The organism is Bradyrhizobium sp. 132, assembly GCF_023074185.1.
GTDB lineage: Bacteria > Pseudomonadota > Alphaproteobacteria > Rhizobiales > Xanthobacteraceae > Bradyrhizobium.
Window position 1 is genome coordinate 1 of sequence record NZ_JADPKY010000033.1, and the last position, 55,947, is coordinate 55,947.

Consider the following 55,947-nt stretch of genomic DNA (forward strand, 5'->3'; position numbering starts at 1 on the left):
TTCCACGATCGCCAGCCAGCCGCCGATGATCGCCGACGAGCTGCGCCGCCAGGCCGACGTCTTCACCGACCTCGTCGAGCTGCAGGCCAAGCTCGGCCGTGACCCGTCCGAACGCCCCGCCCCGCGTGACCGCGGTGAGCGCGAGCCGCGCCATCATGCCCCGCAATTCCTCCAGCGCGCGACGACGATGGCGCCGAGGGGCGATGACGACCTCGACGAGTGAGGCGGCGCGGCCAAGCCGCCCGCCCCTCACAGTCGTCCCCGACCGTGACTGTCCGCTCTGTCCGCGCCTGGTTGCCTTTCGCGAGGCCAACCGTGCGCGCGAGCCATTGTGGCACAATGCGCCGGTTGCGCCTTTCGGCGACATCAAGGCGCGCCTGCTGATCGTCGGCCTCGCGCCGGGGATGCAGGGGGCCAACCGCACCGGCCGTCCCTTCACCGGCGATTATGCCGGCGACCTGCTCTACGCCACGCTGCTCGAATACGGTTTCGCCAAGGGCAAATATCAGGCGCGTCCCGACGACGGCCTGAAGCTGGTCGACTGCCGGATCGCCAATGCGGTGCATTGCGTGCCGCCGCAGAACAAGCCGCTGCCGGTCGAGATCCACACCTGCCGCCAGTTTCTCTTGGCGAATCTCGCAACGATGCCGAACCTGCGCGCGATCATCGCCCTCGGACGCATTGCGCACGACACTGTGCTCAAGCCGCTGAACCTGAAGGCATCGCAAGCCCCCTTCGGCCACGGCGCGGTGCACCAGGCCGGCGCGTTCAGGCTCTACGACAGCTATCACTGCTCGCGCTACAACACGAACACCCGCGTGCTGACGCCGGACATGTTCCGCTCCGTGTTCGCGAAGGTGAAGGCGGATCTCGACTAGGTCTTCGCCGGATTGGCCTGGAGCCAGTCCAGGACATCGCCGGCGTTCCGGTCGGGCGGGAACACCGGATAGAACACATGCGTGATCTCTGCGTCGTCGACGATCAACGCCAGGCGCTTGATCAGCGTGAGGCCTGCGACCTCCATGGTCGGCAAATTCAGGGTGCGCGTGAGCGCCAGCTTCTCGTCCGACAGCACCGGGAACGGCAGATGCAGCCGCGAGGCCATCTCGGTCTGGTACGCGTTGCTCTGGGTCGAGAGGCCGAACACCTGCGCGGCGCCGGCGGCCTTCAGTTCGGCGAACAGATCGCGAAACGCGCAGGTCTGCGGCGTGCAACCGCGGGCGCCGGGAATCATGTCCCAATCGTCGACGAGCGAGATTTTGCCGGGCTCGCCAGTGCGTGGATAGGCGAACACCACGGTGCGACCGGAGAGCGCCGACAGCGTCACCGAAGTGTCGTCGGTCGCGAGCAGGCTGATCGCGGGCAGCGTCATGCCTTTCAGATGCGCCGCGCCGCCGTCATCTGCGGGTGCGGGAATCCGGCTCCAGTCGACCTCAAGCAGGTTTTTCTGAGTCATCTCGCTAGCCCCTAGCCCGCAGCAGGCGGCCCTTCTCCCGGCTCCAATCGCGCTTCTTCTCGGTTTCGCGCTTGTCGTGCAGCTTCTTGCCCTTTGCAACCGCGAGTTGCAGTTTGGCGCGACCGCGCTCGTTGAAGTAAAGCTTGAGCGGGATCAGCGTCATGCCTTCACGATCGACCGCGCCCATCAGCTTGTTGATTTGCTTGCGATGCAGCAGCAGTTTGCGCGGCCGCTTCGGCTCGTGATTGAAGCGATTGCCCTGGAGATATTCCGGAATGGTGGCGTTGATCAGCCAGATCTCGCCGTCCCTGGAATCGGCGTAGGACTCCGCGATCGTGCTCTTGCCGCTGCGGATCGACTTGACCTCGGTGCCGGTCAGCGCAATGCCCGCCTCGACCGTATCCTCGATCGCATAGTTGAAGCGGGCCTTGCGATTCTCCGCCATGACCTTGATAGGACGTTCGTTCTTATCGGCCATGACAGACAGATCCGGTCGAGATGCGCGCGTAAGCTAACAGTTTGGATGAAGCGCGCGCGTCACTTCTTGAGGAGATCGCGGATCTCGGTCAAGAGCGCGACTTCCGCTGACGGCTTCGGCGGCTCCGCGGGCTTGGCCTCGTCCTTGCGCTTGAACTGGTTCATGGTGCGGATGACCATGAACAGCACGAAAGCGATGATGACAAAGTTCACGACCAAGGTGAGGAAGTTGCCATAGGCCAGTACCGCACCCTGCTTCTTGGCTTCGACAAGATTGGTCTGCGTGACCTGCTTGGAGAGTCCAACGAAGTAGTTGGAGAAATCCAGGCCGCCGGTGGCTGCACCGATGATCGGCATGATGATGTCGTTGACCATCGACGTCACGATGGCACCGAAGGCGGCGCCGATGATGACGGCAACGGCGAGATCGACGACGTTGCCCTTCATTGCGAATTCGCGGAATTCCTTCAGCATATCCGTCCCCTTCCTTCGATGTCACGCGCGGGACCAGCCAGTGCGGATTCCCAGATCTCAGTTGATCAGGCCAGCGTGCACCATAGCGCTGCGCACGGCAACGCGCGTCGGTTCGGTGACCGGAACCATCGGCAGCCGCAGCGTCTCGTCCAGCTTGCCGAGCAACGACAGCGCGTACTTGATCGGCGCCGGGTTGCTCTCGATGAACAGGTTGTTGTGCAGCGGCATCAGCTTGTCGTGCAGCTTCAGCGCAGTGGCATGATCGCCCTTGGCCCAGGCGGCCTGGAACTCCGAGCACAGGCGCGGCGCGACGTTCGAAGTCACCGAAATGCAGCCATGGCCGCCATGGGCCATGTAACCGAGGATGGTCGCATCCTCGCCGGAGAGCTGGTTGAATTCCTCGCCCATCGCCGCGCGTTGCTGCGAGACGCGGACCATGCTGGCAGTGGCGTCCTTGACGCCGGCGATGTTCTTCAGCTCCCACAGCCGCTTCATGGTGTCGACCGACATGTCGATCACCGAGCGCGGCGGAATGTTGTAGATGATGATCGGAATCCCGATCGCGTCGTTGATCGCCTTGAAGTGCTGGTACATGCCTTCCTGGGTCGGCTTGTTGTAGTAAGGCGTTACGACCAGCACCGCGTTCGCGCCCGCCTTCTCGGCGTGCTGGGCGAGCTCGATCGCCTCCTTGGTCGAGTTGGAGCCGGCCCCGGCGACGACGGGCACGCGGCCCTTCGCTTCCTCGATGCACCATTCGACGACCTTCTTGTGCTCGTCATGGCTCAGCGTCGGGCTCTCGCCGGTGGTGCCGACGGGGACCAGGCCGTTGGTGCCCTCTGAAATCTGCCAGTTGACCAGGGAGCGGAACGCCGACTCGTCCAGCGAGCCGTTCTTGAACGGCGTGACCAAGGCGGTGAACGAACCCCGGAATTTCGTCTTGGCTGCCATGGACTTCCTCCTCCGTACGGCGATCTCGAGAGCAAGCCGCATTCATATCGGGTCTATCCCGCCGGTAAAAGACCCGCCTCCGTGTGACGCACCGTTTAGGCCGCGATTTTGCCGCTGTGGTGGTGCAAACCCGGCAAAGGTAAGCGGCTGTTGGTATTTTGTCCGCATATTCAATCAAATACAGCCAAATCTTGTACAACTGGGTCTGAGCCAATTGACTGATTCGGGGCGACGAAACGCCATGACCTCCTTTCCGCGTGCCACATGGCGATTGACCGGTCTGGCCGTGTGCCTGATGGCAGGGCTGTCGGTCGGCTGCGCCGCCTGGGCCAAGTCCAATGAGACGACCGCGGAAGGGGCCAAGGACACGGCGAAGGACACCGCGAAACCAGCCGCCAAGACCACTGCAAAGGGGTCGTCCAAGGGAACCGGCAAGGAAACTTCGAAGGACGCCGCCAAGGACGCCGCCAAGGGCGCGAGCAAGGGTGCGACCAGCGCCCCCGCCAAGGATGCCGCGAAGAAGCCTGCCACGAATGCTGGCAAGGACGCTGGCAAGAACGCCGGCAAACAACCCGTGAAGGACAAGCCCAGGCCTGCGGCGGCCGCCGCGCCAAAATCAACGCCGACCGCCAACGGTTCGCCCCCCAAACCAGCATCCCCGCCGTCCGTGACGGCCACCGTCAGACCGACCGCCCCCGCCAAGCCCGTCGCGGCTCCGGTCCTGGCTCCGGCGACCCGCCAGCATGCCGCGCCGCGCAAGCCGGTCACGCCGGCAGCGGTTGCTGCGACCTCCTCGACGTCACAAGCCGACAAGGACACGCTGGAGACCGTTATCGAGCTCGTGCGCAAGCGCAAGTCGGGCGACGCCACCAATGCCGCAGCCACGATGTCGGATCCCGTGGCGCGAAAACTCGCGGAATGGATCATCCTGCGCGGCGAGGATAATGGCGCGACCGTGGAGCGCTACCGCGCCTTCCTGTCCGCCAATCCGAGCTGGCCGTCGCAGACATTCCTGCGCCGGCGTCTGGAGGCCGCGATGTGGGACGACAGGCGCGACGATTCAGTCGCGTGGTCGTGGTTCGAGAATGAATCCCCCGTGTCCGCCAAGGGCCGCTTCACGCTCGCCAAGGCGATGCTGGCGCGCGGCGACCGCGCCAACGCCGAACGTCTGGTGCGCGAGGCCTGGCGCAGCGATGCGATGTCGGAAGACACCGAGAACAACGCGCTCGACCAGTTCGGCGCGCTGCTGACGCCCGGCGATCAGAAGGCGCGGATGGACACGCTGCTCTACGGCAGCGAGAACGAGGCCGCGCTGCGTGCTGCAAAGCGCCTCGGTGCCGGCTATGTCGCCCTCGCCAAGGCCCGCATCGCCTCCCTCAGGAAAGCGCCGAACGCACGCGCGCTGCTCGAGGCCGTGCCGCGCGAGCTGCATGGCGATCCCGGCTTCATCTTCAGCAAAATCCAGCTGCTGCGCCGAGAGGAGAAATTCGCGGAAGCCGCCCAGCTCATGCTGTCGGCACCGAAGGATCCGGGCCGGCTCTACAATCTCGACGAATGGTGGATCGAGCGGCGCCTGCTGGCGCGCAAGATGATCGACACCGAGGAATTCCGCACCGCCTATCTGATCGCGCGCGATGCGGCCCTGCCCTCGCGCGACATCTACAAGACCGAGCAGGAATTCACCGCCGGCTGGATCGCGCTGCGTTTCCTCAACGATCCCGCGGCGGCCACCCAGCATTTTGCTCGCATCGGGATCGGCAGCGTCAATCCGACCACGCTGGCGCGCGCCGGCTATTGGCAGGGCCGCGCCGCCGAAGCGGCAGGCCGCCAGCAGGAGGCGCGCAACGCCTACGCGCGGGCAGCGGAGCAATCCACCAGCTATTACGGCCAGCTCGCACGCGCCAAGCTCGGCCTGCCGCAGATCGAGCTCAACAGCCAGCCACGCGGCCGCGGCGCCGAACGGCTGGAGATCGTGCGCGCCGCGCAACTGCTCTACGAACTCGACGAGCGCGAGATGGCGGTGCCTGTTCTCGCCGATATGGGCGAGAACGGCGATCCCGAAGCGCTTGCCGGCCTCGGCGAGCTCGCCCAGCGCTACAGCGACGCGCGCGGCATGCTGCTGCTCGGCAAGGCCGCGCTCAATCGCGGGCTGCCGTTCGATTTCTATGCCTATCCCGTCAATGGCATTCCGCAGTTCACGCCGATCGGCCCCGAGGTCGAGCGCAGCATCGTCTACGCCATCGCGCGGCAGGAGAGCGCCTTCAACCCCTCAGTCGTCTCGCCGGCGCAGGCCTATGGGCTGATGCAGGTGACACCGGACGCCGCGCGCTATGTCTGCAAACGGCACGGCGGGACCTACGATCTGGGGCGGCTGAAGAACGATTCGGTCTACAACGCCACACTCGGCTCGGCCGAGCTCGGCGGCCTGCTCGAGGATTATCGCGGCTCCTATATCATGACCTTTGCCGCCTACAATGCCGGCCGCGGCAGTGTGAAGAAGTGGATCAATCGCTACGGCGATCCGCGCGACCCGAAGGTCGACGCGGTCGACTGGGTCGAGCTGATCCCGTTCTCCGAGACGCGCAACTACGTGCAGCGGATCATGGAGAACCTTCAGGTCTACCGCGCTCGCTTCGGCGGCGGCACGCGCTTGCAGATCGAGGCCGATTTGCGCCGCGGCGCCGGCAGCGTGGAATAGAGGCCACCCTCTTCGACTCGCTGCCGGGAAAGCCCATTGAGGACGACGGCCCGGTGCGGCAGGGCGGCTCCTCGGTTTGGCGAACGGGTTGTCGAACTAATGGCGAAGGAACTTCCTGCAGCCTAACTAAGATCGAACCTCTGTCAGCCGATTTACGAGAGACGGGCGCGAACATGCAACGGCAGGAAGAAATAATAAAATCAAGGGCTTAACAGCATCGGCGGGACGGATTCGAATCATTGACAGGCTTCTCTCGAGCAAGCCGCCTCCCCTAATTTGTAAGCAAATTCAACTATTTAGCCGGGTTCAACGAGACCGAAACCCTCCTTGCTACATCCGCAAAAGGTCCAGCGCTGTGTCCGTTGTCGCGGCGTTATGTTCTCGCTCCGGGAGCAAACCGCTTCGTTTCGAAAATCGCTGGGAATATTCGAGCGAAAACACGCGCTTCCAAATTGACCGGCCCAAGTAATTAGATGCATAAGGCTCGCACCGGAGAGGTGGCCGAGTGGCTGAAGGCAACGCTTTGCTAAAGCGTCATACGGTCTCAAGCTGTATCGAGGGTTCGAATCCCTCCCTCTCCGCCACCCAGCGCCTGTCCAGCCCGGAGACATCGGTAACAGGTTGTACCTAAGACATGGGTGGCGGCCTTGAGCGATCGCTCGAGGCGGCCGGTGCGCTATGCCACCTATGTCTCGGGCCGCTCAATCAAAGATCCGTGCGTTCCATCATCTGAAAGCGATCGTTGAGACGGTGCGCAAGCCTGGCGCAAGGATCGGCGCCACGAGCTCAGCTCGATTCGCGCTCTCCTGATATAGGTGTGTCCGCATCCGGCGGATGGATCGCCAGATCGGCCCATGCGAGGGCCAATCGGCACCGCGGCCGTCCGAGTTCCAGATCGCCGTCGTCGCTCGCGATCTGAATCGGCAGCCATTGAGGCAGCCATTGAGTAAGTCTCGGACCAACGCCGGGTCATTCCCGTCGGGGTCGCTCACGCCGCGCCGGTTCAGATGGCGGCATGACGAACACATTTGACTCAGCGTAATCAGGCTCAGCTATGAAAACACCGCCCCGGATGTGATGCCGGGCTCAGTGGGCGGAGACCCACGCCCTCGCATCGCGCTGCGCGGCCGAGATCTCGGCATCCGACATCTGCCCGGCGATTTCCTGGCGCAGCGTCACGGCGTCCTTGCGGCCCTTCAGGGCGGCAAGATTGAACCATTTATGCGCGGCGACGAGATCGACGAGACCGGAGCGTCCGCTCGCCCAATAAATCCCGCGCTCGAACAGCACGTCCGACAGCGCGCCTGCGTCGATAGGTGTCGCGGTCTCCAGATCGAAAGTACCCTGAAACATAACGCATCCTCTTTTTTATGCCGTCTCGTCCCCCGAGCGCGGCTCCCGTCCGATCGACTGTTCAACTCATCCCAGCGTCTTTTTGCCCAAGCCGTTTGCCGGCTTGTTGGAGGTAATGATGGCGGGCAAATTTGAATGGCAGTTTAAGTATCGCGATGAAGCAGACGTAAACGCGCCCGCCCGGGGCGCGCGCTAAAATACAAGAAGTCCCTGTTTTGCAGGCACTTCTGCAATTCGTCAGATTCGGTTTACCTTGGGATCTTGGGAGAACGATAACCATCGCGCACGGTGACGCGGGTCCTGTGGCGTCCCCGCGCGCTGTCGTCACCTGCATTCCAGAGACAGCAATTGTCCCACGGGAAGCCGCGGCGTACCGGATCGCCCGGGCGGGGCCCGGCGAAGACACCGCGAATGGAGAAGCGGCGCGGGAACAGCGTGCACTTGCGCCGCAGCCCTCGCCCCAAGGCAGAGCAGCCACGTCAGCGCAGCCACGTCGCGGTCAGATCAGCAATGTCGGGATATGGGAATGCCGGCAATACCCCGGCCTCAAGAGAACGAGGGCGTCGGCGAACACGTCAGGACCAGATTTCACGTTGGCCCGAAGGCCGCCTGTGAAATTGCGGAGCTCCTTACGGAGAGCCGCACCGAACGAAGAAAACTTGTTTCTTCTGCCGGACCGGGCTTAGCGAGCGAACCCGCGAAGAGAACGATCCGACCGTTGACCTGATGTCTCGCCGACACCCTCTATCGTCGACCAGAACCTTTTGAGAGGCGCTGATGACGTGCCGGCTCTCTAGGAGCCGGCAACTTCAAAAAGCGAAGTTACTTCTTCTTCGCGACCTTGCGGGTCTTCTTCGCAGTCTTCTTCACTGCGGACTTCGCCTTCTTCGCCTTCTTCGCCTTCTTAGCTTTCTTGGCCATGTTGCCCTCCGATGTGTGAGATGGCTTAATCGCTGCATGCAGTCGGGGATCGAGTGCACACTCATCCCGAATACACCAACACAACGAAAAAAACAGCGTCTCGCTTAAAGAAGTGTTGACGAGCAAAGACGCGTGCGCTTGGCGAGCGCGATGCAAGCGCACTGCATGACGCGTGCTTGCGATCGCGGAGAGTGCCCGCAGCATCAGCTTCCGCGAGAGATGCAATTGCAGGAAACACTATGCAGCAAGTATTTTTCTGCACGCACACATCGCGCGCGATCGTCGCGACGACGCGCATCTCCAATCCCGCAACGGCCTCGCGAAGGCGCTTCGCGGACTCTGAGTCGCGACTTTTGGCAACGAAAATATTTTCATGATTAACGCCGCGAGCGCTCGTCAGAGCGTGTGCAAGCCGCCGTTTTGCGCGAATCGCGTGCGGCGATTCGGTCGGCGTATCGCGGTCGATCAGGATGAAGTTTGCCGCCGAGGATGCGCGCGAGCATCGCATCGCGAACCGAAAGCGAGGTGACGACGCGTGTCCGTCACCTTGTTCGAACGCGCGAAGTCAGATGCCGAGCTTGGACTTGAGCAGGTCGTTGACGCTCTGCGGGTTGGCTTTGCCGCCGGACGCCTTCATCACCTGACCGACGAACCAGCCGAGCGACTGCGGCTTGTCCTTGACCTGCGCGGCTTTGTCGGGATTGGCCGCGATGATGTCGTCGACCACCTTTTCGATCGCCGAAAGATCGGTCACCTGCTTCATGCCGCGGCTTTCGACCAGCGCGCGGGGATCGCCGCCCTCCTGCCAGACGATCTCGAACAGATCCTTGGCGATCTTGCCGGAGATGGTGCCCTCGCCGATCAGGTCGATGATCGCAGCCAACTGCTCGGCGCCAACCGGAGTGCCCGTAATATCCCGGCCTTCCTTGTTGAGACGGCCGAACAGCTCGTTGATGACCCAGTTCGCGGCGACCTTGCCGTCACGCGCGCGGTTGGCGAGCTTGTCCAGCACGGTCTCGTAGAACACCGCGCTCTCGCGCTCGGCGACCAGCACGCTGGCGTCGTAGGCCGACAGGCCGAGATCCGCGACGAAGCGCGTCTTCTTCTGGTCCGGCAGCTCGGGCAACTTCGCCTTCAGCTCGTCGACGAAGCTTTGCGAGAACTCCAGCGGCAACAGGTCGGGATCGGGGAAGTAGCGATAGTCGTGCGCCTCTTCCTTGGACCGCATCGACCGCGTCTCGCCCTTGTTGGGGTCGTAGAGCCGGGTCTCCTGGTCGATCGCGCCGCCGTCCTCGAGGATTTCGATCTGGCGCCGCGCCTCGTACTCGATCGCCTGGCCGATGAAGGTGATCGAGTTCATGTTCTTGATCTCGCAGCGGGTGCCGAGCGGCGCGCCCGGCTTGCGCACGGAGACGTTGACGTCGGCGCGCAAGCTTCCCTTCTCCATGTCGCCGTCGCAGGTGCCGAGATAGCGCAGGATCGAGCGCAGCTTGGTCACATAGGCCTTGGCCTGCTCGGCATCGCGGATGTCCGGTTTTGATACGATCTCCATCAGCGCAACGCCGGAACGGTTGAGGTCGACATAGGACAGGGTTGGCGACTGGTCGTGCAGCGACTTGCCGGCGTCCTGCTCCAGATGCAGTCGCTCGATGCCGATGGTTGCGGTCTTGCCGCCGTCCAGTTCGACCACGACCTCGCCTTCGCCGACGATCGGCGTTTTGTACTGGCTGATCTGGTAGCCCTGCGGCGAGTCCGGATAGAAATAGTTCTTGCGGTCGAACACCGAGCGCAGATTGATCTGCGCATTGAGGCCGAGCCCGGTGATGACAGCCTGCCTGACGCATTCCTCGTTGATGACGGGCAGCATGCCCGGCATCGCGGCGTCGACCAGCGATACGTGACTGTTCGGCTCGCCGCCGAACGCGGTCGAGGCGCCCGAGAACAGTTTTGAGTTCGACGTCACCTGGGCATGGATCTCCAGGCCGATGACCATCTCCCAGTCGCCGGTGGCGCCTTTGAGAAGCTTGTGCGTGGCCGTGCTCATGTCTTGCTCCCGAGCAGCGTGGCAGCGATCCGCTCCCACTCCGCCTGCAATGAATCCTTCGCCACCGGCTGGCCGGCCTGGCGATACCAATAGCCGGCATTGCCGAGGTCGCCCTCGACCCGGTGCAGATAGGCGTGCACCCAGGCGGCTTCGCGGCTGCCCTCGTCTTGGACGATCTTGTGCGCCTGGTCCCAGTCGCCCTTGGCGGCCCACCACAGGCCGGCGAGCGGCGCGCTGAGATCCGGCGCCGGCGCGGCGCCGTCGAGGCTGGCGATATACGCCGCCATATTCACCACCATTTCGCCGGCGTGAAGCGGCCGGCCGCCTGCTCGATCACCTCGCCGAGCGAGAACAGCGTCTCCTCGTCGAAGGGCCGGCCGATCAGCTGAAGGCCGAGCGGCAGGCCCTGCGCGTCCTTGCCGGCGGGCACCGCGATGCCGGGCAACCCCGCCATGTTCACGGTCACCGTGAAGATATCGTTGAGATACATCTCGACGGGGTCGGCCCCACCCTTCTCGCCGATGCCAAAGGCCGCCGACGGCGTCGCCGGCGTCAGGATCGCGTCGACGCCCTTGGCGAAGCAGTCCTCGAAATCCTTCTTGATCAGCGTACGCACCTTCTGGGCGCGCAAATAGTAGGCGTCGTAATAGCCGGCCGAGAGCACGTAGGTGCCGATCATGACGCGGCGCTTCACCTCCGCGCCAAAACCTTCAGCACGGGTGTTCTCGTAGAGTTCGTTGATATTCCTGCCCTGCTCGCGCAAACCGTAGCGCACGCCGTCGTAGCGCGCGAGGTTGGAGGACGCCTCCGCCGGCGCCACGATGTAATAGGCCGGCAGCGCGTACTTCGTATGCGGGAGCGATATCTCGACCAGTTCGGCGCCGGCCGCCTTGAGCCAGGCCGCGCCCGCTTCCCAAAGTTTTTCGATCTCGGCCGGCATGCCGTCGAGACGGTATTCCTTGGGAATGCCGATCTTCATACCCTTCACGGACTTGCCGATCGCGGCCTCATAGTCCGGCACGGGGATATCGACCGAGGTCGTGTCCTTCGGATCGTGGCCGGCCATCGAGCGCAGCAGCATCGCGGCATCGCGCGTGCTGCGCGCGATCGGACCTGCCTGGTCGAGCGAGGAGGCAAAGGCGACGATGCCCCAGCGCGAGCAGCGGCCATAGGTCGGCTTGATGCCGACGGTCGCGGTGAACGCCGCCGGCTGACGGATCGAGCCGCCGGTATCGGTCGCGGTCGCGCCCATGCAGAGCAGCGCGGCCACCGCAGAGGCCGAGCCGCCGGACGAGCCGCCCGGCACCAGCGTCGTGTTGCTTCCGTCGCGCCGCCAGGGATTGCCGACCGAGCCGAAGCACGAGGTCTCGTTCGACGAGCCCATCGCGAACTCGTCATTGTTGAGCTTGCCCAGCATCACCGCGCCGTCGCGCCAGAGCTGCGAGGTGATGGTGGACTCGTAGGTCGGCACGAAATTGCCGAGGATTTTTGAACACGCCGTGGTGCGCACGCCCTTGGTCGCGAACAGGTCCTTGATGCCGAGCGGAATGCCGGCGAGCGGCCCCGCATCGCCTTTCCCGATCCTGGCATCCGCCTCGCGCGCCATGGTCCGCGCCTGATCCGGCGTCTCCATGACGAAAGCATTGAGCACGCGCGCGGCTTCGATCGCGTTCAGATGCGCATCGGTCAGCTCGAGTGACGTGAAAGTCTTGGCCGCGAGGCCCTTGCGGGCTTCGGCAAGCGTCAGCGATGTCAAATCGGTCATTTATTGATCGGGCTGCAGAAGAACGGAGACAGGGACTTGTCGTTGGCCGGGTCGTCTTTCTTGGCAGCCGCTTTCGCAGCCGCCTCGATCTCGTCGAGCACGGCATTGACGGCGACGTTGGGGTCGGCAGCCGTGCCCTGCCTCTCCATCTTGTCGAGATAGTTCATGTAGGCCTGATAGGCCTTTTCGTCGTCGCAAAGCATGCACATCGGACAGCGTCCTGAGAATTACTCGACCACTTTGGGCACAAGAAAGAAATGACCTTCGGTCGCCGGCGCATTGGCAACGATATCGTCGGCGATCTCGCCGTCGTTGACCACGTCTTGCCGCTTCTTCATCTGCATCGGGGTGACCGAAGTCATGGGCTCCACGCCCTCGACATTGACCTCCGAGAGCTGCTCGACAAAGGCGAGCATGGCGTTCAGCTCGCCCTGCAGATGCGGAACCTCGCCTTCGGAAACAGCAATGCGCGCCAGATGCGCGATGCGGCGGACGGTAGCGGCGTCAACGGACATAATATAAGGCCTCTCACGGCAAAACCTATGTGCCGTATAGCAGAGGCCGCTTTTGCGCCGCAACCGGCGCTGGGGACTAGCCGGCCAGCGCCTTCATCCGGGCAAGTGCCGATCTGGCGAGATCCCGGGTCAATTCGGCCGCCGGGACCTCGCGGCCCAAGGCAATGGCCTGGCCGGCCCAGAGATTGGTGAAATCCACCCTGCCCTGCTTCTCGGCAGCCGCCTTCAGCGGTCCGAGCGCCGTTGCGGCATGGGGAAATGGCGGCGCATCCGGCGAAATCGGGCCGGCCTCGCGCATCAGACGGTTCTGGACGCCGCGCGCCGGCCGCCCGGTCATGACATTGGTGATGACGGTGGAATCGTCCCGTCCTTCGGCGAGCGCCGCGCGGGCCGCCGCACTGACCTTGGATTCCGGACAACGCAGATAGGCGCTCCCGATCTGCACGCCGGCCGCGCCGAGCGCAAACGCCGCCGCGATACCGCGGCCATCCGCAATGCCGCCGGCCGCAATCACTGGCACCTTCACCGCGTCGACCACCTGCGGCACCAGTGCAAAGGTGCCGGGCTGTTCCGAGATCTTGTCGGTCAGGAACATGCCGCGATGGCCGCCAGCCTCCGCACCTTGTGCGATCACCGCGTCAGCGCCGTGCTGCTCGAGCCAGACCGCCTCCCTCACCGTGGTCGCCGAGGCGATGACGAGACATCCTGCCGCCTTGACCCGCTTGAGCAGCGCGTCCTCGGGCAGGCCGAAATGGAAGCTGACGATCTCCGGCTTCAACTCCTCCACGACCTCGCAGAAGCCGGCGTCGAACGGTGCGCGGTTTGCGGCATTGATGGGTGCGGCGGGATCGAGGCCATGCTCGCTGTAGTAGCCCGCGAGGCGATGCTTCCAGCGCGCCTCCGCCTCGGCCGTGAGCTCGACCGGTGTATGGCAGAAGAAGTTCATGTTCACCGGCGCGGAGACGCGTTGTCGGATGATATTGACCTGCTCGCGCGCCTTATCCGGCGACAGCATCGCGCTCGGCAGCGAGCCGAGCCCGCCGCCTTGCGCGACGGCGATCACCAGTTCCGCATCCATCACACCAGCCATCGGCGCCAGCACGATCGGAAATTCGGTCTTGAAGAGGTCGATCAATCGACGGTCAGGCCACATGGTTTTGCTCTCTCGTGGTTCAGGCAAGCGGTGCCATGGAATTACGCCGGCCGGTTAGCAGTTGCTCGGCCTCGGTCGCGATACGTTCGACGATCTCGGCGGCGGGCGGAATATCATGGATCAGGCCGACAGCCTCGCCGGCAAAGACCGCGGCGACCTCAAAATTGCCCGCGGCCCTGGCCGCAGCATACTCAACGGTCACCTCGGCCGCGCGCTGCATGAGCTCGATCTCGCGGCCGGTCCAGCGCCTGATATGATCGTTGACCAGCGTTCGCGCGGTGAACGGAGCCGGCCAGAACAGGCTGCGCGACCAGTCGACAATGACACCGCGCACCGTGTCATTGGGATCAGCGTCGCGAATGCGCTGCTTCGCTTCCTCCGCGCCGTCGGCCTCCACGCTCGCATAGAAGCGCGTTCCGATCAGCACGCCGGAGGCGCCCAGCATCATCATCGCCGCGAGCCCGCGGCCATCGGCAATTCCGCCGGCGGCAACGACCGGCACGCGCCCGGCCGCGAGATCGACGATAACAGGCACGATGTCGACGGTGGCGCGCGATGCGCCATGGCCGCCGGCTTCGGTGCCCTGCGCGATCAGGATGTCCGCACCGGCGTCGAGCGCCTGCTTCGCCATGTCCTCGCTCTGCACCTGGCAGATCAAGCGCGCCCCGCACGCCTTGATGCGCGCCGCAAATGGCGCGGGGTCGCCGAACGATAGCATGATCGCCTGCGGTTTGGCATCCAGCGCAATGTCGAGAAGTTCAGGCTGTTTTGCGAGGCTCCAGGTGATGAAGCCGATGCCGAATGGCGCAAACCCGCTCAATCTCTTTGCCTCGGCCTCGAGCCGGGCCCGGTCGCCATAGCCGCCACCCAAAATCCCGAAACCGCCGGCTTCGCTGACGGCCCGCGTCAGCCGGCTGCCCGCGATCGTATCCATCGGCGCCAACAGGATCGGATGCGTGATTCCCAGCAGCTGGGTCAGCGATGCCACGATCGGCATGGTCTCCCTCCCGGCTGGACACGGACACTAGGCTTGAATAACATTCTGGAAAAATGATTTCCAATGAACGCTGTCATCTCAAAAGCGAAACGATGCGATGGAACTCAGCGACATCCAGACCTTTGCGGCGGTTGCCCGCACCGGCGGCATCACCCGCGCCGCGGAAGAGCTCAACACCGTGCAGTCCAACGTCACCCAGCGTGTGAAGGCGCTGGAAGCCGAGATCGGCACACCGCTATTCGAACGGCACAGCCGCGGCATGACGCTGACGAGCGCGGGCAAGCGCCTTTTGCCTTACGCACAGCGGATGGCCGCATTATCACGCGAAGCTGTGCTTGCCGCCCGCGACGACGGCGAGCCGAAGGGACCGCTTGCGATCGGCTCGATGGAAACCACCGCGGCGGTGCGGCTGCCGCCATTGCTCGCGGACTTTCATCGCCGCTTTCCTGCCGTCCGGCTGAGCCTGCGTACCGCGCCCACCGCCGACCTCGTCGCGAGCGTGCTCGAAGGCACGCTCGACGGCGCCTTCGTCGCGGGTCCGATTGCGCATGCCGATCTCACCGCGACAAGCGCGTTCCGCGAAGAGCTGGTGTTGGTCAGTGCGCGACGCTGGGCTACGCTCGCCGAGCTACGCGCCGGCACGCCGGAGTCCGGCCCGACTGCGCTGGTGTTCCGCACCGGCTGCACCTACCGGCAGCGGCTCGAACAGATTTTTGTCGAGTTCGGCTGGCCGTCAGCCGCACGCTTCGAGCTCGGCACGCTCGACGGCATGATCGGCTGTGTCGCCGCCGACATGGGCGTGACGCTGCTGCCGCGTGCCGTCGTCGAACGCAGCGCGATCAACGGCAGCGTGACGATCCACGCGCTCGGCGCCTCGCATGCGCGCGTCGAGACCCTCTTCATCCAGCGCCGCGCCGGGCATCAAACCAGCGCGCTCAGCGGGTTTTCCGCCGCCTGCCTGAAGAAAAACGACGACGTCATCGCGGCCTGAGACGCCATCGCCGCAGCGCCACGACGGCCCAGATCGCCTCGACGACGCCGAACGGCCAGGCCCCTTGCAGGAAGCCGTAAGCCGAACCGAGCACGCAGGACATCGCGAACAGCAGCACGAACCAGTGGCTGCGGTCTTCCAGGGCGTAAGTGACCAGCATCGCCGTCACGGCGAACAGGCCAAATAGTGTCAGCGCATCCATTGTTTCGGGTTCACTCCGTAGCGCGACGCGTGATATGCGCTAATCCCATGCCGGCTCTTATCCTGCCTCTCGTCGATGCTGCAACCCACTGGCCCGAACGCGGCGGGTTGGTCGGGCTCGATCTGGGTACCAAGACCATCGGCGTTGCCGTCTCCAATCCGGACCGCCGGTTAGCTACCGGCGTCGAGACCATCCAGCGCAAGGCCTTCAAACAGGATGCCGCCCGGCTGCTCGCGATTGCGGGTGAACGCAAGGCCGTCGGCTTCGTGCTCGGCCTGCCCATCAACATGGATGGCAGCGAGGGCCCGCGCGCGCAATCGACCCGGGCATTTGCCCGCAACCTCGCCGGCCTGACCGCGCTGCCCATCGGCCTCTGGGACGAGCGTCTGTCGACCGCCGCGGTCGAACGCGAACTGATCGGCATGGACGTCAGCCGCGCCAAGCGCGCCGAGGTGATCGACGAGCACGCCGCGATCTTCATCCTGCAAGGCGCGCTCGACCGGCTCGCCAATCTGCGCGCAGCGCCGGGGCCTGACTGATCCATGGCCGTCGTGATCGCGGCGCTCCTCCCGGTCTTTATCCTCATCGTGCTCGGCGTCGTGCTGAAGCGCACCCTGATGCGGCTCGACACGCAATGGCACGGGCTGGAGCGGCTGACTTATTTCGTGCTGTTTCCGATGCTGCTGATCCAGACTCTGGTGAAGGCCGACCTGTCCAGGGTCCCGGTCGCCGGCGTCGGCGGCGCGTTGCTGCTGTCGGCGCTCGCGATGTCGCTGCTCTGCCTCGCGCTCCGCCCGGCTCTCGCGCGGCTCGACATCGACGGTCCCGCCTTCACCTCGATCTTCCAGGGCGCTACCCGCTGGCAGACTTATGTCGCACTCTCCGTCTCCGCCAACATGTTCGGCGATGTCGGGCTGGCCCTCGCCTCGGTCGCTATGGTCGCGATCATCCCGCTGGTCAACGTGTTCAGCGTCGCGGTGCTGGCCCATTACGCCGCGCCGGAAAAGCAGTCTGCCCGCGCGATCGTAATGACGCTGGTCCGCAATCCCCTGATCTGGGCCTGCGTGATCGGCCTCGTCATCAACGTCGGCCATCTGCCGCTGCCAAAAATCTGGCACGAGGTCGCGGATGCGCTCGGCCGCTCCTCGCTCGCCATCGGCCTGCTCGTCACCGGTGCCGGCCTGCAGCTCAAAGGCCTGCTCCGCCCGAGCGTGGGCGCGACGATCGGCGTAACGTTCAAGCTGGTGCTGATGCCCGTGCTCGCGCTGGCGCTTGCCGTCTGGTTCGGGCTAGCAGGCACCAACCTCGCGATCATCGCGATCTGCGCGGCGGTGCCGACCTCGCCCAGCGCCTACGTGCTGGCCCGCCAAATGGGCGGCGACGCGCCATTGCTGGCGCAGATCATCACGCTGCAAACGATCCTGGCGGCAATCACCATGCCGATCGCGATCGCGATCGCGCTGGTGGCCTAGCTCCCCAGCCACATCGTCAGCACCACCGCCGTCAAATTGTTCAGCGCATGCAGCACGATCGTGAGCCAGAGCGAGCTGCTGCGGTAGCGCATGTAGCCGAACCACAGGCCGATGGAGAAGACCTCGGCGAGGAAGTACATGTCGTATTGCAGATGCACCGCCGTCCACACCAGCGACGACAGGACGATCGCGCCGGGCACGCGCAGGAAGCTCGCCGACCAGCCGCGGTAAAGGAATCCGCGCGCCAAAACCTCCTCGGACATCGGCGCTGCCACGCTGAAGGCGAATAGCAGGAAGAAGGCTGCGCCCTTGTCGCGGCCGGATTTCAGCAGATCGGTCATGAAGCCCGGCGTCGCCTCGCGGCCGAGGCTCCGCGACATCGTCTCCCAGGCCACCACGATCAGGACAAGCCCGACGGCGCCGAACAGGAGTTGCTTCCAGGACGGCCAATGTAGCGCGAGATAATCGGCGAAAGCGGCCTTCTTGATGCGGATGGCGAGCCACACCGCGGCCAGCGTCGCCGGCAGGCCCATGGTCACCGACAGCGCAAGCGCCTGCGGCTCGCGGCCGACGAGCTGAAGCGAGGCGAGGTCCATCGGCAGGCCACGCTGCACCACCAGCAGAACGATGGCGCCGATCTGCCCGACGAACATCGCGACGAAGATGAGCAGGCCCCACAGCGCCGTGCCCAGGAACTTCCAGACGCGCGGCGTCGCAAGGGTCACGGTAAGCGGCGGATGGTCGGGATTGAGGGAGTCCATTAGGGGCTTTCGTTAGAAGCAGTCTATCGAGCGACCGTCATGCCCGGGATGTAGGTGAACGGAAGCGACGCCGTCCTTCGGACGGATGTGCCGGCCATGACGATGTGGTTCCAGCATGCCCCGTTCACGGCAGCGCCCGCTCCAGCAGTGCACGCACCTCACCGCTCTCCAGCTCCACCGCGCCATACATGCTGGCGTGGTTGGCCGCGAGCCGAGTGACGGCGAACAGCTCGGCATGGCGGGGCGACACAGCGTTGAGCGCGGCGGCTGCGGCAAGTAGCGCCAGCTTCTCGACGGCAAGCCGCGCGACGCGCTCGCCGTCCGCCCGGCGGAAGCTCTCGCCGATGAAAGTGATCGCCTCGCCTGCTCCGGACAAGCCCTTCGTCTCAGCCGCAAGTCCTTGCAGCACCGCCATCGCCGCATCCGCCTCGCGCGAGAGCGCGCGCAGCACGTCGAGGCACATCACATTGCCCGAGCCTTCCCAGATCGCGTTGACCGGCGCCTCCCGGTAGTGACGTGCCAGAATGCCGTCCTCGACATAGCCATTGCCGCCGAGGCACTCCATCGCCTCGTAGAGAAACGCCGGCGCGCTCTTGCAGGTCCAGTATTTGATCGCGGGCGTGAGCAGCCGCATATAGGCGGCGTCCGCCGCATCGTGCGGCGTGCGGTCGAAGGCGCGGCAGAGCCGCATAATCAGCGCGACGCTCGCCTCGACATGCAGCGCCATGTCCGACAGCACCGCCTGCATCAAGGGCTGATCGGCAAGATGCTTCTGGAACACACTGCGGTGACGGGTGTGATGCAGCGCGTGCGCGAGCCCCGAGCGCATCAGGCCGACGGAGGCGATTGCGCAATCCTGGCGCGTGAGCTGCACCATCTGGATGATGGTGCGGATGCCCTTGCCCTCCTCGCCGACGGCTTCCGCATAAGCGCCGACGAACTCGACCTCGGACGAGGCATTGGAGCGGTTGCCGAGCTTGTCCTTCAGACGCTGGAACTGGATCGCGTTGACCGAGCCATCAGGTGCAAACCGGGGCATGAAGAAGCAGGTCAGCCCCTGCTCCGCCTGCGCCAGCACCAAGAACGCATCGCACATCGGCGCCGACATGAACCATTTGTGGCCGGTGATGCGATAGGCATCCCCATCGCGCACCGCCCGCGTCATGTTGGCGCGCACATCGGTGCCGCCCTGCTTCTCGGTCATTCCCATGCCGAGCGTGATGCCGCGCTTGTCCCACCACGGCGCGAAGGCGGGATCATAGCTCTTCGTCGACAGCACCGGCATCACCTTGCCGAGCAGATCCGGCTGCATCACCAGCGCCGCGACGGAGGCGCGCGTCATCGTGATCGGACAAAGATGCCCTGTCTCGACTTGCGCGGCGATGTAGAATTTTGCCGCACGAATGACCTCGGCGGCATCGCCCATAGGCTTTCCATCCGTCGTCCACGTCGAATTGTGCAGGCCGGCATGCGCGCTGTGCGCCATCAGCTCGTGATAGGCGGGATGAAACTCGACCTGGTCGCGGCGGTTGCCCTTGGAATCGAAGGTCCGCAGCTTCGGCGTGTTCTCGTTCGCGACGCGCCCGCGGTCCGCCATCGCGGCCGAGCCCCAACGCCTCCCGAACTCCGACAGCGCCCGTTCCGCCGCCGCGCCGCCATTGGCCTTCACCGCCTCGACTAGCGGCCGATCCATGGCGAACAGGTCGACGTCCTCGAGCGGCGGCGACTGGTTGAAGACCTCGTGAGTCGCGAAGCTGGGCTGGGTCATCTTGTTTCTCGGCGCGGGATCAGTTCCGCCGCGGCGGAATCGGGAAATCATAGGCCGCCCCGCCCGCTCTCGGCAGGGAAAAATGCCACCACTCCTTCGAATAGTTCACAAAGCCTTGCTTCGCCATCGCAGCCACCAGCCGCCTGCGCCAGGCGCGCTGGTCCGGATTAATCGACGGTGCGGCGGTATGCCCTTTCACGTCGGTGCAGTCATAGCCCGTGCCCATGTCGACGCTGCCTTCCGGCAGCCGCGCCTCGACCGGCGCCGTGCAATCGGCGTAGCTTCTTGACGGGTCGTATCTGCCCGAATTGTCGGCTTTGAGATCGACCAGGGTGAGATCGAGCGCCGCGCCGGTGGAATGCTGCGAGCGGCTCGCGATGTAGCCGAGGCGGAACAGCTCCGTCTTGGGAATTTTGGGATTGTAGCGCCGCTCGGCGGCGGTCTCGTGGCCGTTCTGCGACCACCTGACCATGTCGAGCGAGGCCCGCGCCGGCCGGTAGCAGTCGAACATCTTCAGCGAGAGATTTTGCCCCGCCAGTTCCTGCTGAACGGCCTTCAGCCGCAGCCCCACCTCACGCTTCACGACGCATTCACCGGCGCCATAGCCGGCCAGCGGACGGCCGACGAAATTGTTCGAGGTGGCGTAACGGATGTCCTGGACGATGCTGGGGTCGATGTCGCGCAAATAGGCGAAACCGCCGGAAAGCGATTGGGCGTGGGCGGATGAGATTGAGGCGACCGTTAAAAGTACAATCAAAATCAGGCTAGCGGAGCGCATTGAAACTTCCCTCGTTCCGGGTTCGATGCTTCGCATCGCCCCGGAATGCCAGCAAGACAGATCAGGGGATAACTCACCGGTTCGGCTTTGGCCCTTGCCCCCTCAGCCATCCCCGCCTATAGCTCTCGTTTTAATGACATCGAAATCGACCTTCGTCCTCGGCCACCGGCATTTGCTGGGCATCGAGGGCCTTTCCGCGGCCGACATCACCGGCCTCCTCGACCTGTCCGAAGAATATGTCGAGGTCAACCGCCAGGTTGACAAGAAGCGCACCGTCCTGCGTGGACGGACGCAGGTGAACCTCTTCTTCGAGGCTTCCACCCGGACCCAATCCTCGTTCGAGCTCGCCGGCAAACGGCTGGGCGCCGACGTCATGAATATGTCGGTGTCCTCTTCGTCCATGAAAAAGGGCGAGACGCTGATCGACACCGCGGTGACGCTGAACGCCATGCACCCGGATATCCTGGTGGTCCGGCATCACGCCTCCGGCGCGGTGGAACTGCTGGCCCGCAAGGTCGACGGTTCCGTGGTCAATGCCGGCGACGGCGCCCATGAGCATCCGACGCAAGCGCTGCTGGATGGCCTCACCATCCGCCGCAACAAGGGCCGCATCGAGGGCCTCGTCGTCGCGATCTGCGGCGACGTGCTGCATTCGCGCGTCGCCCGCTCCAACATCATCCTGCTCAACACCATGGGCGCGCGCGTCCGTGTCGTCGGCCCCTCGACGCTGCTGCCGCCGGGGCTCGAACGGATGGGGGTTGAGGTTGCGCGCGACATGCGCGAGGGACTCAACGGCGCGGACATCGTCATGATGCTGCGGCTGCAGCGTGAGCGCATGAACGGCTCCTTCGTGCCTTCCTCCTCCGAATACTTCCATTATTTCGGGCTGGACCAGAAGAAGCTGGCCTACGCAAAACCTGATGCGCTGGTGATGCATCCCGGCCCCATGAACCGCGGCGTCGAGATCGACACGGCGGTTGCCGACGGCGCACAGTCCCTGATCCGCGAACAGGTGGAGATGGGGGTCGCCGTGCGCATGGCCGTGCTGGAAGCGCTCGCCCGTAACCTTCCGAACGCGTGATGGCCATGTTGATCGATCGACGACCCATTCTGCTTGCCAATGCCCGCGTCGTCGATCCCTCCAGGGATTTTGACGGCATCGGCGACGTCCTGATCGCCGACGGCACCATCCGCGAGACCCGCCGCGGCATTGGAGCTGCCGGCGTCCCGGAAGGCACCGACATCGTCAACTGCTCCGGCAAGATCGTGGCACCCGGCCTGATCGACATGCGCGCCTTTGTCGGCGAACCCGGCTTCAGCCATCGCGAGACGTTTGCTTCGGCGAGCCAGGCGGCGGCGACCGGGGGCGTCACCACCATCATCTGCCAGCCCGAGACCGAGCCTGTCATCGACAATTCAGCGACCGTCGACTTCGTGATGCGCCGCGCCCGCGACACCGCAATCGTCAACATCCTGCCGATGGCGGCGCTCACCAAGGGCATGCACGGCGAGGAGATGACCGAGTTCGGTCTCCTGAAGGCCGCAGGAGCGGTCGCCTTCAGCGACGGTGACAGGAGCGTCACCAACGCGCAGGTGATGCGCTGGGCGCTGACCTACGCGCGCGATTTCGACGCGCTGATCGTGCATTATACCGAAGATCCCAAGCTGGTCGGCGAAGGCGTGATGAACGAGGGCGAGTTCGCCACGAGACTCGGCCTGATGGGCATCCCAAACGCGGCGGAGGCCGTGATGCTGGAACGCGACATGCGCCTCGTCGCGCTTACCGGCGGTCGCTATCACGCGGCTTCGCTGTCTTGCACGGATTCGCTCGACGTCCTGAAACGCGCCCGCGATGCCGGGCTCCCCGTCACCGCGTCGGTCTCGATCAACCACCTCGCGCTGAACGAGAACGACATCGGGCCCTACCGGACATTCCTGAAGCTGTCGCCCCCGCTGCGCACGGAGGACGACCGCCGCGCGCTGGTCGCAGCCGTCGCCTCCGGCCTCCTCGACGTCATCATGTCCGACCACAATCCGCAAGACGTCGAGGGCAAGCGCCTGCCGTTCGCGGAAGCCGCTCCCGGTGCCGTTGGGCTCGAGACCATGCTGCCAGCGGGCTTGCGGCTCGTGCATAATGGCGAGCTGGAATTGAAGACGCTGATCCGGGCGATGTCGACCCGACCGGCCGAGATCCTAGGCTTGCCTGGCGGAACCCTGCGCACAGGTGCCCCGGCCGACGTCATCGTGATCGACCCCGATGTCCCCTGGGTGGTCGATCCCGCCGACCTCAAATCGCCCTGCAAGAACACGCCGTTCGACGAGGCCCGCTTTACAGGCCGCGTGGTGCGCACCATTGTCGGCGGACGGACGGTGTACGAGCATGTCTGACGTGCGGAGCTGCAGCCATGGGATCTTCAGACATGGGATTTTCAGACATGGGGCTTGAAGCCTTCCTGCCGGTGGCTTTCGTCATCGGCTACCTGCTCGGCTCGATTCCGTTCGGGCTGATTCTGACCAGGCTCGGCGGTACACAGGATCTGCGCTCGATCGGCTCCGGCAGCATCGGCGCGACCAACGTGCTGCGCACGGGGCGCAAGGGTCTTGCCGCGGCAACCCTGCTGTTCGACGCGCTCAAGGGCACCGTGGCCGTGGTGATCGCCGGCTACATCGCGGGTCCCAATGCCGCGATGCTGGCCGGCTTCGGCGCCTTCCTCGGCCATCTCTTCCCGGTCTGGCTCAAGTTCAAGGGAGGCAAGGGCGTCGCCGTCTATATCGGCATCCTGCTCGGCCTGATCTGGCCGGCAGCGGTGGTGTTCTGCCTGCTCTGGCTCGCCACCGCAGCCACGACCCGCTACTCATCGCTCTCGGCGCTGGTGGCGGCTTTCATCACGCCGATGTTCCTGTGGTGGTTCGGCCAGCCTGCATTGTCTGCGCTATCAGCCGTGCTGACGCTGCTGCTGTTCTACGCGCATCGCGAGAACATCAAGCGGCTACAATCGGGCAAGGAAAGCCGCATCGGCGAGAAGGCCTGAGCCGGGCATCTACGGATACCGAAGCGGCCCCCTTCTGCATTATGTCCCAAATGCTGTTCGCAACTTGCCGCCGAATCACGGCTGTATGGTGGAACGGGTTCCTGGCCTGGCCCTGATCATGGGCATGGCTCTACGCGGTTGCTCAGAATGAGCGAGAAAATTGTCGGCGCGCACGTTGAAGGTGCCTTGCAGGGCACGGCGGCAAGCCGGCTGCTCTCGATGACGGACATCTGGTCCAGTGCGCCCTCGCCGTTTCCTGCTCCCAAGCCTGTGCCCGTTTCGCCCCCAGCGCCGCAGCCTGCTCGCATCGCGCAAGCTCCTCTGACAGTTGAGGCCGTGATCGCGGCCGCACCAGTTGCGCCGGCGCGGCCCAGCGCCAACCCATGGCCGCCGCAGAAATTGTCGCTGGCACTCCAGGGCGGCGGCACCTTCGCCGCCTTCACCTGGGGCGTGCTGGAGCGACTGCTGGAAGAGCCATCCATCGCGATCGACACCATCAGCGGCGCCAGTGCCGGCGCCATCAACGCGCTGCTGCTCGCCTCCGGTTTCGCGGAAGGCGGCCGTGAAGGCGCGCGCGCGCGGCTGAACCGGTTCTGGATCCGGCTGATGCACGAGGCCTCGTTCCGATCGCTGATGCTGATCGGCGGCTTCTCGCCGGCGGGAAGCTCGGTCGCGTTCGGTCCGACGCTGCGCTCCGGCCAGTTCGATCCGTTCGATCTCGATCCGCTGCGGCAGGCGCTGTCGCGCGACATCAACTTTTCCGCCTTGCGCGACGCGCGCTGCCCGAAGCTTCTGATCGCGGCGACGCGGATCTGCGACGGGCAGCAGCAGATCTTCCGCAACGACGCGATCACCGCCGACGTCGCACTGGCCTCGACCTGTCCGCCGCTGGTTCACTGCGCCGTGGAGATCGACGGCGAGGCCTATTGGGACGGCGGCCTCGGCGGCAATCCGCCGCTGCTGCGGCTGGTGCAGGACACGACAAGCTCCGAAATCCTGCTCGTCCAGGTCACGCCGGCGCGCGACAGCTACGTGCCGATCACGCTCGCCGCGATCGACCGCCGGCTCGACCAGATCGCGGCCAATGCCGCCCTCAATGCCGAGATCGCGGCAATCGAATGGACGCAATCGCACGCGGCGTCTTCGCTGCGGCTCTCCAGGATCGCCGCGGAAGATTTCGTCGACGGGCTGGCGCAGCGCTCATCCACCGATCTCGGCCGCGGCTTCATTCGCGCGCTGCACCGGAGTGGACGCGGGGCCGCGGAGCGCTGGCTCGGGCAAGGCGCGACAGGCGCGGAGGCCAAACGCGCTCTTCCCGCACCTGAACCGGCGCTAGCCTGACTTCGCCAACGCGTTCTCCAGGAACCACGCGGCAGCAAGCGCGCCGGGATCGTTGCCGAATCGCGCGATCACCTGCACGCCGATCGGCAAGCCCCCGACCTTGTGCACCGGCACGTTGACGCAAGGATTGCCCATCAGCGTCCAGAGCCTGTTGTAGCGGGGGTCGCCGGTGGAGGCGAGGTCCTTGGCCGGCGGCGTGCCCGGCGCCGAATAGGTGAGCAGCACGTCGACGCCCTCGAACAATTCACTGACCTCGCGGCGGCCGCGGCGGCTGATCCGGCGTGCGTCGTCGTAGTCCTTCGGCGTCAGGCCGACGGTCGCATCGAGGCTGGCGCGCAGCATCGGCGCGATCTCGTCGTGATGCTCCGAAAATTCCCAGGCGAGCGCGCGATGCGCCTCAAAATCCTGGATGATCGGATGGATGCGCCAGGCCTCCTGCACCGCCTCCGGCAGATCGATGGTCTTCACGCTGGCGCCGGCCTTCTCGGCGGCCTTGATCGCGGCTTGCAGCCCCTCTTCGGCAGCCGGCTCCACAGCGCCGGCAAACTCCTGCCTGACCACGCCGATGCGCGGCGCCTTCGCCGCGACGATGCCGGAGAATTCGGTGCGACCGGTCATCCCCAGCAGTCCGCGCGCGAGATCTTCCGCGCGCGCCCCGAACAGGCCGACGGTGTCGAGCGCCCACGAATAGCATTTGACGCCGACCGTCGGCAGCATCCGGAACGACGGCTTGATCGCAGCAGCCCCGCAATAGGCCGCGGGCCGGATCACCGAGCCGCCGGTCTGCGTGCCCAGCGCCAGCGGGATCATGCCGGCACCGACGGCCGCCGCCGAACCCGAGGACGAGCCGCCCGGCGTATGGCCGAGATTGTGCGGATTGAGCGTCGGGGTCGGATCGCGCGAGGCGAATGCCGTGGTCGTGGTCTTGCCGATGATGGTGGCGCCCGCCCGCTTCAGCATCATCACCACAGGCGCGTCGCTGCGCGGCTGCCAGCCGCGATAAATCTCCGAGCCCATCTCGGTCGGAAAATCGGCGGTGTCGATGATGTCCTTGATCCCGACCGCGATGCCGCGCAGCGGCCCGGAAGCTTGCGCTTTCGCGGACTTGTCGTGACGGACGAAGGCGCGGACGTCCTTCTCCCGCGCCTCGATCGCCGCATGCGATTGCGCGATGGCGGCCTCGGGCGAAAGCTCGCCGGCTTCGATGCGGCGCTGGAGATCGGCGAGTGAGATCATGGCAATACCCTTCTTATTGGCATCGCTTTTAGCATCGCAACCAAGCCGCGCAAGCGCACGCCGCTGTTGCGCAACGCCCTCAGGTTGTTCCATGCTGTGCCTGCAAGGAGCCGCCGTGGACGCCATCAATCCGAGCGTGGAGCTGACCGAGGCCGACAGGCTCGACCGCCTGCGGCTGATCCGCTCCGACAATGTCGGGCCGCGCACCTTCCGTTCGCTGGTCAATCATTTCGGCACGGCCCGCGCGGCGCTGGAGCGGCTGCCTGATCTCGCACGCCGCGGTGGCGCGCAGCGTTCGGCGCGCATCTGTAGCGCCGACGAGGCGAAGGCCGAGCTTGCCGCAAGCCGCAGGTTCGGCATCGCCTGGCTCGCGCCCGGCGAGGATGGTTATCCGGCCCGGCTCGCAACGCTCGACGATGCACCGCCGCTGCTCGCCGTGCGCGGCGACAGTGCAACGTTGATGCGGCCGATCATCGCCATCGTCGGCTCGCGCAACGCCTCGGGCGCTGGACTGAAATTCGCCGGTCAGCTTGCCCGCGAGCTTGGCGAGGCCGGCTTTATCATCATCTCGGGGCTCGCCCGCGGCGTCGACCAGGCCGCGCATCGCGCCAGCGTCGAAAGCGGCACGATCGCGGTGCTCGCCGGCGGACATGATTGCATCTATCCGCCCGAGCACGGCGATTTGCTGGCCTCGATCCTCGACCACGAAGGCGCGGCGATTTCCGAGATGCCGCTCGGCCACGAGCCGCGCGCCCGCGACTTTCCCCGCCGCAACCGGCTGATCTCGGGCGCAGCGCTCGGCGTGGTCGTGGTGGAGGCGGCGCACCGCTCGGGCTCGCTGATCACCGCACGCATGGCGGCCGAACAGGGCCGCGAAGTGTTCGCGGTCCCCGGCTCGCCGCTCGATCCGCGCGCCGCCGGCACCAATGATCTGATCAAGCAGGGCGCGACGCTCGTCACCGAAGCCGCCGACGTCGTCAACGCGATCCAGCCGATCATGGAGCGGCCGCTGATGCATCCGGCGAGAGAACCCGACAGCGAGCCGTTCGAGAGCGATCCGCAAGGGCACGACCGCGACCAGATCACCGGCCTGCTCGGCCCCACGCCTGTCACGATCGACGATCTCGTACGGATGTCGGGCGCCTCGCCCGCGATCGTGCGCATCGTGCTCCTGGAGCTGGAACTCGCCGGCCGGCTCGAGCGCCACGGCGGTGGTCTGGTGTCGCTGCTTTAGGTTTCGTTGCGCTGATCGAAACGCGTCCTTGCAGCCTCGATTTGCGCCAGATGGTCCATCGCCCATTTGCCGAGAGCTTCGACGGGCTGCGACAGCCCGCGGCCGAGATCGGTCAGCTCGTAGTCTACGCGCGGCGGAATGGTCGGAAAGATCGTGCGCGTGACGAGGCCGTCGCGCTCCAGCCCGCGCAGCGTCAAGGTCAGCATCCGCTGCGAGATGCCGTTGATCATGCGCTTGAGCTCGTTGAAGCGCCTCGGCCCGCCCCCAAGCATCATGATCACGAACACGCTCCATTTGTCGCCGACGCGGGACAGCACGGAGCCGACCCCGCGGCAGTCCGCATGGTTGGGATCCGGCCTCGGTGAGGCAGGCAAATCGATGTGTGCAGGTTTCAGGGATGTGCCCATGGCTCAAAAAAGTGCGTTCTTGCGGGGATTTCGATAGTCACTCATGTAGCTCTGGTTACAAACATATACCAGGGTGACCCCAAATGAAACTCCTCCATCTCGACTCCAGCGTGCTCGGCCCCCACTCCGTCTCCCGGCAGGTCTCCGCCGCTATCGTCGACCGGCTCCGACAGGCGACGCCGTCGCTCGACATCGTCTATCGCGATCTGACCCAGACCCCCCTCGCCCACCTCTCCGGCTCGCACCTCGCCGCCGCACAAGGCGCACCTGCGCCGGCGGAGCTCGGACCCGATCTTGCCGCGAGCGCGGCGGTGGTGGACGAGTTCCTGGCCGCCGACATCATCGTGATCGGCGCACCCATGTACAATTTCACCATTCCCAGCCAGCTCAAGGCCTGGATCGACCGGGTCCTGGTGGCGGGAAAGACGTTCAGCTACGGGGCGAACGGACCGCAGGGTCTTGCCGGCGGCAAGCGCGTGATCGTGGCTATCTCGCGCGGCGGCTATTACGGCCCAGCCGCGCTCGGGGAGCATCTCGAAACCTATCTGCGCTGGGTGTTCGGCTTCATCGGCATCACCAGCCCCGAGTTCATTTTCGCCGACGGTATTCAGGTTGGTCCGGATCACCGCGAGAAAGCGGTGGCTGGCGCACTTGAGGCGGCCACCAGCTTGCGCGCGGCGTAAAGCTTACGCCGACACCAGCCGCTGCCGGACTCCGGCGGCGGCTGAGAGTTCGACGAAACTAAAACCAGGCGCCCTGAACGCCGAGAATGACGGCGACGAGCGAAACGAACAGACCGATGCCTGAGAAAAGAGCCACCCCGATGAACTCGGAGGTGTCGGACCGCTTGGCGGGAATGGCGGAACGTTCGGCGTAAATACGCGGTGCTGAAATCGACGAAGAAATGCGAGCTGCCTTCGGCATATCGGGCTCCCTTGAAAATGAGTCTTGTGACCCTCTGCCCGTAAAAGGGTCTTTGCAGCGCAAGCGAAGGTTCAACGCCTCACGCAAGGTTCAGAAAAAGGTCTCGCAGGACGAGGGAACCGGCCGGCGCAACCGCTTGCCGCGGCGCCGACCGATTCAATTTTCGCAAAGATTGATCAGCCGCGATAGATCGGCGCGCCGCTCGGAGAAGCGACCGCGCCACCGTCGACGAAGATCTCCTGGCCCTGCACATGCGCGGAATCATCGGAGGCGAGGAACAGCACCGTCTTCGCAACGTGATCTGTTTCACCAATGCGGCCGAGCGGCGTCGACAGCGAGATCCGCTTCTCGAACGCCTTCTCGGCTTCGGGTGTCGCGGTCGCAGGTCCCCAGATTGGCGTACGGGTCGCGCCGGGCGCGACCACGTTAACGCGGATGCCGCGCGGCGACAGTTCTGATGCCATGATCCGCGCCATCGCGCGCACGCCCGCCTTCGCAGCTCCGTAAGCCGAGTAGCCGGGAATGCCGAGCACGGAGATCACCGAGCCGTTGAGGACAATCGAGGCATTATCGTTGAGATAGGGCAGCGCCGACTGAACGGCGAAGAACACGCCGGTGAGGTTCGTGCGGATGACCTTCTCGAAGACCTCCAGCGTCGACGAACCGAGCGGCGTGCCGCCGGCGATCCCGGCATTGGCGAACACGATGTCGAACTTGCCGAATTTTTCGGCGCCCTTCTTGATTGCAGCTTCCGTCGCGGCGATGTCAGTGGCGTCGGCAGCGAGCGCGAGCGCGTTCGGGCCAAGCTCTTTCGCCGCCGCCTCCAGCGTCTCCTTGTTGCGCCCGGTGATCACCACCTTGGCGCCCTCGGCCACGAAAAGTTTCGCCGTTGCCAATCCAATGCCGCTGTTGCCGCCGGTGATCAGGGCCGTCTTGTTCTTCAGTCTCACGCTCGCCTCCAGTGGTTGCATCATAAAACTAGATTGCCATCTAGGGCCTATGGTTTTATGATGCAACCACACAAGCGCGTGACTGATGTCAAAACGCACGGCACGACGGAACGAAGACGATGGTGAAACGAACGAGCTTCGAGGGCGATGCCTGCCCGATTGCGCGATCACTGGACGCAATCGGCGACTGGTGGTCGCTGCTGATCATCCGCGAGGCGCGGTTCGGCCTGCGCCGCTTCGGCCAGTTTCAAAACAAGCTCGGCATGGCCAAGAACATTTTGTCCGCGCGCCTGCGTGTGCTGGTCGACCACGGCATTCTGGCAACCGCCCCCGCTTCCGACGGCAGCGCGTATCAGGAGTATGTGCTGACGGAGAAGGGCCGCGGCACCTTCCCGATCCTGGTGGCGCTGCGGCAATGGAGCGAGGAATTCGACGATCACCCGGAGGAGATCGCGACGATTCTGGTCGATCGCGAGAAGGGCCGCCCGGTGAAGAAGCTCGAAATGCGCGCCGAGGACGGGCGGCTGCTCAGTCCCGCGGATACGATGCTGAAGCCGCGGCCGGCGCCGCGGCGGCGGTCGGCTGCAGCGCGCTCAGATCGTTGACCGTCATGCTGAGGTGCTCGTCCTGCAAAGCAGGGCGAGCCTCGAAGGATGACAGCCCGGCTGCATCCCAGCCGCTCATCCTTCGAGGCTCCCGGCGCGATGCCATGCATCGCGCCGCTCACACCTCAGGATGACGGGTCTGATACTGGCCGGCGCCCTCACGACAGCTTGCGCTTGCTCCGCAGCCGCAGATGCTCGTCGGCTTCCAGCTTGGTCATCCCCAGGAGATAATGCAGCACGTCGAGCTTGTGCCGCTCGGCGAGCTTGCGCAATGCGCCGACCTGCTCGGTGATGAAGGCTACCGCCTCCTCGACGCCGCCCTCGCCCGGTTCCTCGTGACGCGAGCCTCCCGACACGCCTGATACGGCGCGCGCCCGCTTCTTTCCTGGCCTAGTCACCAGACCCCACCCGAATCCATATCCCCGCAGAAACATTACGCCGACAACTCAAAGGTGGTATTTTGCAACTTTCTCGATATGAAACTTTTCCCATCGGGACGGCTTTCAACAGCCCTCGATTTGACAGCGAGGGTCGCACCACCCATGTTCGGGACGAAACGGCCGACCCGAATCTCATCGAATTCGGCCCCAAATTTCCCCGTAAGTTACTGGAACTACATGAATATCGTTATTGTGGAGTCGCCGGCGAAAGCCAAGACGATCAACAAATATCTGGGCTCGTCCTACGAGGTTTTGGCCTCGTTCGGCCATGTCCGGGACTTGCCTGCGAAGAACGGCTCCGTCGATCCCGATGCCAATTTCAAGATGATCTGGGAGATCGACCCCAAGGCGGCCGGCCGGCTCAACGACATCGCAAAATCCCTGAAGGGCGCTGACCGCCTGATTCTCGCGACCGACCCTGATCGCGAGGGCGAGGCCATCTCCTGGCACGTGCTGGAGGTGCTGAAAGAGAAACGCGCGCTGAAAGACCACAAGATCGAGCGCGTGGTGTTCAACGCCATCACCAAGCAGGCGGTCACGGACGCGATGAAGAATCCGCGCCAGATCGACGGTGCGCTGGTCGACGCCTATATGGCGCGCCGCGCGCTCGACTATCTGGTCGGATTCACCCTCTCCCCCGTGCTGTGGCGCAAGCTGCCGGGCGCCCGCTCGGCCGGCCGCGTGCAGTCAGTGGCGCTGCGGCTGGTCTGCGACCGCGAGCTGGAGATCGAGAAGTTCGTCGCGCGCGAATACTGGTCGCTGATCGCGACCCTGCTGACGCCGCGCGGCGATGCCTTCGAGGCGCGTCTCATCGGCGCCGACGGCAAGAAGATCCAGCGTCTCGACATCGGCACCGGCGCGGAAGCGGAAGACTTCAAGAAGGCGCTGGAAACGGCGGCCTTTGCCGTCACCTCCGTCGACGCCAAGCCGGCCCGGCGCAATCCGCAGGCGCCCTTCACCACCTCGACGCTGCAGCAGGAAGCCAGCCGCAAATACGGCTTTGCGCCGGCGCACACGATGCGCATCGCGCAGCGGCTTTATGAGGGCATCGACATCGGCGGCGAGACCACCGGACTCATTACTTATATGCGTACCGACGGCGTGCAGATCGATCCGTCCGCGATCACCCAGGCGCGCAAGGTGATCGGCGAGGATTACGGCAACGCCTACGTGCCCGACGCGCCGCGCCAGTACCAGGCCAAAGCCAAGAACGCCCAGGAAGCCCACGAAGCAATCCGACCGACCGACATGTCCCGCCGCCCCGACAGCATGAGCCGCAGGCTCGATGCCGATCAGGCGAGACTCTACGAGCTGATCTGGAAGCGCACCATTGCGAGCCAGATGGAATCGGCGGAACTCGAGCGCACCACGGTCGACATCACGGCGAAAGCCGGCGGCCGCACGCTGGATCTGCGCGCGACCGGCCAGGTGGTGAAGTTCGACGGTTTCCTCGCACTCTATCAGGAAGGCCGCGACGACGAGGAGGACGAGGACTCCCGCCGCCTGCCCGCGATGAGCCCGAACGACGCACTGAAGCGGCAGTCGCTCGCCGTCACCCAGCACTTCACCGAGCCGCCGCCGCGCTTCTCCGAGGCCTCGCTGGTCAAGCGCATGGAAGAGCTCGGCATCGGCCGACCCTCGACCTATGCCTCAATCCTCCAGGTCCTGAAGGACCGCGGTTACGTCAAGCTGGAGAAGAAGCGCCTGCACGGCGAGGACAAGGGCCGCGTCGTGGTCGCATTCCTCGAAAGCTTCTTCGCCCGCTATGTCGAATACGACTTCACTGCCAATCTGGAAGAGCAGCTCGACCGCGTCTCCAACAACGAGATCTCCTGGCAGCAGGTGCTGAAGGATTTCTGGACCGGCTTTATCGGCGCCGTCGACGAGATCAAGGATCTGCGCGTCGCGCAGGTGCTCGACGTGCTCGACGAGGTGCTGGGACAGCACATCTATCCGCCCCGCACCGATGGCGGCGACATCAGGCAGTGTCCGAGCTGCGGCAACGGCCGGCTCAATCTCAAGGCCGGCAAGTTCGGCGCCTTCGTCGGCTGCTCGAACTATCCGGAATGCCGCTACACCCGTCAGCTTGCCGCCGACGGCGAGGCAACCGCGGACCGTTCGCTCGGCCAGGATCCTGATTCGGGCCGTGATGTCTGGGTCAAGGCCGGCCGGTTCGGACCCTACATTCAGCTCGGCGAGGCCAAGGATTATGCCGAAGGCGAGAAGCCCAAGCGCGCAGGCATTCCGAACGGCACCTCGCCCGGCGATGTCGAGCTTGAGCTTGCGCTCAAATTGCTGTCGCTGCCGCGCGAGATCGGCAAGCATCCGGAGACCGGTGAGCCGATCACGGCCGGTCTCGGCCGCTTCGGGCCGTTCGTGAAGCACGAGAAGACCTATGCTAGCCTGGAGGCCGGCGACGAGGTGTTCGACATCGGCATCAACCGCGCGGTCACGCTGATCGCGGAGAAGATCGCCAAAGGCCCGAGCCGCCGCTTCGGCGCCGATCCCGGCAAGGCGATCGGCGATCATCCCACCCTTGGCACCGTCACGGTGAAGGGCGGCCGCTACGGCGCCTATGTCACGGCCGGCGGCATCAACGCGACGATCCCGAGCGACATCGAGAAAGATGCCATCACGCTGCCGCAGGCGATCGCGCTGATCGACGAACGCGCGGCCAAGGGTGGCGGCAAGAAACCGAAGAAGACGGCGAAGCCGGCCAAGGCCAAGACCAAGGCCAAGAAGGCCGCGGGCGGCGATGACGCCGCGCCAAAAACCAAAAAGCCGGCCGCGAAGAAGGCGGCCAAACCTAAATCCGAATCCACCAGCAAGGCGCGCGCCGCCGTGTCGTCGTCGGCCAAGACTTCGGCCATCAAGACGTCGCCGACCAAGGCAGCTGGCGCCAAAGCTCCGGCCAAGAAGAGTGCCGGCACCAATTAGAGGCTAAGTGAAACGTAACAATGACCGTGGCTTTCCCGACCGGAACGCCATCGTCGCCTTCATCAAGGCAAATCCCGGAAAGGTCGGAACCCGCGAAATTGCGCGCGAGTTCGGCCTGAAGAACGCCGATCGCGTCGAGCTCAAGCGCATGCTCCGCGAGCTCGCCGACGACGGTCTCGTCAAGAAAAAACGCCACACGATCTCAGAGCCCGACAGCCTGCCGTCGACGCTGGTCGCCGACATCACCGGCCGCGACGCTGACGGCGAGCTGGTCGCGTCCCCCACCGAATGGGACGAGGTCGAAAGCGGCGAACCGCCAAAGATCCTCATCACAATGCCGCGCCGGCCAAGGCCTGGCACCGCGGCCGGCGTTGGCGATCGCGCGCTGCTGCGCGTCGAGCGCTCCGATGAGACCGAAGGCCCGGCCTATCGCGGCCACATCATCAAGGTCTTCGACAAGACCAAGAGCCGCATCCTCGGCGTCTTCCGCAGCCTGCCCGAAGGTGGCGGACGGATCATCCCCGTCGACAAGAAGTCCGCCGACCGCGAGCTGAACATCGCCCCGACCGAGATGCACGGCGCGCAGGACGGCGATCTCGTCAGCGTCGACATCATCCGCTCGCGCGGCTTCGGCCTGGCATCAGGCCGCGTCAAGGAGAAGCTCGGCTCGGTCAAGTCGGAGAAGGCGATCAGCCTGATCGCGATCTACGCGCACGACATCCCGCTGCAATTCCGCCCCGCGGCAGAGCGCGAAGCGGAAGCGGCGGAGCCGGCCAACCTGAAAGGGCGCGAGGACTGGCGCGACGTCCCGCTCGTCACCATCGATCCGCCGGACGCGAAAGATCACGACGACGCGGTGCATGCGCAGCCGGATGACGATCCCCACAACAGAGGCGGCTTCATCGTCAACGTCGCCATCGCCGATGTGAGCTTCTACGTCCAGCCGGGCACCGCGCTCGATCGCGACGCGCTCGACCGCGGCAACTCGGTCTATTTCCCCGACCGCGTCGTGCCGATGCTGCCTGAGCGCATCTCGAACAATCTCTGCTCGCTGGTGCCGGGCGAGCCGCGCGGCGCGCTCGCGGTGCGGATGGTGATCGGCCCCGACGGCCGCAAGCGCTCGCATACGTTCCACCGCATCCTGATGCGTTCGGCAGCGAAGCTGAGTTACGCGCAGACGCAGGCCGCGATCGACGGCCGGCCCGACGACACCACAGGCCCCCTGCTCGATCCGATCCTGAAACCGCTCTATGCCGCCTATGCCTGCGTCAAGCGCGCGCGCGACGAACGCGATCCGCTCAATCTCGATCTGCCCGAGCGCAAGATCCTGCTGAACAGCGATGGCACGGTCGACCGCGTCGTCGTGCCTGACCGGCTCGACGCGCACAGGCTGATCGAGGAGTTCATGATCCTCGCCAACGTCGCGGCGGCGGAGATGCTCGAGAAGAAGTCGCTGCCGCTGATCTATCGCGTGCATGACGAGCCGACGCTGGAGAAGGTCCACGCGCTCGCGGAGTTTTTGCAGACGCTCGACGTTCCCTTCACGAAAGGTGGCGCGCTGCGCCCCGCTCTGTTCAACCGCGTGCTGGCGCAGCTCGAAGGCCACGACCACTTTCCGCTGGTGAGCGAGGTCGTGCTGCGCGCCCAGGCGCAGGCGGAATATTCCTCGGAGAATTACGGTCATTTCGGGTTGAACCTGCGCCGCTACGCGCATTTCACCTCGCCGATCCGCCGCTATGCCGACCTCGTCGTGCACCGCGCCCTGGTCCGCGCGCTCGGCCTCGGCGACGGCGCGTTGCCCGACAGCGAGACGCCGGAAACTCTCGGCGAGGTCGCCGCCCACATCTCGGTGACCGAGCGCCGCGCGATGAAGGCGGAGCGCGAGACCGTCGACCGCCTGATTGCCCATCACCTCGCCGACCGCATCGGCTCGAATTTTCAGGGCCGCGTCTCCGGCGTCACGCGCGCCGGCCTGTTCGTCAAGCTGGCCGAGACCGGCGCCGACGGCCTGATCCCGATCCGATCCCTCGGCGCGGAATATTTCAACTATGACGAAGGCCGTCACGCGCTGGTCGGCACGCGCAGCGGCACCATGCATCAGCTCGGTGACGTCGTCGACGTCCGCCTGATCGAAGCAGCACCCATCGCAGGCGCGTTACGCTTCGAGCTGCTGTCCTCCACGGGTGAAACCGCGCCACGGCACCGCAGGTCATCTGGTCCGCAACGCCGCCCCTCGTTCAAGGCGCATCCCGGGCGTAGTCCAGCCAAGAAAGGCAAGCCGGAGCAGCAGAAGAAGCCCGGCAAGGGCAAAAAAGCCAAGGGAAAAGGCAAAGGACAGAAGGGCAAGGCGTGGTGACGACGAGCACAGCCCCAAAAATCTGGACCCGCGAGACCGGCCTCGTCGAGAAGCGCGACGTCTGGACTGCCATGAAACGCGGCTTTCGCGGCCGCTGCCCGCGCTGCGGCGAAGGAAAGCTGTTCCGCGCCTTCCTGAAGACCGCGGACAATTGCACCAGATGCGGCCTCGATTTCACGCCGCACCGCGCCGACGATCTGCCCGCCTATCTCGTCATCGTTATCGTCGGCCACATCGTGGTGCCGACTATTTTGTGGATCGAGACCAACTACACCACGCCGGTCTGGATCAGCTTCGCGGCCTATCTGCCCTTCACCTTCGTCGCCTCGCTCGCACTGCTGCAGCCGGTCAAGGGCGCCGTGGTCGGATTGCAATGGGCTCTGCGTATGCACGGGTTTGACGAGACCCCGCCGGATGGTATTCCGCCGGTGTAAGCAAAATAAACAAGAAGCGGTTTGGGTGAGGACATGACGGATACGTCGCAGACAGCCGAGAGGGCAAAGATCCACGAGGGCAAGGAAGCCGACCACCATCCCTATTTCCGTCCCCGGGATGCGGCCACACTGATCCTGGTCGATCGCAGCGGCGCCGTTCCAAAAGTCCTGGTCGGCAAACGCCACGACAAGGTGGTGTTCATGCCCGGAAAGTTCGTCTTCCCCGGCGGCCGCGTCGACAAGGACGATTATCGCGTGCCGTGCGCGGCGCCGATCACCGCCGAGCTCGAAGCCAATCTCGCCAAGGGCAGCCCGAAGACCCCGGCCTCGCGTGCGAAGTCGCTCGCCATTGCCGCGATCCGCGAAGCCTGTGAGGAGACCGGCCTCTGCCTCGGGCGCAAGATTCAAGACAAGTTCGAGGGCAAAGCCAAACTCGAAGGTGCCTGGAAGCCGTTCGCGGATGCTGGCCTGTTGCCCGATCCCTCCAGCCTGTTCCTGATCGCGCGCGCGATCACCCCGCCCGGCCGCGTCAAGCGGTTCGACACGCGCTTCTTCACGGCGGACGCCTCCGCGATCACCCATCACGTCGAAGGCGTGATCCATGCGGATGCCGAACTTGTCGAGCTGGTCTGGGTCGAGCTCGGCTCAAAGCCGCTCGCCGATCTGCATCCGATGACCCGCAATGTACTCAACGAACTCCACACGCGCCTTGCTACCGGCCCGCTCCGTCACGATGCGCCGGTGCCGTTCTTCCATTTCTACGGCGGCAAGATGCAGAAGGATATTTTGAGCTGACTACTCGTCCGCATCCGGCTCGGTGCCGACATAGTCGCGCGCGGGAAGGTTCAGCGCTCGCCCGAGCTCGTTGGCGAGTTGGCTGGCTTCCTCGCGCTTGGTGAAGCTCATCAGCGCGATCGGCTCGGTGCCCTTGTTGCCGCAGAGATTGACGTCGTACGTCGTCGCTTGCGGATCGTAGTCGTCGGTGATGCCAATGAAATGATAGTCGGCGAGATCGCGATGCTTGCGAATGTTCAGCGGGCCGAACTGCCTGGTGATGACGATCTGGCGCAGCGTCTCGTTCAGCACGACGAAATAGCGGAACGTCAACAGAATGATTCCGGGAATCCCGACGAGCAGCCCGAGCCCCGTGAACACCAGCACCGGCACGAGATCATCGGCGAGCCTTCCGAAGCCGGCAAAATCCTGGCGCAGGCCGAGCGCGACATTCCACAGCAGATAGCCACTCGCCGCCAGCAGCGGCAATGACAGCAGCCGCCCGACCCAGGGCATGGGCCGGTCGATGCGGACGATATTGCCGTCCACGGTCATCGCGTCTGGCATCGAGGGTCTCCTGACGAGCCGAAGTCATGGCTTGGTCGGAGCGAGCGGCGGATCGGTTCGATGGCCCCTCGCCGTCGTTCCAGACTCGCGCCCCGGAATGACGGAATTGTGCTGAGTGCGTCGCGAAAAACAAAAGAATCTTCCCGCCCTTACCAATGGCGGAGTTCCCCGGCGTGCCTATGTCTTCTTCAACCACACAAGGAACGGATACGGGGCGATGGCACAACGGCAACTCAAGCTTGGCGCGTTCATGCGCCCGATCAGCATCCACACTGGCGCCTGGCGCTATCCCGGGGCCTGGCCGGACGCCAATTTCAATTTCGGCCACATCAAGACGCTGATCAGGAAGCTCGAGGCCGGCAAGTTCGACGCCTTCTTCATGGCCGATCACCTCGCCGTGCTGAACATGCCGGTCAACGCGCTCAAGCGCAGCCACACCGTGACCTCGTTCGAGCCGTTCACGCTGCTGTCGGCGCTCTCCGCCGTCACCGAGCGCATCGGCCTGATCGCGACCGGCTCGACCACCTTTGACGAGCCCTATCACGTGGCACGGCGTTTCGCCTCGCTCGACCATCTCAGCGGCGGACGTGCGGGCTGGAATATCGTCACCACCTCGAATCCGGATGCCGCGCTGAATTTCGGCCTCGACGACCACATGGAGCACGCCGAGCGCTACAAGCGCGCCCGCGAGTTCTACGACGTCGTCACCGGCCTCTGGGATTCCTTCGCCGACGACGCCTTCGTGCGCGACGTCGAAAGCGGCGTGTTCGTCGATCCCGCGAAGATGCATGTGCTCGATCACAACGGCAAATATCTGAAGGTGCGCGGGCCGCTCAACATCGCCCGCCCTGTGCAGGGCTGGCCGCTGATCGTGCAGGCCGGCGCATCGGAAGACGGCAGGCAGCTTGCGGCCGAGACAGCAGAGGCCGTGTTCACCGGCGGCGGCAGCCTCGCCGACAGCCAAAAGCTCTATGCCGACATCAAGGGCCGCATGGAGAAGATCGGCCGCGACCCCGAGCATCTGAAAATCCTGCCCGGCGCCTTCGTGGTGGTCGGCGACAGCGTCGACGAGGCCAAGGAGAAGCGTGCGTTGCTCGACAGCCGCGTGCACTACGACAGCGCCATCGCCTCGCTGTCCGTCATCCTCGGCACCGATGCCTCCGGCTTCGATCCCGATGGACCACTGCCCGAAATCCCCGAGACCAATGCCAGCAAGAGCGGCCGGCAGCGCATGGTCGACCTCGCCGCGCGCGACAAGCTCACGGTGCGCCAGCTCGCCCAGCGCGTCGGCGGCTATGGCGGGCTGTCCTTCGTCGGCACCGCCAAGACCATCGCCGACCAGATGGAGGAATGGCTGGTCGGGCGCGGCTCGGACGGCTTCAACATCATGTTCCCGTTCCTGCCCGCCGGCCTCGACGACTTCGTCGACAAGGTCGTGCCGGAGCTGCAGCGGCGCGGGATTTTCCGCAAAGAGTATGAAGGGCCCACCTTGAGGGAGAATCTGGGCCTGCCGCGGCCGAAAAACCGGTTCTTCGAGGGGTGATCGGGCCGATTTGAGTGCTTTTCGACCCCTAAAATCTTGACATCAGGCGGTTTCTGGCTAGGTTGCCGCCCAACGCGGGCCGTCTGGCCGGCTCCAGATTCCCTTATTGTTGAGGTTCAGAACATGGCCAAAGCGGTCACCATCAAGGTCAAGCTCGTGTCCTCGGCCGACACCGGCTTCTACTACGTCGCCAAGAAGAATTCGCGCACCATGACCGACAAGATCGTCAAGAAGAAGTACGATCCCGTCGCGCGCAAGCACGTCGAATTCCGCGAAGCCAAGATCAAGTAAGATCGGCTAAACGCTGCTGAGTTTTGCGGGGCCCTTTCGGGCCCCGTTTTTATTTGTGCCTCTCTCCGTGTCTGCGCTGATGCAAGCGCTTTCACATTTCGGAAAGCTTCCGGAAAGGCGGCCGGCAACCAGACGCCCGGCGTTGGCGCGAGGGCTGCGACTGCGCCCCGCACGTTCTCTCTCGTGTCCCGGACGCGCTGCAGCGTGAAACGCTGCTGCGCCGAGCCGGGATCCAGAAAGCAACACAACACGATGCAGGAGACGTGGGCCCCGGCTCTGCAGCGCACCGCTGAAGAAGCGCTGCGCTGCGTCCGGGGCGCGAGAGCGCGAGGACGCGTGCTTCTGGAAATGTCGCGTCCGCTATGCGCGCAGAAGACTACGCTGAAGCCGAGTCGCTCGATGTCGACAACGGGCCGATAACCGCCATCATCGGCCATTGGACACAGTCAATTCATCGCAGCAAGAACCATTTTTTTCATGTTTGCAAGGGCGTGGTAACCCTTCGCCAATTGCAAAAGGTTTTCCCTTTCCGGTCCATGCGGTAAGCGAGCGGCATCTTCACGCAGGGCTTTCGCGAGTTCGTCGCACTGGTCGATGGTCAGGTGTTCCTCTTGCATAGCGGCCCTCAAAGCATTCGAGTTGGTCGTTCCCAACCGATGCCGGCCCGAGGCGTTCCCGGATCATTGTTTGTGTCCCGCTGGATTAGCTTGTCACACTGACGCAACCGGGAGCTATGCAAATGCGGCAGATTCTTCTAACTTCTATTTTGCTACCGTTGCATAGTTCTCGTCGATTTTTGTTTCCCAGGACAGGCGCTCGATCCGACCGTCGCACCTAGTAATTGCTGAGTGGAGATTGGAAAATGGCTTGGAGCAAAGTTCTCAGCTTTACCGATCCGTTCCCGTATCAGACGAACGTTCGTGCCTCCGACATGCGAATATTTCCCACCGCCAAGGGAGAATTTCGAGGCCAGGTGACGCAAATCGTGATGAACGAATTGTGGATGCAGCGATTTCATGAACAATTGCCACGTGTCCACAAAGGGACGGTGCGGCCCGGCCGCAAGGTATTCACCTTTCTCTCGGAAGCTCAGCCAGAGGTGTATCACTGCGGCCGATTGTTGTCGCAAGGTGAATTGATCTCGGAAGACTACGAAGTACAGCACATGAGGACCACGGGAGATTTCCACCTCGGATGTATTTCTCTTGCGCCAGAAGAACTAGTAAGGGCGAGCAAGGCGATAGCAGGTCGCGAATTTGATATTGAGCGCACCAAACACGTCATTCGGCCAAGGCCAGACCTCGTGAGGCGATTGCTGGCGCTCCATGAGACGGCAGAACACATTGCCAAGACCACGCCAAACTTTTTCGAACTTCCGGAACTTGTTCGGGCATTTGAACAGCAATCTGTTCACGTGTTGATCAGATGTTTGACCGACAGCATTATATCAACGCCCAACAGCCGCAATCTTCGCTATGAAACCGTCGTCGCGCGCTTCGAAGAGTTCCTGGAAGCGAACCCAAACAAGCCCCTGTATCTGACCGACGTATGCGCGGCCGTCGGCGTAGCAGAAAGAACTCTGCGATTCGCCTGTGAAGAGCACGTCGGAATGGGCCCTGTCCGCTACCTCAATTTGCGGAGAATGCACCTTGCCCGTCGCGCGCTGGTGCAAGGGATTCCTTCGACGACAACGGTAACCCGAATTGCCACCGATCACGGCTTTTGGGAGCTGGGTCGCTTCTCGGTCGCCTATCGAACGTTGTTTGGTGAAATGCCTTCGGAGACCTTGAGAAGTCCGCCAGTTGACTACAAAGATTTTCCTGATCGCCCGTCGTCGCGCCAAGGTCCAGTCGAGGTGATCAGGACAAGATGATCGATTCGGTCATGTTGATCTCAGCCATGACTATCGATCAATCATCTTGCTTCTCGACCACGACTCCGGACGCCCTTGGCTGCTGATGAAAAACAATATGCTGTACGCGACGATGGTCGAGTCGAGCAGAAAGGGAAGCAGGTAGCCCTTAGCCCATGGCTGCTGCCCAAAATTGCTGATGCACAAGAAGACCATGAAAGCTTTCTCGATGGCGCTGAATACCATGGTCTCGAAGCGCAGCCATGGGCGAAAGGCAGCGACCACCATCAGCACTCCGATCCCGAAGACCATGATGCCCCAGTGCCGCAGGGCTGGCACGCTGGAAGGCGTATAGTCGACGAGGCCGCCAAACATCGGCGTCAGAAGGTGGATGTCGATGGCGAACGGCAATGACAGGCCGGTAGCAATGCCGAACACGATGAGAAATGGTTTGATCGTGTTGATGATGAAGATATCCAAACCCTTCATGGGAATACCTGCCGGTTGTGCTCCGCCCGAATAGCTCTCCGCCTTCGGAAGCCGAACCACGCTATCCTTGCCGGGATCAGATGATCCTGACGCACGCCGATTCTGATTGCGTCACCAATGGAAGGACCAGATGGAAGCAACCGCCTGGTCCGAACCACGGCTTCTAATCCCCTTGCATCTTGAGCTGTCTTGTCGGGTTGTTCCCATCAAGCGCTGGCACAGGATTTTCCGGATTTTGCAAGTTCGGCAGGAGATCAGTCGAGGCTCCTCCCGGGAAGCGCTTGATGTTCGGATATTTTACGATGGACCTGTTGAATTCCTGGAGCGGCAAGTCCAACAGCGATGCGGCCCAACCATTATCCATGCCTGCGTAACGACCCGGAGAGGACGTCGGGTTGCGCGTTGGCGTCGCGCCATTGAAGGTCATGTCGTATTTCTCGAACGGGTCCATGGTCAAATTGTAGATCGAAGGAACCGCGCCCATGTTCAATTCCGGGCCCATCCAAGTATCCTTGGAGGTATAGACCATCTTCCACGCGATCCTCAGCCAAGGAGCATCCGGGTCGCCGCCGATGTCCGCGCGAACGCCGTTGAAGTTCTCGCCGTCGATATAGATCCAAGAATCGCGCGCCGAATGTTCCGCTTTGCCCGTCACATAGGCGCTGTTGTCAATACCGTCGAAATAGATCGGCTTTCCGTTGTTATCTGTCGTCTCGCCCTTTGTCGGAGACTTTAGCCCGACCATCGCCGCGGTTGTGGGCCACACGTCCATATGCGACATCATTTCAGTCAAAACGATCCCTGCCGGAATCTTGCCCGGCGACCACATGATACCGGGAACGCGCCACCCGGCCTCGAATGGTGATCCTTTTTCGCCGCGGAACGGATGGGTCCCGGCGTCGGGCCAGGCGTCCTGCCAGGCGCCGTTGTCAGCTGTGATGATGACGATCGTATCCGGCGCCTCGGCCCGGATCGTGTCCATAATCCGGCCGACATCTGAGTCGAGCTCCATCATCGCGTCCGAATAGTTGCCGAGGTGAGACTTGCCGACGAATGCCTTGCTCGGCCTGTTGGGCTGATGCATTTTCATGAAGTTGATGTCCATGAAGAACGGCTTGCTGTCCTTGGCGTGCTGCTTGATATAGTCAATCGCCGTCTCGGTCTGGCGAACATCAAATTCGGAAAGGTTGCTCAGCGTGATCTCGTCGCCCTTCACCGCGGGCTTGCCAGCTGTGCCGGACCACTCGTAAAGATTCACGGCTTTCCGATACATCGCCCAATATTGTGGGTTGTATTTCGGAAACCACGGGTGCGCGTCAGGTGAGGTGTCGCTGTAGGCGTAAACACCCGGATAATAGGCAGCAAAGTGTTGCATCTCGTCGAAGCCGTGCTCGGTCGGATAGAACTCGGGCGCGTCACCAAGATGCCATTTGCCCGAGTAGAAGGTCGAGTAACCGTTCTTCTGGTAAAACTCGCCGATCGTCGGTGTCTCTTTCTTCAGGCCATTGCGGTCGCTGGGAACAACGACCACCGACAATGCCGAGCGAATCGGAATGCGCCCTGTCATGAACGAAGAGCGGCCGGCTGTGCAACTGGCTTGGCCGTACCAGCACGTAAACAGAGCGCCCTCCTTTGCGACACGGTCTATATTCGGCGTCGGGTGACCAAGAGCCGCCCCGCCGCCAGTGTAGGCGCCGAAATCGTTCCAACCGGTGTCGTCGGTCATCAGCACAACGATATTGGGCTTCTTCTGTGCAAACGCCGGCGCGGCGGCAATCGTAACTCCGGCAACTGATGCCAGCAGTCCAAGCCAAAGTTTTCTACTCACCTTCACACTCCTTGACGATAGGGCGACCTCAGCGACCTGACTCTTGCGCTGCAAGCAATCACGACAGTTATGGCTTACGCATCATTCCCATGCGTGGCGGTTGCACGGGAGCTGCCACTCCGTAGATAACCGTGATGCCCAAACCTCCACCCCACGTCGAAGTCGAGCGAACGGGATTGGGTGAGGCAGCGCCGTTGAGGTCGTTCCAGTTGTTTGCCGCCCAAACATTGCCGGCCGCGTCGATCGACGCGTCGGTCAGCATCTGGATGCTGCCGCCTTTGAAAACGTGGATGACATCACCCGTCTTTGTGCCTGCCGGATGGCCCTTCGTGTTGTCTCCAGCCATCAGCACCAACCCACGGCCCCAGAAGTTGCCGATCCATACGTCGTCATTGCCGTCGATATTCAAGCCCCAGGGCACGCTGACTGCCTTGTCACCGGTGAAACCGGTCGAAGCAGGCTGTGAGCCATCGGGGCGGATCATATTGACTACGCCGGTGACCATAGTGGGATTGCTTTCGAGGACCTTGAGCATATGTCCGGCGGCAATCTTGAACTGCTCCATGATCGACGCGCCATCCGGAATGACGGGCGGCGGAAAGTCGAGCGACATATTACTCGCGACCCACACGTTGCCCTTCGAGTCGAGCGCGAGCGCGCGAACACCGATCCCGGCGCGGAATGACTCCGCTTTGGAGGGATCGTCCGCGGGGAACCGCACGACCTTGTCCGACTGGGAGTTGCTGACCCAAACGCGATTTTGGGCATCGATAACGATGTCGAAGGGAGACTTCAGTCCGGCGACTTTTACGATCCGGCCGTCCTTCACTCGTCCGCCAGGAAAGTACAGCAACTGATTGTCCGACCCGTCGGCTATCCAGACGTCTCCATTCGCGGCGACCCCGATGCCCATCAGGCCGAGAAATTTTTCTTTGAACGGGAAGTCGTTCTCTGTACCGATGGGACGACCGTCGAAATCCAGTACGAGGATCTTCCCGTCGAAGCTTGTGGCCCACACCTTGTCTTTCGTCACGGCGGTGCCCCAGCCGACTCCGTCAATCCCCATCCCGGTGAAGCCGGTGATCGGGGGCGAAAGAGCGGTTCCGTTGGGAGAAAGTTTGACCACACCGCCGCCGATACTCTGGTTGACGCCCGACTGCGACCCGGCCATCCAGTTTTGTCCGCTCCAGAGATTGCCCTCGGCGTCAAACATCAGCCGGCCGGCCGAATAAACGCCGCCTCCAGCGAAGCAAAGCGACAGGACGAAATCATCCGGAACGTAGGCCAGATACGGCACGAATGGAGCCTTTCGTCGAGACCCATCCTTGGGTTGCGGATACGCCTCGTCGAACAACGCAAAGATTTCCTTAGGCTGAGCCCATGGCTGGCGGGCGATACTAGCCATTGCATCAATGGTGTTCTTGGGCGTCGTTCCGTCGGGGAGGGTTGCAGCCTTAAGAAAGCGGGCTCGCCAATCGTCGTTGGCTACCGTGGCGAAGGCCGTGACGAGCGATCCGAGGGTGTCCAAGTTCGCGAGCGTCGTCGTCTGGGTGCTATTGAGCGGGTCCAAAAGCACTTTGCCCCACCCACCGGTCGCGGGATCAACCAAATTCGAGACGTTCCCGGCAGCAATCCGCAGTCCGAGCGGATTACCCGAGATCGCTTCTCCCTTGATGAATTGCGCGGCAACGAACGCCGAGGCCACAGTGGTGAGCTCGTTGACGGTGACGGTTCTGGGTACGGGATTCCCGAGCAATACCATCAGTGCGATGGCATTGGTGGCGCCTTGGCTCGTGACTGCTCTGGGCGTGCCGCCTTTGGCGACCAGATAAACCGTCGCGTTATTTCCGACCGCAGGTGGAGCGCTGAGCGCAAAACGGCCATCTGCGCCGGTTTGCGCCTGCGCGAGCTGGGCGGGCGCGTCTGGACCCGCCCTCCAAAGAGTGACTGTCGCCCCGCCAATCGGCTCTCCCGCCAAGAGAACCCGACCGTCGAGTGGCTGCTGAGCGGACGCCGGTGCACCCGCGACCGCGATCGCAGCGCCAAGCGCAAGAATACAGATCCAGATTTGTCGAGCCAGCTTCATGAGTCGTCTCCCTGGTCTTCGTTTGTCGTTCGCGTCGCGCACGGACCTAAATCAATCGGCCGTAAGCACGTCACTTCGACTTGATGCTCGGCCGGCGAGCGGTCTTTTGCAGCGGCCGCGTTGAGGGGATATTCACTGGTCGAAGATTGGCGCATAGCCATTTTTGAGACTATGCATTTCCGGCACTGAATGGATTTTTGTGCGGACCCTCATCAGGGCCCTCATGCCGGCTTGGGTCACAAGCGGCCCATCACGACCAAGCAGCGTGGCGTCCGTTCAAAGCTCGCAAACTGACGACAGCCTACGCCGTCCGTAACACCGGCGCCGGGGGCTGCGACGGCCGGATCAGCGCGAACGCGACCTGGATGATGCCACCGGCGAGGCCGAGCGCCACGCCGATGCGCCAGGCCATGGTGTAGGAGCCGAGCGCGTCGTAGATCACCCCTCCTCCATAGGCGCCGAGGAAGCTGCCGATCTGGTGGCTCATGAAGGCGAGGCCCTGGATCATCGCCTGCCAGCGCAAGCCGAACATCTCGGCGACCGCGCCCGCGACCAGCGGGCCGACGCCCATCCAGAGGAAGCCCATGATCGCGCCGAACAATAGCGTCGAGGCCGGCGTCGCAGGCAGCATGAAGTACCAGGCGAGCGCGATCGAGCGCAGGATGTAGATGCCGCCGAGTAGCGCCAGCTTGTTCCAGCGCTGGCCGGCCCAGCCGAAAAACAGCGATCCCAGCACGTTGAAGCCGCCGATCATGCCCAGCGTCTGCGCGCTCAGCATCGGATCGAGGCCGCAGATCGCGAGATAAGACGGCAGGTGCGTGGTGAGGAACACGAGCTGCATGCCGCAGACGAGATAGGCGCAGGTCATCACCACGAAGGACGCGTTGCCGAACGCGGTCTTCGCCGCGGTCGCGGCCGTTGCATCGCCGATGTCATCGGCGGAAGGCTTCGGCAGCGGGATCGCGTCGACACGCCCGGCATACCAGGCCGCAGGGATCATCAGCACCGACATCACGACGAAGCCGGCGAGGCCGGCGCGCCAGCCGAATCCCTCGTTGAGCATCTGCCCGATCGGCGCCGACAGCAGTGCGCCGAGCGAGCCCGCTCCGGAGACGATGCCGAGCACGGTGGAGCGCACCGTCGCCGGCACCGCGCGCGCCGCCACCGACATCGCGATCGCAGCCGCGGTGCAGGCCAGCGACGTCCCGATCAGGACGCCGGCGCCGATCATGATGCTGACGAGCCCGTTGGCGGTCGCCATCAGCACCAGGCCCGCGATGTACATGAACGATCCGGCGATCATGATCGGACGAAAGCCGTAGCGCACGGTCAGCGCGCCGATAGGCGGCTGGAGAAAGCCCCAGGCGAGATTCTGCACCGCCAGCGCCAGCGTGAAGTCGGAGATCGACAGATGAATGTCGTGCGTCAGCGGCTGCATGAAGATGCCGAGGCTCTGCCGCAGCCCCATGCTCAGCGTCAGCATGATCGAGGCGCCGATCAGGATAGGCAATGTCGGACGCAGGACCTGCAGCAGGGGCATTTTCTTCTCCCTCATCGGCGCGGCGCGCGCGCCATCGTCTGCATTGCTCGTTGATTTTGGTTACACAGACCTGTGTACTTAGGCTATGGATAGCGTGCGCTGTCAAGCGAACAGGACATTTACCGCCGCATGGCTCCCCCGCCCGCCCCACAGACGATGAAAGAGCGGATCCTCGAGACCGCCGACAAGCTGTTCTATCTGCAAGGCATTCGCGCCATCGGCGTCGATACCATCGCGGCCGAGATCGGCATCTCCAAGCGCACGCTCTACAACCACTTCCCCTCCAAGGACGCGCTGATCGCGGCGTATCTCGAACGCCGCTTCGTGCAGCCCCGCGCCTCGGACAAGGCCCCGGCCGAGCAGATCCTCGCCACCTTCGATTCGCTGGAGCGGCGTTTTGCTGCCAAGGATTTTCGCGGCTGCCCGTTCGTGAACGCGGTCGCCGAGCTTGGCCCGGCGGATCGCGCCGTGAAGAAGATCGCAATCGCCTTCAAGGAAAGCCGCCGCGTCTGGTTTCGCGACCGGCTGAACGAGCTCGGCGTTACGGACGCGGAGGCACTTGCAACGCAGCTCGTGCTGCTGGTCGACGGCTCGATCGCGCAGGACCTGGTGCGTGACGACCCCGCGATGGCGCGCGCGGCGAAGGAAGCGGCGAAGGTGCTGCTACGGAATGCGGGGGTGGATGTGGGAGATAAGGCTGCAGCGAAGCCAGGCAAGCGGGCGGCCCGGTATCCCTGAAGCCGCTGAAAGATCAGAGCGCGATCCGCTCGCCGCAAGAAGCCCGGATAGGCGAGCACGCCCCCGAACGTCCAACCCAGTTCACCGTGCTTCACCTTCGATCTCTTGAAGAGAGCGAGCCGATATCCCTGAGGGAGCGGCTTGCGTCAACAATCCGGGAATTCTGGGGCCGATGAATGGGCTTGGAACGACTTGCCGATTGCAAAGTTTTCCCGTTGCCCTTTGCCAAGGGGTGACTGCCTTCCCCAAAGGGCAGCCTCAACAGCCCCAGCTTCACCGCCCTGAAGCTGGGGTCCTTTTGCTGTCTCGACAATTTGGTCTGCAGACCTCAGGAGGCGTTGATGCAAGCCGATCACGCGACCCTTCTTGCTGAACGGTTTAACGACCTCTCTTCTCAACTTTCAGATCTGAAAGATCTCCGGCTTAAAGTCGAAGAGGCGGAGCGACGCGCTTGCATTGTGCCTCCATTGCAGTCGCCTCCGAGCACTCAATCGCCTCCGCGCCAGCCGACATCTTCCTGAGCGCGTCATGGACCGCGCTAGCGGAACCAGCGCCCCTCAGGCAGTGAGCCTGACGTATTGAAATCCGATATCTGCCCATGGTAGCTTTCTACTTTTTCCCGATGTTGTTTTTTGTGCTGCGGAGGACATTTATGCGAAGCTCTCGCGCAATCCTATATGCCCAACGACTTAGCGAACTCACTTCTCAGCTCTCAGAATTGGAATATCTTCGAGGTCTGGTCGAAGAAGCAGAGCGAAGCGCCCGCGGTGTGCCTCCATTACGCTTGACACATCCTGCTTCGCGCCGCCTTCGAAGGCGTGAACCGGGCGCCCTGTCTGTCCGCCTCCGTCGCCACGCGCCACCAAACAGGAATGCAGGAGCTATCAACCTCCCTGACAACGACAACCAAGTCGATTGGACCTTGCTGGAGCCATTCCCCGACGGATGGTGGGCTTCCCCCTAAACCTCTCCAAGCGCTGGGACGAAGAGATCGATCCAATGCCCGAGAGACGCTCCCCTGAAGAGAGCGAGCCGATATCCCTGAAGGGAGCGGACAGGCACCTACAATCGGGCCGAAGTTCGAATGCAGCGGAAAATGTGAGCAGTTTCATAAAAGTGCACAGAAAGCAGGGCTAAAATCCGATACCTTCCTTCGGTTCACCCCCTAGTGCGGCTGCCTGCCCTTTCTTTTGCTAAGAGTTTTCAGCGGCTTTGTGTTGGAGGCATTGATGAAGAACTCTCCCGGTCTCCTTTTTGCCCAACGGTTGAACGAACTCAATTCTCAGCTCTCAGAATTGGAAGAACTTCGAACTCGGATCAAAGAAGCGGAGCGACGCGCCTGCGGTGCACCTACACTACGATCGACGCCAAAAACTCCGAAGTCTCGAAAATCGATATCTGTCCTGACACTCGTAACCGTCCCACCTGCCGAACGTCGCCTGAGGCTTCGTCCCTGAGAGGAACGGCTTGCGCTCCGCCTCGATATTAAACAAGCTCATGCGCCACCGGAGCGTAGTATTGGGTGGCCGCCCCCCTTTTATTAGGACCTTTGGCTAGAACCGCCGTCGCCTCCCAGGGCGGCGGCGGTTTCGATTTGTCGATACATATCAAGCGGCTTGAAGGGAGTGGAAGGTCTCAGGTGACGCTTGACACGCGACAACAACCCAAGGAAGCATCTGGCGTTTTTCATGCCCTTTGGAGATTGCCGATGACCACCATCCACATGGACTCGTCCCTCAGCCAGACCGCCACCCGCGCCGTTTTGAAGGGAGGAGTTCTGAGCTGCACAAAGACCAGCGACAAGGACGTTTATTCCCATTCGATTTGGGCGACCGAAAGCAACATCCGTCAATTCACGATGCACGAAGGGGACAGCATCGTCATCCCACCCGGTTCGACCGTGACGATATGGATATTCCGAAGGCAGCCGGGAAATTCTACTTGGACCATGGACTTCGAACTCAAGGAAAAGGCTGCCTGACAAGCCATTCGAAACAGCCGCTCTCGGAAAGTCCAAGAGCGGTCCTTTGGAGAGAGCGAGCCGATACCCCTGAGGGAGCGGCTTGCCTCAACAAATCCGGGAATTCTGCGGCCGACGAATGGCTTTGGAACGACCTGCCGATGGCAAAGTTTTCCCGTTGCCCTTTGCCAAGGGCGACTGCCTTCCCCAAAGGGCAGCCTCAAGACAGCCCCAGCTTCACCGCCCTGAAGCTGGGGTCCTTTTGTTCCAGATTCACATGCTTTAATGAAGTTGCGCCCGCCCGATGAATACTCTGAAGTCTTGGAATGGCTTTGGTGCTGGGGCGATAAATGCAGGAATTTCGCACGATCCTTTTGGCCCAACGGTTGAACGACCTCTCTTCACAACTCTCAGAGCTGGAAAATCTTCGACTTCAGATCGAACAAGCGGAGCGACGCCGGCGGGCTGCGCGGCGGCTTCCCCTCGATTATTCCGCGTCTGGCTCATAAGCGCTTGGCACTTCCCTGAGGGAGTGCCGGGGAGCGGATCAGGCCGCTGTGGCCATCAGTGCGTTCGCTACCTGCACCGTTGCGAGATGCGTGAACCAGTCCATGCCGTCACCAGCAAGATGCTGCTGATCTGAGGAAACAACCCAGCTCCGGTTCTGCCCGCGACTCCGCCCGTCGAATAACCTGTGGAGTCCAACCACGATGTGTAGACGCTGCGGCGGACTGGATTCCCCGCCTGCCGCCCACGCTAAAAGCTTCGGCGCCACTGGACCTCACCTCGGCGAAGCCTTGGCGTAGCCGGGTCGCGGGGAATGACGGCGCAGTTTGTTGACGTTCGGGATGCTAGCAGCATGTCCCTGTTTTGCCCGACGAGTCAAACGGCGTTGCTGTCTGCATCAGCCGTTTTGCGGCCGACGTAAGCCGTTGATTCCACTATCACCGGCTACTGTGCATTGGGTTGTTTTCGCGTTTTTTTTCGTGCGGCCCTGTGCGAGCGGCCTCACGCGGCCTGCGACACCACGCGGTTGCGGCCGTCGTGCTTGGCGCGATACATCGCGGTGTCGGCGCGCTTGAGGACGTCGCCAACCGCCTCGCCCTTCTGCTCCAGCGTGGTCAGCCCGATCGAGATCGTGACTTCGATGCGCTTGGTGCCCTTGTGGATCGCGAACGGCTCGCCCGCGATCGAGCGGCGCAGCCGCTCGGCGACCATGCCGGCGACGTGGAGATCGGTCTCCGGCATCACGATGACGAATTCCTCGCCGCCGTAGCGGCAGGCGAGATCGATGCCGCGGATCGACTTACGCACCCGCACGGCGAATTCGCGTAGCACGTCGTCGCCGGCGTCGTGGCCGTAATTGTCGTTGATCGACTTGAAGTAGTCGATGTCCAAAATCATCAGCGCGAGCGGCTTGCCGCGGGTCGCGGCCTGCTCGGCCAGCGTCGCGAGATGGCTCTCCATGTAGCGGCGATTGTGCAGCCCGGTGAGCGCGTCGGTGATCGCCATCTCGATCGAGTTCTGCACGTTGTCGCGCAGATGATCGGTGTAGCGGCGGCGGCGGATCTGGGTGCGGGCGCGCGCCAGCAGCTCGATCTTGTCGATGGGACGCAGCAGATAGTCGTTGACGCCGATCTCGAGGCCACGCAGCAGCCGCGTCGAGTTCTCGGGGTCGGCGATCGCCAGGATCGGCACATGGCGCGTACGCTCCAGCGAGCGCGCCTGGCTGCATAGCCGCAGCCCGTCGAAATTGTTGAGGTCGAGCGAGACGATCAGGAGGTCGTAATTGCTCTCGGCGGCGTGGAACAGCGCTTCCGTCGGGTTCGGCTCGACGTCGATAGTGTGCTCGGCGGCGAGGATCGTCGCCAGCCGCTCGTAGGAGGACTGGCGGTCGTCGACCAGGAGGATGCGGCCGCCCTTGCCGGTGTCGGCCACGGCGGTGCGCTCGGGCGCCTGCATGCCGATCTCGAGCGAGGTGATGGCGCGCATGCGCAGCTCATCGGTCATCATCTTCAGCCGCGTCAGCGAGCGCACGCGCGCGATTAGCACGACGTCGGAGACCGGTTTGGTGAGGAAATCGTCGGCGCCGGCCTCCAGCCCGCGGTTGCGGTCGGACGGGCTGTCGAGCGCGGTGACCATCACGACAGGGATGTGATGCGTGGCCGGATCGGTCTTGAGGCGGCGGCAGACTTCGAAACCGTCCATGTCCGGCATCATGACGTCGAGCAGGATGATGTCGCATTCGGACCGGCGCGATATCTCCAGCGCCTCGGTGCCGTTCGAGGCGGTCATCACGTCGAAATATTCGGCGGACAGGCGGGCTTCGAGCAGCTTGACGTTGGCAGGGACGTCATCGACGACGAGGATACGCGCGGACACTGTGAACTCACTTCCTATCCGATGAAACGCCGGACCGTCTCGATAAATTTGCCGACCGAGATCGGCTTGGACAAATAGGCTTCGCAGCCGCCCTCGCGGATGCGCTCTTCGTCGCCCTTCATCGCGAACGCCGTGACGGCGACGACGGGAATGCTGCGCAACTCCGGATCGTCCTTGATCCAGCGCGTCACCTCCAGGCCCGAGACCTGCGGCAATTGGATATCCATCAGCACGAGGTCGGGCCGCGTCTTGCGCACGAGGTCGAGCGCCTCGTAGCCGTTGCTGGTACCCGAGGTCTGGTAGCCGTGCGCTTCCAACAGGTCGCGGAAGAGCTTCATGTTGAGCTCGTTGTCTTCCACGATCAGGACGGTCTTAGCCATCCCGCCCTCCTGTTTGGTCCACAGACCGATACATGTGCCGCCTCAGGCGCCGCTCACCGGCGCTTCGAAAACTGGATTCAAACTAGCCTCAGATTCGCTTGAGTTTCGTTAAACCCGGGGGCCAACTTTCTGCGATGTGGTTTCCAGTTGCTTGTCCGGGGTCGCAAGACTTGGGCACGAGACTCGGGCATGATGACTCCAAAGTAGACACTGAAAGTTAACGGAAAGGCAAACCGGCCACGTGAAAAAGCCTGTTCACAACCCCCGCGAAGTCGCTGAAATCGTTGCGCTTCAGGCGCTGTCCTTCGTCGCCGGCGAGCCTGAGCGGCTGGGCCTGTTCCTGGCGGAGACAGGGGTCGGCCCGGAGATGTTGCGCAATGCCGCCTCGGACCCGAATTTCCTCCTCAGCGTGCTCGATTTCGTGATGCGCGATGACGCCACCGTGAAGGCCTTTGCGGACACTGCGGAGCTGCATCCGACCAACGTTGCCGCAGCGCGGCAGGTCTTGGGCGACGCGCTCGGCGACCCCCATTGGGAGCGCGACGTGCCGTGACCGCCCCGGAGGCGGCCGGGCCCCTCTGCTTTTGCCGGGATTGTTCGGCCGATCTGGACATGGCCATCCAAAGCCTGGGCGTGCGGCGCTGTTCCGCCTGCGGTTCCCCTCGCCTCGTCCGCCACCGCGCGCTCGCAAATCTGACCATCGCCCATATCGACTGCGACGCCTTCTACGCGACGGTCGAGAAGCGCGACAATCCTGAGATCGCCGACAAGCCCGTCATCATCGGCGGGGGAAAACGCGGCGTGGTGTCGGCCGCCTGCTACATCGCACGCACGTATGGCGTGCGCTCGGCCATGCCGATGTACAAGGCGTTGGAAGCCTGCCCGCACGCGACGGTGATCGGGTCCGACATGGCCAAATATGTCCGGGTCGGGCGCGAGGTTCGTCAGGCCATGCAGGCGCTGACGCCGCTGGTCGAGCCGCTCTCGATCGACGAGGCCTTCCTCGATCTCTCCGGCACCGAGCGGGTGCACGGCATGATCCCGGCGAAGGTGCTGGCGCAGTTAGCGCGCAACATCGAGCGCGACATCGGCATCAGCGTCTCGGTTGGCCTCTCCTGCAACAAGTTTCTGGCCAAGATCGCCTCCGACCTCGACAAGCCGCGCGGCTTTGCCGCGCTCGACCAGGAGGATGCCCGCGAGATGCTGGCTTCGAGGCCGGTCGGCTTCATCTTCGGCGTCGGACCGGCCACGCAGGAGCGCCTTGTGCAACGCGGCTTCCGCATCATCGCCGATCTGCAAAAGGCCGACGAGATCGAGATGATCCGGCAGTTTCCGAGCGAGGGCCGCAGGCTGTGGCGGCTCGCGCGCGGCATCGACGACCGCCGCGTCGAGCCTGATCGGGGCGCCAAGACGATCTCGAGCGAGACGACGTTCGAGACCGACATCCGCGATTTCGCGGCGCTGGAGCGGATCCTGTGGCGGCTGTGCGAGAAGACGTCGTCGCGGCTGAAGAGCAGCGAGCTTGCCGGCTCCACCGTCACGTTGAAATTGAAGACCGCCGACTTCCGCCAGCGTACGCGCTCGCAGTCGATCGCAGCCCCGACGCAGCTTGCCGCAAAGATCTTCTCGATCTGCCGCGAGATGCTGGCCAAGGAGATCGACGGCACCGCCTTCCGCCTGATGGGCGCCGGCGTCAGCGCACTGCGCGAGGGCTCGATCGCCGACGACACCGACATGCTCGACCGCCGCGCCGCCCACGCCGAGCGCGCGGTGGACAGCTTGCGTAAAAAGTTCGGCAGCGCCGCGGTGATCCGGGGCATCGCCTATGAGGGCCCGGAAAAGACGCAGGAGTGATGACAGGCGAACGCGATCTCGACGCGCTGCTGAGACACATGAAGCCGGAGATGCGGCCGGGCATCTTCGTGTTCTGCGCGATCCCGACAGACCAGCCGATTCCCGCAGCGCTCAGTCCGCTGCTGACGTTTCGCGAACAGGAGGGCATCACGCTCGTGCTCCTGCGCGAAGAGGCCGCAGCGGCAGGCATACGCTACGGGTTCGCCTCGCGCCTGATCACCCTGACGGTTCATTCCTCGCTGGAGGCGGTGGGGTTCTTGGCCGCAATCACAGCGCCTCTCGCCGCAGCCGGCATCAGCGTGAACGCCGTGTCGGCCTTTTATCACGACCATCTCTTCGTGCCTGCTGACCGGGCCGACGAAGCGATGGCTGTTTTGCAAGAGGCGTCTGGAGCGTAGCCCGAAATCAATCCGCCACCGCGATCGCCTCGATCTCGATCATCCACTCCGGCGCGGCGAGCGCGGAGACACCGACGAGGGTAGAGGCCGGCGGTTCCATGCCATCGAAGAAGGCCGAGCGGGCCTTGCCGATGATCGGGCGCAGCTCCGGCTTGTAGTTCACGACGAAGGTCGTGATCTTGACGATGTTGGCGTAGCTCGCGCCGGCCGCTTTCAGCGCGTGGCCGAGATTCTGCATCACCTGCGTGGTCTGCGCGGCGAGATCGCCCTCGCCTACGATCCGTCCCTCCTCGTCCACCGACACCTGGCCGGAGATGTAGATGGTCCGCGCCCCCGTGGCGGTGACGACGTGCGAATAGGCCGGATTGTGATGCAGGCCGCTGGGCCGGAGATGATCGAGCTTGGGCATGGTTGGCCTCCCGGATGTTTGTGGTTGGGAGGAAGCGTAGCTGGAGAGGGAGCGGAGAGCCAGCCCCGTCATTGCGAGGAGCTCTTGCGACGAAGCAATCCAGAATCTTTCCGCGGAGGGATTCTGGATTGCTTCGCTTCGCTCGCAATGACGAAAAAACCCTCAATTGCAGGGCTTGCTGTCCTTC

General features: G+C 63.7%; 55 protein-coding genes, 1 tRNA gene and 1 pseudogene (1 of these 57 only partly in view). 26 read left to right on the forward strand and 31 right to left on the reverse strand.

The features are described 5' to 3' along the window. Both IVA74_RS05320 and IVA74_RS05325 read left to right on the forward strand, forming a co-directional pair. Positions 1-223, forward strand: a pseudogene (locus tag IVA74_RS05320) (NYN domain-containing protein); the annotation flags it as partial. Then, positions 204-878, forward strand: coding sequence for a uracil-DNA glycosylase (locus IVA74_RS05325; RefSeq protein ID WP_247340599.1), 675 nt, complete (start codon positions 204-206; stop codon positions 876-878). The pseudogene IVA74_RS05320 and the gene IVA74_RS05325, both read left to right, overlap by 20 nt. Here IVA74_RS05325 and IVA74_RS05330 read toward each other — a convergent pair. From IVA74_RS05330 to dapA, 4 genes are read right to left on the reverse strand one after another with little or no spacing between them, the layout of a single operon-like run. Beyond that, positions 875-1,456 (reverse strand): peroxiredoxin, encoded by a 582-nt coding sequence (locus IVA74_RS05330; RefSeq protein ID WP_247340601.1) that lies wholly within the window; start codon positions 1,454-1,456, stop codon positions 875-877. The two genes, IVA74_RS05325 and IVA74_RS05330, sit on opposite strands and share 4 nt — an antisense overlap. A gap of 4 nt (positions 1,457-1,460) precedes the next feature. Beyond that, positions 1,461-1,934: an SsrA-binding protein SmpB gene (gene smpB, locus IVA74_RS05335; RefSeq protein WP_247340603.1), complete on the reverse strand. Its 474-nt coding sequence runs from the start codon at positions 1,932-1,934 to the stop codon at positions 1,461-1,463. A 59-nt stretch (positions 1,935-1,993) separates the two neighbouring features. After that, on the reverse strand, positions 1,994-2,407 hold the full coding sequence (gene mscL / locus IVA74_RS05340) for a large conductance mechanosensitive channel protein MscL (protein ID WP_247340604.1): 414 nt from the start codon (positions 2,405-2,407) through the stop codon (positions 1,994-1,996). A gap of 57 nt (positions 2,408-2,464) precedes the next feature. Then, a complete protein-coding gene (gene dapA, locus IVA74_RS05345) occupies positions 2,465-3,355 on the reverse strand; it encodes a 4-hydroxy-tetrahydrodipicolinate synthase (RefSeq protein ID WP_247340605.1) in 891 nt (296 codons plus the stop codon). A 241-nt stretch (positions 3,356-3,596) separates the two neighbouring features. Between dapA and IVA74_RS05350 the strand changes: the two genes are divergently transcribed. Further along, complete coding sequence (locus tag IVA74_RS05350; protein WP_247340606.1) at positions 3,597-6,053, forward strand: lytic transglycosylase domain-containing protein; 2,457 nt, start codon at positions 3,597-3,599, stop codon at positions 6,051-6,053. A 491-nt stretch (positions 6,054-6,544) separates the two neighbouring features. Next, positions 6,545-6,637 (forward strand) — tRNA-Ser (locus IVA74_RS05355). A 502-nt stretch (positions 6,638-7,139) separates the two neighbouring features. On the opposite strand, the gene IVA74_RS05360 is transcribed toward IVA74_RS05355, so the two are convergent. From IVA74_RS05360 to IVA74_RS05395, 8 genes are all read right to left on the reverse strand, one after another. Next, the gene (locus IVA74_RS05360; RefSeq protein ID WP_247340607.1) at positions 7,140-7,406 is read right to left on the reverse strand and encodes a hypothetical protein; all 267 of its coding nucleotides are present in this window, start codon (positions 7,404-7,406) and stop codon (positions 7,140-7,142) included. 1,486 nt (positions 7,407-8,892) lie between these two features. Then, on the reverse strand, positions 8,893-10,371 hold the full coding sequence (gatB, locus tag IVA74_RS05365) for an Asp-tRNA(Asn)/Glu-tRNA(Gln) amidotransferase subunit GatB (RefSeq protein WP_247340608.1): 1,479 nt from the start codon (positions 10,369-10,371) through the stop codon (positions 8,893-8,895). After that, on the reverse strand, positions 10,368-10,670 hold the full coding sequence (locus IVA74_RS05370; protein ID WP_247340609.1) for a hypothetical protein: 303 nt from the start codon (positions 10,668-10,670) through the stop codon (positions 10,368-10,370). The genes gatB and IVA74_RS05370 overlap by 4 nt, the downstream gene beginning before the upstream one ends. Continuing rightward, on the reverse strand, positions 10,661-12,136 hold the full coding sequence (gene gatA, locus IVA74_RS05375) for an Asp-tRNA(Asn)/Glu-tRNA(Gln) amidotransferase subunit GatA (protein WP_247340610.1): 1,476 nt from the start codon (positions 12,134-12,136) through the stop codon (positions 10,661-10,663). Before gatA ends, IVA74_RS05370 begins: the two co-directional genes overlap by 10 nt. Next, entirely contained in the window at positions 12,133-12,345 is a 213-nt protein-coding gene (locus IVA74_RS05380; protein WP_247340612.1) for a hypothetical protein, read from the reverse strand. Before IVA74_RS05380 ends, gatA begins: the two co-directional genes overlap by 4 nt. Positions 12,346-12,363: 18 nt before the next feature. Next, positions 12,364-12,651 carry an Asp-tRNA(Asn)/Glu-tRNA(Gln) amidotransferase subunit GatC gene (gene gatC / locus IVA74_RS05385; RefSeq protein ID WP_007611211.1) on the reverse strand — a complete coding sequence of 96 codons (288 nt, stop codon included), beginning with the start codon at positions 12,649-12,651 and terminating at the stop codon, positions 12,364-12,366. Positions 12,652-12,727: 76 nt separating this feature from the next. Next, positions 12,728-13,804 carry a nitronate monooxygenase family protein gene (locus IVA74_RS05390; RefSeq protein ID WP_247340614.1) on the reverse strand — a complete coding sequence of 359 codons (1,077 nt, stop codon included), beginning with the start codon at positions 13,802-13,804 and terminating at the stop codon, positions 12,728-12,730. A 19-nt stretch (positions 13,805-13,823) separates the two neighbouring features. After that, positions 13,824-14,801: a nitronate monooxygenase gene (locus tag IVA74_RS05395; RefSeq protein WP_247340616.1), complete on the reverse strand. Its 978-nt coding sequence runs from the start codon at positions 14,799-14,801 to the stop codon at positions 13,824-13,826. Between the two features lie 97 nt (positions 14,802-14,898). Here IVA74_RS05395 and IVA74_RS05400 point away from each other — a divergent pair, with 97 nt between their 5' ends. Then, positions 14,899-15,792 (forward strand): LysR family transcriptional regulator, encoded by an 894-nt coding sequence (locus tag IVA74_RS05400; protein ID WP_247340618.1) that lies wholly within the window; start codon positions 14,899-14,901, stop codon positions 15,790-15,792. On the opposite strand, the gene IVA74_RS05405 is transcribed toward IVA74_RS05400, so the two are convergent. Beyond that, entirely contained in the window at positions 15,779-15,994 is a 216-nt protein-coding gene (locus tag IVA74_RS05405) for a hypothetical protein (protein WP_247340620.1), read from the reverse strand. The two genes, IVA74_RS05400 and IVA74_RS05405, sit on opposite strands and share 14 nt — an antisense overlap. A gap of 47 nt (positions 15,995-16,041) precedes the next feature. Between IVA74_RS05405 and ruvX the strand changes: the two genes are divergently transcribed. Both ruvX and IVA74_RS05415 read left to right on the forward strand, forming a co-directional pair. Then, complete coding sequence (ruvX, locus tag IVA74_RS05410; protein ID WP_247340622.1) at positions 16,042-16,533, forward strand: Holliday junction resolvase RuvX; 492 nt, start codon at positions 16,042-16,044, stop codon at positions 16,531-16,533. 3 nt (positions 16,534-16,536) lie between these two features. Further along, positions 16,537-17,466 (forward strand): AEC family transporter, encoded by a 930-nt coding sequence (locus tag IVA74_RS05415; protein ID WP_247340624.1) that lies wholly within the window; start codon positions 16,537-16,539, stop codon positions 17,464-17,466. Here the strand turns inward: IVA74_RS05415 and IVA74_RS05420 are convergent. The 3 genes from IVA74_RS05420 to IVA74_RS05430 form a co-directional block, all read right to left on the reverse strand. Then, positions 17,463-18,227 carry a type II CAAX endopeptidase family protein gene (locus tag IVA74_RS05420; RefSeq protein ID WP_247340627.1) on the reverse strand — a complete coding sequence of 255 codons (765 nt, stop codon included), beginning with the start codon at positions 18,225-18,227 and terminating at the stop codon, positions 17,463-17,465. The genes IVA74_RS05415 and IVA74_RS05420 overlap by 4 nt on opposite strands. A 124-nt stretch (positions 18,228-18,351) precedes the next feature. Continuing rightward, positions 18,352-19,995 (reverse strand): acyl-CoA dehydrogenase family protein, encoded by a 1,644-nt coding sequence (locus IVA74_RS05425; protein ID WP_247340629.1) that lies wholly within the window; start codon positions 19,993-19,995, stop codon positions 18,352-18,354. A 19-nt stretch (positions 19,996-20,014) separates the two neighbouring features. Beyond that, positions 20,015-20,773: a M15 family metallopeptidase gene (locus IVA74_RS05430; RefSeq protein ID WP_247340631.1), complete on the reverse strand. Its 759-nt coding sequence runs from the start codon at positions 20,771-20,773 to the stop codon at positions 20,015-20,017. 133 nt (positions 20,774-20,906) lie between these two features. Here IVA74_RS05430 and IVA74_RS05435 point away from each other — a divergent pair, with 133 nt between their 5' ends. The 4 genes from IVA74_RS05435 to IVA74_RS05450 all read left to right on the forward strand — a co-directional run bounded on the left by IVA74_RS05435 (position 20,907) and on the right by IVA74_RS05450 (position 25,146). Further along, complete coding sequence (locus tag IVA74_RS05435) at positions 20,907-21,854, forward strand: aspartate carbamoyltransferase catalytic subunit (protein ID WP_247340632.1); 948 nt, start codon at positions 20,907-20,909, stop codon at positions 21,852-21,854. 5 nt (positions 21,855-21,859) lie between these two features. Next, positions 21,860-23,161: a dihydroorotase gene (locus tag IVA74_RS05440; RefSeq protein WP_247340799.1), complete on the forward strand. Its 1,302-nt coding sequence runs from the start codon at positions 21,860-21,862 to the stop codon at positions 23,159-23,161. A 47-nt stretch (positions 23,162-23,208) separates the two neighbouring features. Beyond that, entirely contained in the window at positions 23,209-23,805 is a 597-nt protein-coding gene (gene plsY / locus IVA74_RS05445; protein WP_247340800.1) for a glycerol-3-phosphate 1-O-acyltransferase PlsY, read from the forward strand. Positions 23,806-23,952: 147 nt separating this feature from the next. After that, complete coding sequence (locus IVA74_RS05450; RefSeq protein ID WP_247340633.1) at positions 23,953-25,146, forward strand: patatin-like phospholipase family protein; 1,194 nt, start codon at positions 23,953-23,955, stop codon at positions 25,144-25,146. Here IVA74_RS05450 and IVA74_RS05455 read toward each other — a convergent pair. Then, a complete protein-coding gene (locus IVA74_RS05455) occupies positions 25,138-26,382 on the reverse strand; it encodes an amidase (protein ID WP_247340634.1) in 1,245 nt (414 codons plus the stop codon). The genes IVA74_RS05450 and IVA74_RS05455 overlap by 9 nt on opposite strands. A 91-nt stretch (positions 26,383-26,473) precedes the next feature. Between IVA74_RS05455 and dprA the strand changes: the two genes are divergently transcribed. Next, positions 26,474-27,616: a DNA-processing protein DprA gene (dprA, locus tag IVA74_RS05460; RefSeq protein WP_247340635.1), complete on the forward strand. Its 1,143-nt coding sequence runs from the start codon at positions 26,474-26,476 to the stop codon at positions 27,614-27,616. Here dprA and IVA74_RS05465 read toward each other — a convergent pair. Further along, positions 27,613-28,023 (reverse strand): helix-turn-helix domain-containing protein, encoded by a 411-nt coding sequence (locus tag IVA74_RS05465; RefSeq protein WP_247340636.1) that lies wholly within the window; start codon positions 28,021-28,023, stop codon positions 27,613-27,615. The two genes, dprA and IVA74_RS05465, sit on opposite strands and share 4 nt — an antisense overlap. Before the next feature lie 83 nt (positions 28,024-28,106). Between IVA74_RS05465 and IVA74_RS05470 the strand changes: the two genes are divergently transcribed. Beyond that, the gene (locus tag IVA74_RS05470; protein ID WP_247340637.1) at positions 28,107-28,706 is read left to right on the forward strand and encodes an FMN-dependent NADH-azoreductase; all 600 of its coding nucleotides are present in this window, start codon (positions 28,107-28,109) and stop codon (positions 28,704-28,706) included. Positions 28,707-28,764: 58 nt separating this feature from the next. Here the strand turns inward: IVA74_RS05470 and IVA74_RS05475 are convergent, their stop codons facing one another. Both IVA74_RS05475 and IVA74_RS05480 read right to left on the reverse strand, forming a co-directional pair. After that, entirely contained in the window at positions 28,765-28,947 is a 183-nt protein-coding gene (locus IVA74_RS05475; RefSeq protein ID WP_247340638.1) for a hypothetical protein, read from the reverse strand. 176 nt (positions 28,948-29,123) lie between these two features. Then, on the reverse strand, positions 29,124-29,897 hold the full coding sequence (locus tag IVA74_RS05480) for an SDR family oxidoreductase (protein ID WP_247340639.1): 774 nt from the start codon (positions 29,895-29,897) through the stop codon (positions 29,124-29,126). A gap of 119 nt (positions 29,898-30,016) precedes the next feature. On the opposite strand from IVA74_RS05480, the gene IVA74_RS05485 reads away from it, so the two are divergent. Beyond that, a complete protein-coding gene (locus tag IVA74_RS05485; RefSeq protein ID WP_247340640.1) occupies positions 30,017-30,502 on the forward strand; it encodes a helix-turn-helix domain-containing protein in 486 nt (161 codons plus the stop codon). 158 nt (positions 30,503-30,660) lie between these two features. Here IVA74_RS05485 and IVA74_RS05490 read toward each other — a convergent pair whose 3' ends face one another. Further along, positions 30,661-30,900 carry a hypothetical protein gene (locus IVA74_RS05490; RefSeq protein WP_247340641.1) on the reverse strand — a complete coding sequence of 80 codons (240 nt, stop codon included), beginning with the start codon at positions 30,898-30,900 and terminating at the stop codon, positions 30,661-30,663. A gap of 219 nt (positions 30,901-31,119) precedes the next feature. Between IVA74_RS05490 and topA the strand changes: the two genes are divergently transcribed. The 4 genes from topA to IVA74_RS05510 are packed head-to-tail and all read left to right on the forward strand — an operon-like array spanning position 31,120 to position 37,464. Next, entirely contained in the window at positions 31,120-33,879 is a 2,760-nt protein-coding gene (topA, locus tag IVA74_RS05495; protein WP_247340642.1) for a type I DNA topoisomerase, read from the forward strand. 7 nt (positions 33,880-33,886) lie between these two features. Continuing rightward, a complete protein-coding gene (gene rnr, locus IVA74_RS05500; RefSeq protein ID WP_247340643.1) occupies positions 33,887-36,235 on the forward strand; it encodes a ribonuclease R in 2,349 nt (782 codons plus the stop codon). Continuing rightward, a complete protein-coding gene (locus IVA74_RS05505) occupies positions 36,229-36,669 on the forward strand; it encodes a DUF983 domain-containing protein (RefSeq protein WP_247340644.1) in 441 nt (146 codons plus the stop codon). Before rnr ends, IVA74_RS05505 begins: the two co-directional genes overlap by 7 nt. Before the next feature lie 33 nt (positions 36,670-36,702). Next, positions 36,703-37,464, forward strand: a complete 762-nt coding sequence (locus tag IVA74_RS05510) for an NUDIX hydrolase (protein WP_247340645.1) — start codon at positions 36,703-36,705, stop codon at positions 37,462-37,464. Here the strand turns inward: IVA74_RS05510 and IVA74_RS05515 are convergent, their stop codons facing one another. After that, a complete protein-coding gene (locus tag IVA74_RS05515; protein WP_247340646.1) occupies positions 37,465-38,010 on the reverse strand; it encodes a hypothetical protein in 546 nt (181 codons plus the stop codon). 217 nt (positions 38,011-38,227) lie between these two features. Between IVA74_RS05515 and IVA74_RS05520 the strand changes: the two genes are divergently transcribed. After that, positions 38,228-39,553, forward strand: a complete 1,326-nt coding sequence (locus tag IVA74_RS05520) for an LLM class flavin-dependent oxidoreductase (RefSeq protein ID WP_247340647.1) — start codon at positions 38,228-38,230, stop codon at positions 39,551-39,553. A 123-nt stretch (positions 39,554-39,676) separates the two neighbouring features. Beyond that, a complete protein-coding gene (rpmG, locus tag IVA74_RS05525; protein ID WP_247321864.1) occupies positions 39,677-39,844 on the forward strand; it encodes a 50S ribosomal protein L33 in 168 nt (55 codons plus the stop codon). 446 nt (positions 39,845-40,290) lie between these two features. Here the strand turns inward: rpmG and IVA74_RS05530 are convergent, their stop codons facing one another. Further along, a complete protein-coding gene (locus tag IVA74_RS05530) occupies positions 40,291-40,461 on the reverse strand; it encodes a hypothetical protein (protein WP_247340648.1) in 171 nt (56 codons plus the stop codon). Positions 40,462-40,706: 245 nt separating this feature from the next. On the opposite strand from IVA74_RS05530, the gene IVA74_RS05535 reads away from it, so the two are divergent. Beyond that, entirely contained in the window at positions 40,707-41,717 is a 1,011-nt protein-coding gene (locus IVA74_RS05535) for a helix-turn-helix domain-containing protein (protein ID WP_247340649.1), read from the forward strand. 30 nt (positions 41,718-41,747) lie between these two features. On the opposite strand, the gene IVA74_RS05540 is transcribed toward IVA74_RS05535, so the two are convergent. The 4 genes from IVA74_RS05540 to IVA74_RS05555 form a co-directional block, all read right to left on the reverse strand. Beyond that, a complete protein-coding gene (locus tag IVA74_RS05540; RefSeq protein WP_247340650.1) occupies positions 41,748-42,185 on the reverse strand; it encodes a hypothetical protein in 438 nt (145 codons plus the stop codon). A 163-nt stretch (positions 42,186-42,348) separates the two neighbouring features. After that, positions 42,349-44,013 (reverse strand): arylsulfatase, encoded by a 1,665-nt coding sequence (locus IVA74_RS05545; RefSeq protein WP_247340653.1) that lies wholly within the window; start codon positions 44,011-44,013, stop codon positions 42,349-42,351. A gap of 67 nt (positions 44,014-44,080) precedes the next feature. Further along, positions 44,081-46,099: a hypothetical protein gene (locus tag IVA74_RS05550; RefSeq protein WP_247340654.1), complete on the reverse strand. Its 2,019-nt coding sequence runs from the start codon at positions 46,097-46,099 to the stop codon at positions 44,081-44,083. 301 nt (positions 46,100-46,400) lie between these two features. Then, entirely contained in the window at positions 46,401-47,639 is a 1,239-nt protein-coding gene (locus tag IVA74_RS05555; protein ID WP_247340655.1) for an MFS transporter, read from the reverse strand. Positions 47,640-47,768: 129 nt separating this feature from the next. Here IVA74_RS05555 and IVA74_RS05560 point away from each other — a divergent pair, with 129 nt between their 5' ends. Both IVA74_RS05560 and IVA74_RS05565 read left to right on the forward strand, forming a co-directional pair. Continuing rightward, positions 47,769-48,377: a TetR/AcrR family transcriptional regulator gene (locus IVA74_RS05560; protein ID WP_247340656.1), complete on the forward strand. Its 609-nt coding sequence runs from the start codon at positions 47,769-47,771 to the stop codon at positions 48,375-48,377. A gap of 1,708 nt (positions 48,378-50,085) precedes the next feature. Continuing rightward, a complete protein-coding gene (locus tag IVA74_RS05565) occupies positions 50,086-50,358 on the forward strand; it encodes a hypothetical protein (protein ID WP_247340657.1) in 273 nt (90 codons plus the stop codon). 987 nt (positions 50,359-51,345) lie between these two features. Here the strand turns inward: IVA74_RS05565 and IVA74_RS05570 are convergent. Together IVA74_RS05570 and IVA74_RS05575 are read right to left on the reverse strand one after the other, a co-directional pair. After that, positions 51,346-52,719 (reverse strand): PleD family two-component system response regulator, encoded by a 1,374-nt coding sequence (locus IVA74_RS05570; RefSeq protein ID WP_247340658.1) that lies wholly within the window; start codon positions 52,717-52,719, stop codon positions 51,346-51,348. A gap of 14 nt (positions 52,720-52,733) precedes the next feature. Then, positions 52,734-53,099 (reverse strand): response regulator, encoded by a 366-nt coding sequence (locus tag IVA74_RS05575; protein ID WP_247340659.1) that lies wholly within the window; start codon positions 53,097-53,099, stop codon positions 52,734-52,736. 241 nt (positions 53,100-53,340) lie between these two features. Between IVA74_RS05575 and IVA74_RS05580 the strand changes: the two genes are divergently transcribed. Genes IVA74_RS05580 through IVA74_RS05590 form a run of 3 tightly spaced genes read left to right on the forward strand, consistent with a single transcriptional unit; the run spans position 53,341 to position 55,351 of the window. Beyond that, the gene (locus IVA74_RS05580) at positions 53,341-53,652 is read left to right on the forward strand and encodes a DUF3572 domain-containing protein (RefSeq protein WP_247340660.1); all 312 of its coding nucleotides are present in this window, start codon (positions 53,341-53,343) and stop codon (positions 53,650-53,652) included. Next, positions 53,649-54,953: a DNA polymerase IV gene (locus IVA74_RS05585; RefSeq protein WP_247340662.1), complete on the forward strand. Its 1,305-nt coding sequence runs from the start codon at positions 53,649-53,651 to the stop codon at positions 54,951-54,953. Before IVA74_RS05580 ends, IVA74_RS05585 begins: the two co-directional genes overlap by 4 nt. Beyond that, on the forward strand, positions 54,953-55,351 hold the full coding sequence (locus IVA74_RS05590; protein WP_247340665.1) for an ACT domain-containing protein: 399 nt from the start codon (positions 54,953-54,955) through the stop codon (positions 55,349-55,351). The genes IVA74_RS05585 and IVA74_RS05590 overlap by 1 nt, the downstream gene beginning before the upstream one ends. Positions 55,352-55,358: 7 nt before the next feature. Here IVA74_RS05590 and IVA74_RS05595 read toward each other — a convergent pair whose 3' ends face one another. Both IVA74_RS05595 and IVA74_RS05600 read right to left on the reverse strand, forming a co-directional pair. After that, entirely contained in the window at positions 55,359-55,760 is a 402-nt protein-coding gene (locus IVA74_RS05595; RefSeq protein WP_247340667.1) for a RidA family protein, read from the reverse strand. Positions 55,761-55,922: 162 nt separating this feature from the next. Next, positions 55,923-55,947 carry the 3' end of a cell envelope integrity EipB family protein gene (locus IVA74_RS05600; protein WP_247340669.1) on the reverse strand. The gene runs 821 nt beyond the window's last position, so 25 of the gene's 846 nt are visible here — the last part of the coding sequence; the start codon falls outside the window, past its right edge — the gene reads right to left on this strand; it ends in the stop codon at positions 55,923-55,925.

Bases quoted from the DNA above. Each gene is read 5' to 3' on its own strand.
- IVA74_RS05540 (WP_247340650.1), bottom strand. From the start codon at position 42,185: ATGAAGGGTTTGGATATCTTCATCATCAACACGATCAAACCATTTCTC.
- IVA74_RS05470 (WP_247340637.1), top strand. From the start codon at position 28,107: ATGAAACTCCTCCATCTCGACTCCAGCGTGCTCGGCCCCCACTCCGTC.
- IVA74_RS05555 (WP_247340655.1), bottom strand. From the start codon at position 47,639: ATGCCCCTGCTGCAGGTCCTGCGTCCGACATTGCCTATCCTGATCGGC.
- ruvX (WP_247340622.1), top strand. From the start codon at position 16,042: ATGCCGGCTCTTATCCTGCCTCTCGTCGATGCTGCAACCCACTGGCCC.
- IVA74_RS05425 (WP_247340629.1), bottom strand. From the start codon at position 19,995: ATGACCCAGCCCAGCTTCGCGACTCACGAGGTCTTCAACCAGTCGCCG.
- IVA74_RS05350 (WP_247340606.1), top strand. From the start codon at position 3,597: ATGACCTCCTTTCCGCGTGCCACATGGCGATTGACCGGTCTGGCCGTG.
- plsY (WP_247340800.1), top strand. From the start codon at position 23,209: ATGGGGCTTGAAGCCTTCCTGCCGGTGGCTTTCGTCATCGGCTACCTG.
- IVA74_RS05450 (WP_247340633.1), top strand. From the start codon at position 23,953: ATGAGCGAGAAAATTGTCGGCGCGCACGTTGAAGGTGCCTTGCAGGGC.
- IVA74_RS05370 (WP_247340609.1), bottom strand. From the start codon at position 10,670: ATGGTGGTGAATATGGCGGCGTATATCGCCAGCCTCGACGGCGCCGCG.
- IVA74_RS05395 (WP_247340616.1), bottom strand. From the start codon at position 14,801: ATGCCGATCGTGGCATCGCTGACCCAGCTGCTGGGAATCACGCATCCG.
- topA (WP_247340642.1), top strand. From the start codon at position 31,120: ATGAATATCGTTATTGTGGAGTCGCCGGCGAAAGCCAAGACGATCAAC.
- IVA74_RS05440 (WP_247340799.1), top strand. From the start codon at position 21,860: ATGTTGATCGATCGACGACCCATTCTGCTTGCCAATGCCCGCGTCGTC.
- IVA74_RS05415 (WP_247340624.1), top strand. From the start codon at position 16,537: ATGGCCGTCGTGATCGCGGCGCTCCTCCCGGTCTTTATCCTCATCGTG.
- IVA74_RS05405 (WP_247340620.1), bottom strand. From the start codon at position 15,994: ATGGATGCGCTGACACTATTTGGCCTGTTCGCCGTGACGGCGATGCTG.
- IVA74_RS05530 (WP_247340648.1), bottom strand. From the start codon at position 40,461: ATGCAAGAGGAACACCTGACCATCGACCAGTGCGACGAACTCGCGAAA.
- smpB (WP_247340603.1), bottom strand. From the start codon at position 1,934: ATGGCCGATAAGAACGAACGTCCTATCAAGGTCATGGCGGAGAATCGC.
- mscL (WP_247340604.1), bottom strand. From the start codon at position 2,407: ATGCTGAAGGAATTCCGCGAATTCGCAATGAAGGGCAACGTCGTCGAT.
- rpmG (WP_247321864.1), top strand. From the start codon at position 39,677: ATGGCCAAAGCGGTCACCATCAAGGTCAAGCTCGTGTCCTCGGCCGAC.
- gatA (WP_247340610.1), bottom strand. From the start codon at position 12,136: ATGACCGATTTGACATCGCTGACGCTTGCCGAAGCCCGCAAGGGCCTC.
- IVA74_RS05390 (WP_247340614.1), bottom strand. From the start codon at position 13,804: ATGTGGCCTGACCGTCGATTGATCGACCTCTTCAAGACCGAATTTCCG.
- IVA74_RS05400 (WP_247340618.1), top strand. From the start codon at position 14,899: ATGGAACTCAGCGACATCCAGACCTTTGCGGCGGTTGCCCGCACCGGC.
- IVA74_RS05485 (WP_247340640.1), top strand. From the start codon at position 30,017: ATGGTGAAACGAACGAGCTTCGAGGGCGATGCCTGCCCGATTGCGCGA.
- IVA74_RS05380 (WP_247340612.1), bottom strand. From the start codon at position 12,345: ATGTGCATGCTTTGCGACGACGAAAAGGCCTATCAGGCCTACATGAAC.
- IVA74_RS05575 (WP_247340659.1), bottom strand. From the start codon at position 53,099: ATGGCTAAGACCGTCCTGATCGTGGAAGACAACGAGCTCAACATGAAG.
- IVA74_RS05550 (WP_247340654.1), bottom strand. From the start codon at position 46,099: ATGAAGCTGGCTCGACAAATCTGGATCTGTATTCTTGCGCTTGGCGCT.
- IVA74_RS05520 (WP_247340647.1), top strand. From the start codon at position 38,228: ATGGCACAACGGCAACTCAAGCTTGGCGCGTTCATGCGCCCGATCAGC.
- IVA74_RS05510 (WP_247340645.1), top strand. From the start codon at position 36,703: ATGACGGATACGTCGCAGACAGCCGAGAGGGCAAAGATCCACGAGGGC.
- IVA74_RS05455 (WP_247340634.1), bottom strand. From the start codon at position 26,382: ATGATCTCACTCGCCGATCTCCAGCGCCGCATCGAAGCCGGCGAGCTT.
- gatC (WP_007611211.1), bottom strand. From the start codon at position 12,651: ATGTCCGTTGACGCCGCTACCGTCCGCCGCATCGCGCATCTGGCGCGC.
- IVA74_RS05535 (WP_247340649.1), top strand. From the start codon at position 40,707: ATGGCTTGGAGCAAAGTTCTCAGCTTTACCGATCCGTTCCCGTATCAG.
- IVA74_RS05475 (WP_247340638.1), bottom strand. From the start codon at position 28,947: ATGCCGAAGGCAGCTCGCATTTCTTCGTCGATTTCAGCACCGCGTATT.
- IVA74_RS05420 (WP_247340627.1), bottom strand. From the start codon at position 18,227: ATGGACTCCCTCAATCCCGACCATCCGCCGCTTACCGTGACCCTTGCG.
- IVA74_RS05560 (WP_247340656.1), top strand. From the start codon at position 47,769: ATGGCTCCCCCGCCCGCCCCACAGACGATGAAAGAGCGGATCCTCGAG.
- IVA74_RS05325 (WP_247340599.1), top strand. From the start codon at position 204: ATGACGACCTCGACGAGTGAGGCGGCGCGGCCAAGCCGCCCGCCCCTC.
- IVA74_RS05515 (WP_247340646.1), bottom strand. From the start codon at position 38,010: ATGCCAGACGCGATGACCGTGGACGGCAATATCGTCCGCATCGACCGG.
- dprA (WP_247340635.1), top strand. From the start codon at position 26,474: ATGCTGTGCCTGCAAGGAGCCGCCGTGGACGCCATCAATCCGAGCGTG.
- IVA74_RS05430 (WP_247340631.1), bottom strand. From the start codon at position 20,773: ATGCGCTCCGCTAGCCTGATTTTGATTGTACTTTTAACGGTCGCCTCA.
- IVA74_RS05465 (WP_247340636.1), bottom strand. From the start codon at position 28,023: ATGGGCACATCCCTGAAACCTGCACACATCGATTTGCCTGCCTCACCG.
- IVA74_RS05330 (WP_247340601.1), bottom strand. From the start codon at position 1,456: ATGACTCAGAAAAACCTGCTTGAGGTCGACTGGAGCCGGATTCCCGCA.
- IVA74_RS05360 (WP_247340607.1), bottom strand. From the start codon at position 7,406: ATGTTTCAGGGTACTTTCGATCTGGAGACCGCGACACCTATCGACGCA.
- IVA74_RS05565 (WP_247340657.1), top strand. From the start codon at position 50,086: ATGACCACCATCCACATGGACTCGTCCCTCAGCCAGACCGCCACCCGC.
- IVA74_RS05595 (WP_247340667.1), bottom strand. From the start codon at position 55,760: ATGCCCAAGCTCGATCATCTCCGGCCCAGCGGCCTGCATCACAATCCG.
- dapA (WP_247340605.1), bottom strand. From the start codon at position 3,355: ATGGCAGCCAAGACGAAATTCCGGGGTTCGTTCACCGCCTTGGTCACG.
- gatB (WP_247340608.1), bottom strand. From the start codon at position 10,371: ATGAGCACGGCCACGCACAAGCTTCTCAAAGGCGCCACCGGCGACTGG.
- IVA74_RS05435 (WP_247340632.1), top strand. From the start codon at position 20,907: ATGACATCGAAATCGACCTTCGTCCTCGGCCACCGGCATTTGCTGGGC.
- IVA74_RS05590 (WP_247340665.1), top strand. From the start codon at position 54,953: ATGACAGGCGAACGCGATCTCGACGCGCTGCTGAGACACATGAAGCCG.